64 protein-coding genes (2 of these 64 only partly in view) are annotated in these 53,821 nt (G+C 64.1%); 53 read left to right on the top strand and 11 right to left on the bottom strand.

The genetic code is table 11. The features are described from left to right. The 34 genes from rpoC to rplQ all read left to right on the top strand — a co-directional run. A protein-coding gene (rpoC, locus tag LRP30_RS24410; RefSeq protein ID WP_128933129.1) for a DNA-directed RNA polymerase subunit beta' crosses the window boundary here: on the top strand, nt 1–2,976 show its 3' portion. 1,221 nt of this gene lie to the left of the window's left edge; 2,976 of the gene's 4,197 nt are visible here — the last part of the coding sequence; its start codon lies off the left edge, out of view; it ends in the stop codon at nt 2,974–2,976. A 192-nt stretch (nt 2,977–3,168) separates the two neighbouring features. Then, nucleotides 3,169–5,223, top strand: a complete 2,055-nt coding sequence (locus tag LRP30_RS24405) for an FAD-dependent oxidoreductase (protein ID WP_249756540.1) — start codon at nt 3,169–3,171, stop codon at nt 5,221–5,223. A 131-nt stretch (nt 5,224–5,354) separates the two neighbouring features. Further along, the gene (locus LRP30_RS24400) at nt 5,355–7,364 is read left to right on the top strand and encodes an ABC transporter ATP-binding protein (protein ID WP_249756539.1); all 2,010 of its coding nucleotides are present in this window, start codon (nt 5,355–5,357) and stop codon (nt 7,362–7,364) included. 904 nt (nt 7,365–8,268) lie between these two features. After that, nucleotides 8,269–8,640: a 30S ribosomal protein S12 gene (rpsL, locus tag LRP30_RS24395; protein ID WP_007603006.1), complete on the top strand. Its 372-nt coding sequence runs from the start codon at nt 8,269–8,271 to the stop codon at nt 8,638–8,640. Between the two features lie 15 nt (nt 8,641–8,655). Then, entirely contained in the window at nt 8,656–9,126 is a 471-nt protein-coding gene (rpsG, locus tag LRP30_RS24390; RefSeq protein WP_008136420.1) for a 30S ribosomal protein S7, read from the top strand. 33 nt (nt 9,127–9,159) lie between these two features. Beyond that, the gene (gene fusA / locus LRP30_RS24385) at nt 9,160–11,232 is read left to right on the top strand and encodes an elongation factor G (protein ID WP_128933132.1); all 2,073 of its coding nucleotides are present in this window, start codon (nt 9,160–9,162) and stop codon (nt 11,230–11,232) included. Between the two features lie 40 nt (nt 11,233–11,272). After that, on the top strand, nt 11,273–12,463 hold the full coding sequence (gene tuf, locus LRP30_RS24380; protein WP_027574053.1) for an elongation factor Tu: 1,191 nt from the start codon (nt 11,273–11,275) through the stop codon (nt 12,461–12,463). Between the two features lie 79 nt (nt 12,464–12,542). Continuing rightward, on the top strand, nt 12,543–12,851 hold the full coding sequence (gene rpsJ, locus LRP30_RS24375) for a 30S ribosomal protein S10 (protein ID WP_002712302.1): 309 nt from the start codon (nt 12,543–12,545) through the stop codon (nt 12,849–12,851). Nucleotides 12,852–12,949: 98 nt separating this feature from the next. Next, nucleotides 12,950–13,663 carry a 50S ribosomal protein L3 gene (gene rplC / locus LRP30_RS24370; RefSeq protein WP_249756538.1) on the top strand — a complete coding sequence of 238 codons (714 nt, stop codon included), beginning with the start codon at nt 12,950–12,952 and terminating at the stop codon, nt 13,661–13,663. A 1-nt stretch (nt 13,664) separates the two neighbouring features. Next, nucleotides 13,665–14,285: a 50S ribosomal protein L4 gene (gene rplD / locus LRP30_RS24365; protein WP_249756537.1), complete on the top strand. Its 621-nt coding sequence runs from the start codon at nt 13,665–13,667 to the stop codon at nt 14,283–14,285. After that, nucleotides 14,282–14,584, top strand: coding sequence for a 50S ribosomal protein L23 (locus LRP30_RS24360; protein WP_018647244.1), 303 nt, complete (start codon nt 14,282–14,284; stop codon nt 14,582–14,584). The genes rplD and LRP30_RS24360 overlap by 4 nt, the downstream gene beginning before the upstream one ends. Nucleotides 14,585–14,596: 12 nt before the next feature. Beyond that, nucleotides 14,597–15,430: a 50S ribosomal protein L2 gene (gene rplB, locus LRP30_RS24355; protein WP_060736369.1), complete on the top strand. Its 834-nt coding sequence runs from the start codon at nt 14,597–14,599 to the stop codon at nt 15,428–15,430. Between the two features lie 12 nt (nt 15,431–15,442). After that, nucleotides 15,443–15,721 (top strand): 30S ribosomal protein S19, encoded by a 279-nt coding sequence (gene rpsS, locus LRP30_RS24350; RefSeq protein WP_008136357.1) that lies wholly within the window; start codon nt 15,443–15,445, stop codon nt 15,719–15,721. 10 nt (nt 15,722–15,731) lie between these two features. Beyond that, the gene (gene rplV / locus LRP30_RS24345; protein ID WP_008549264.1) at nt 15,732–16,118 is read left to right on the top strand and encodes a 50S ribosomal protein L22; all 387 of its coding nucleotides are present in this window, start codon (nt 15,732–15,734) and stop codon (nt 16,116–16,118) included. Between the two features lie 17 nt (nt 16,119–16,135). After that, the gene (rpsC, locus tag LRP30_RS24340; RefSeq protein WP_014494500.1) at nt 16,136–16,861 is read left to right on the top strand and encodes a 30S ribosomal protein S3; all 726 of its coding nucleotides are present in this window, start codon (nt 16,136–16,138) and stop codon (nt 16,859–16,861) included. Between the two features lie 30 nt (nt 16,862–16,891). Next, nucleotides 16,892–17,305 carry a 50S ribosomal protein L16 gene (gene rplP, locus LRP30_RS24335; protein ID WP_008136349.1) on the top strand — a complete coding sequence of 138 codons (414 nt, stop codon included), beginning with the start codon at nt 16,892–16,894 and terminating at the stop codon, nt 17,303–17,305. Between the two features lie 5 nt (nt 17,306–17,310). Next, on the top strand, nt 17,311–17,517 hold the full coding sequence (rpmC, locus tag LRP30_RS24330) for a 50S ribosomal protein L29 (RefSeq protein WP_011088144.1): 207 nt from the start codon (nt 17,311–17,313) through the stop codon (nt 17,515–17,517). Nucleotides 17,518–17,530: 13 nt separating this feature from the next. Continuing rightward, nucleotides 17,531–17,779 (top strand): 30S ribosomal protein S17, encoded by a 249-nt coding sequence (rpsQ, locus tag LRP30_RS24325; protein ID WP_008549247.1) that lies wholly within the window; start codon nt 17,531–17,533, stop codon nt 17,777–17,779. A gap of 84 nt (nt 17,780–17,863) precedes the next feature. Further along, complete coding sequence (gene rplN / locus LRP30_RS24320; RefSeq protein WP_008549246.1) at nt 17,864–18,232, top strand: 50S ribosomal protein L14; 369 nt, start codon at nt 17,864–17,866, stop codon at nt 18,230–18,232. After that, the gene (gene rplX / locus LRP30_RS24315; protein WP_024342453.1) at nt 18,232–18,546 is read left to right on the top strand and encodes a 50S ribosomal protein L24; all 315 of its coding nucleotides are present in this window, start codon (nt 18,232–18,234) and stop codon (nt 18,544–18,546) included. Before rplN ends, rplX begins: the two co-directional genes overlap by 1 nt. Continuing rightward, entirely contained in the window at nt 18,539–19,096 is a 558-nt protein-coding gene (rplE, locus tag LRP30_RS24310) for a 50S ribosomal protein L5 (protein ID WP_036017455.1), read from the top strand. Before rplX ends, rplE begins: the two co-directional genes overlap by 8 nt. A 46-nt stretch (nt 19,097–19,142) precedes the next feature. Beyond that, nucleotides 19,143–19,448: a 30S ribosomal protein S14 gene (rpsN, locus tag LRP30_RS24305; protein ID WP_091894744.1), complete on the top strand. Its 306-nt coding sequence runs from the start codon at nt 19,143–19,145 to the stop codon at nt 19,446–19,448. A 14-nt stretch (nt 19,449–19,462) separates the two neighbouring features. Then, a complete protein-coding gene (gene rpsH, locus LRP30_RS24300; protein WP_008549240.1) occupies nt 19,463–19,861 on the top strand; it encodes a 30S ribosomal protein S8 in 399 nt (132 codons plus the stop codon). A 16-nt stretch (nt 19,862–19,877) separates the two neighbouring features. Beyond that, nucleotides 19,878–20,411 (top strand): 50S ribosomal protein L6, encoded by a 534-nt coding sequence (gene rplF, locus LRP30_RS24295; RefSeq protein ID WP_128933135.1) that lies wholly within the window; start codon nt 19,878–19,880, stop codon nt 20,409–20,411. An 11-nt stretch (nt 20,412–20,422) separates the two neighbouring features. Continuing rightward, nucleotides 20,423–20,785 carry a 50S ribosomal protein L18 gene (gene rplR / locus LRP30_RS24290; RefSeq protein ID WP_080137236.1) on the top strand — a complete coding sequence of 121 codons (363 nt, stop codon included), beginning with the start codon at nt 20,423–20,425 and terminating at the stop codon, nt 20,783–20,785. A 47-nt stretch (nt 20,786–20,832) separates the two neighbouring features. Next, on the top strand, nt 20,833–21,429 hold the full coding sequence (rpsE, locus tag LRP30_RS24285; protein ID WP_014494507.1) for a 30S ribosomal protein S5: 597 nt from the start codon (nt 20,833–20,835) through the stop codon (nt 21,427–21,429). Nucleotides 21,430–21,454: 25 nt separating this feature from the next. After that, a complete protein-coding gene (rpmD, locus tag LRP30_RS24280; RefSeq protein ID WP_011088137.1) occupies nt 21,455–21,649 on the top strand; it encodes a 50S ribosomal protein L30 in 195 nt (64 codons plus the stop codon). A gap of 75 nt (nt 21,650–21,724) precedes the next feature. Next, nucleotides 21,725–22,210: a 50S ribosomal protein L15 gene (gene rplO / locus LRP30_RS24275; RefSeq protein ID WP_008549236.1), complete on the top strand. Its 486-nt coding sequence runs from the start codon at nt 21,725–21,727 to the stop codon at nt 22,208–22,210. Between the two features lie 149 nt (nt 22,211–22,359). Further along, nucleotides 22,360–23,691: a preprotein translocase subunit SecY gene (gene secY / locus LRP30_RS24270; RefSeq protein ID WP_091894740.1), complete on the top strand. Its 1,332-nt coding sequence runs from the start codon at nt 22,360–22,362 to the stop codon at nt 23,689–23,691. A gap of 275 nt (nt 23,692–23,966) precedes the next feature. Beyond that, nucleotides 23,967–24,824 carry an adenylate kinase gene (locus tag LRP30_RS24265; protein ID WP_249756536.1) on the top strand — a complete coding sequence of 286 codons (858 nt, stop codon included), beginning with the start codon at nt 23,967–23,969 and terminating at the stop codon, nt 24,822–24,824. Nucleotides 24,825–25,010: 186 nt separating this feature from the next. Next, nucleotides 25,011–25,379, top strand: a complete 369-nt coding sequence (gene rpsM / locus LRP30_RS24260; RefSeq protein ID WP_027574068.1) for a 30S ribosomal protein S13 — start codon at nt 25,011–25,013, stop codon at nt 25,377–25,379. Nucleotides 25,380–25,502: 123 nt separating this feature from the next. Continuing rightward, entirely contained in the window at nt 25,503–25,892 is a 390-nt protein-coding gene (gene rpsK / locus LRP30_RS24255) for a 30S ribosomal protein S11 (protein ID WP_007603045.1), read from the top strand. Nucleotides 25,893–26,004: 112 nt separating this feature from the next. Beyond that, a complete protein-coding gene (locus tag LRP30_RS24250; RefSeq protein WP_091894736.1) occupies nt 26,005–27,036 on the top strand; it encodes a DNA-directed RNA polymerase subunit alpha in 1,032 nt (343 codons plus the stop codon). Between the two features lie 120 nt (nt 27,037–27,156). Beyond that, a complete protein-coding gene (gene rplQ / locus LRP30_RS24245) occupies nt 27,157–27,573 on the top strand; it encodes a 50S ribosomal protein L17 (RefSeq protein WP_080137232.1) in 417 nt (138 codons plus the stop codon). 81 nt (nt 27,574–27,654) lie between these two features. Here rplQ and LRP30_RS24240 read toward each other — a convergent pair whose 3' ends face one another. Continuing rightward, the gene (locus tag LRP30_RS24240; protein ID WP_128940590.1) at nt 27,655–28,632 is read right to left on the bottom strand and encodes a tripartite tricarboxylate transporter substrate binding protein; all 978 of its coding nucleotides are present in this window, start codon (nt 28,630–28,632) and stop codon (nt 27,655–27,657) included. Nucleotides 28,633–28,828: 196 nt separating this feature from the next. On the opposite strand from LRP30_RS24240, the gene LRP30_RS24235 reads away from it, so the two are divergent. Next, nucleotides 28,829–29,617, top strand: coding sequence for an SDR family oxidoreductase (locus tag LRP30_RS24235; protein WP_249756535.1), 789 nt, complete (start codon nt 28,829–28,831; stop codon nt 29,615–29,617). Between the two features lie 8 nt (nt 29,618–29,625). Further along, nucleotides 29,626–29,922, top strand: a complete 297-nt coding sequence (locus LRP30_RS24230) for a DUF1330 domain-containing protein (RefSeq protein ID WP_249756534.1) — start codon at nt 29,626–29,628, stop codon at nt 29,920–29,922. A 130-nt stretch (nt 29,923–30,052) separates the two neighbouring features. Here LRP30_RS24230 and LRP30_RS24225 read toward each other — a convergent pair whose 3' ends face one another. Further along, nucleotides 30,053–31,066 (bottom strand): zinc-binding alcohol dehydrogenase family protein, encoded by a 1,014-nt coding sequence (locus LRP30_RS24225; RefSeq protein WP_128933141.1) that lies wholly within the window; start codon nt 31,064–31,066, stop codon nt 30,053–30,055. Nucleotides 31,067–31,188: 122 nt separating this feature from the next. Here LRP30_RS24225 and LRP30_RS24220 point away from each other — a divergent pair, with 122 nt between their 5' ends. Further along, nucleotides 31,189–31,566: a helix-turn-helix domain-containing protein gene (locus LRP30_RS24220; RefSeq protein WP_128940594.1), complete on the top strand. Its 378-nt coding sequence runs from the start codon at nt 31,189–31,191 to the stop codon at nt 31,564–31,566. 497 nt (nt 31,567–32,063) lie between these two features. Here LRP30_RS24220 and LRP30_RS24215 read toward each other — a convergent pair whose 3' ends face one another. Next, nucleotides 32,064–33,677 carry an OprO/OprP family phosphate-selective porin gene (locus LRP30_RS24215; protein WP_128940595.1) on the bottom strand — a complete coding sequence of 538 codons (1,614 nt, stop codon included), beginning with the start codon at nt 33,675–33,677 and terminating at the stop codon, nt 32,064–32,066. A 312-nt stretch (nt 33,678–33,989) separates the two neighbouring features. Between LRP30_RS24215 and LRP30_RS24210 the strand changes: the two genes are divergently transcribed. The 8 genes from LRP30_RS24210 to LRP30_RS24175 all read left to right on the top strand — a co-directional run bounded on the left by LRP30_RS24210 (nt 33,990) and on the right by LRP30_RS24175 (nt 42,476). Further along, entirely contained in the window at nt 33,990–35,396 is a 1,407-nt protein-coding gene (locus tag LRP30_RS24210; protein ID WP_249756533.1) for a DegQ family serine endoprotease, read from the top strand. Then, nucleotides 35,393–36,724 (top strand): replication-associated recombination protein A, encoded by a 1,332-nt coding sequence (locus LRP30_RS24205; protein WP_249756532.1) that lies wholly within the window; start codon nt 35,393–35,395, stop codon nt 36,722–36,724. The genes LRP30_RS24210 and LRP30_RS24205 overlap by 4 nt, the downstream gene beginning before the upstream one ends. Before the next feature lie 56 nt (nt 36,725–36,780). Continuing rightward, entirely contained in the window at nt 36,781–37,995 is a 1,215-nt protein-coding gene (locus LRP30_RS24200; protein WP_128933145.1) for an RluA family pseudouridine synthase, read from the top strand. A 140-nt stretch (nt 37,996–38,135) separates the two neighbouring features. Continuing rightward, complete coding sequence (locus LRP30_RS24195; protein WP_249756531.1) at nt 38,136–38,930, top strand: ATP12 family protein; 795 nt, start codon at nt 38,136–38,138, stop codon at nt 38,928–38,930. Nucleotides 38,931–38,986: 56 nt separating this feature from the next. After that, nucleotides 38,987–40,609 (top strand): flagellar hook-length control protein FliK, encoded by a 1,623-nt coding sequence (locus LRP30_RS24190; protein ID WP_249756530.1) that lies wholly within the window; start codon nt 38,987–38,989, stop codon nt 40,607–40,609. Further along, complete coding sequence (locus tag LRP30_RS24185; RefSeq protein WP_128933147.1) at nt 40,606–40,866, top strand: EscU/YscU/HrcU family type III secretion system export apparatus switch protein; 261 nt, start codon at nt 40,606–40,608, stop codon at nt 40,864–40,866. Before LRP30_RS24190 ends, LRP30_RS24185 begins: the two co-directional genes overlap by 4 nt. A 71-nt stretch (nt 40,867–40,937) precedes the next feature. Then, nucleotides 40,938–41,756, top strand: a complete 819-nt coding sequence (gene blaOXA, locus LRP30_RS24180) for a class D beta-lactamase (RefSeq protein ID WP_249756529.1) — start codon at nt 40,938–40,940, stop codon at nt 41,754–41,756. Nucleotides 41,757–41,819: 63 nt separating this feature from the next. Then, nucleotides 41,820–42,476 (top strand): carboxymuconolactone decarboxylase family protein, encoded by a 657-nt coding sequence (locus LRP30_RS24175; protein WP_249756528.1) that lies wholly within the window; start codon nt 41,820–41,822, stop codon nt 42,474–42,476. Between the two features lie 133 nt (nt 42,477–42,609). Here LRP30_RS24175 and LRP30_RS24170 read toward each other — a convergent pair whose 3' ends face one another. Further along, nucleotides 42,610–43,206 (bottom strand): hypothetical protein, encoded by a 597-nt coding sequence (locus LRP30_RS24170; protein ID WP_249756527.1) that lies wholly within the window; start codon nt 43,204–43,206, stop codon nt 42,610–42,612. A 162-nt stretch (nt 43,207–43,368) separates the two neighbouring features. Continuing rightward, on the bottom strand, nt 43,369–43,773 hold the full coding sequence (locus tag LRP30_RS24165) for a DUF4260 domain-containing protein (RefSeq protein WP_091894706.1): 405 nt from the start codon (nt 43,771–43,773) through the stop codon (nt 43,369–43,371). Nucleotides 43,774–43,911: 138 nt separating this feature from the next. On the opposite strand from LRP30_RS24165, the gene LRP30_RS24160 reads away from it, so the two are divergent. Next, nucleotides 43,912–45,444 carry an acyl-CoA carboxylase subunit beta gene (locus tag LRP30_RS24160; RefSeq protein ID WP_128933153.1) on the top strand — a complete coding sequence of 511 codons (1,533 nt, stop codon included), beginning with the start codon at nt 43,912–43,914 and terminating at the stop codon, nt 45,442–45,444. A gap of 111 nt (nt 45,445–45,555) precedes the next feature. Beyond that, nucleotides 45,556–45,903 (top strand): hypothetical protein, encoded by a 348-nt coding sequence (locus LRP30_RS24155; protein ID WP_128933154.1) that lies wholly within the window; start codon nt 45,556–45,558, stop codon nt 45,901–45,903. 76 nt (nt 45,904–45,979) lie between these two features. Here the strand turns inward: LRP30_RS24155 and LRP30_RS24150 are convergent, their stop codons facing one another. Further along, nucleotides 45,980–46,636, bottom strand: a complete 657-nt coding sequence (locus LRP30_RS24150) for a glutathione S-transferase family protein (RefSeq protein WP_249756526.1) — start codon at nt 46,634–46,636, stop codon at nt 45,980–45,982. A gap of 129 nt (nt 46,637–46,765) precedes the next feature. Here LRP30_RS24150 and LRP30_RS24145 point away from each other — a divergent pair, with 129 nt between their 5' ends. Continuing rightward, on the top strand, nt 46,766–47,080 hold the full coding sequence (locus tag LRP30_RS24145) for a hypothetical protein (RefSeq protein WP_249756525.1): 315 nt from the start codon (nt 46,766–46,768) through the stop codon (nt 47,078–47,080). A gap of 114 nt (nt 47,081–47,194) precedes the next feature. Continuing rightward, entirely contained in the window at nt 47,195–47,479 is a 285-nt protein-coding gene (locus tag LRP30_RS24140) for a twin-arginine translocation signal domain-containing protein (protein WP_249756524.1), read from the top strand. Nucleotides 47,480–47,640: 161 nt separating this feature from the next. Here LRP30_RS24140 and LRP30_RS24135 read toward each other — a convergent pair whose 3' ends face one another. From LRP30_RS24135 to LRP30_RS24125, 3 genes are all read right to left on the bottom strand, one after another. Next, entirely contained in the window at nt 47,641–47,892 is a 252-nt protein-coding gene (locus LRP30_RS24135; protein WP_249756523.1) for a hypothetical protein, read from the bottom strand. 250 nt (nt 47,893–48,142) lie between these two features. Beyond that, the gene (locus tag LRP30_RS24130; RefSeq protein WP_249756522.1) at nt 48,143–49,150 is read right to left on the bottom strand and encodes an alpha/beta hydrolase; all 1,008 of its coding nucleotides are present in this window, start codon (nt 49,148–49,150) and stop codon (nt 48,143–48,145) included. Between the two features lie 166 nt (nt 49,151–49,316). Further along, nucleotides 49,317–50,015, bottom strand: a complete 699-nt coding sequence (locus LRP30_RS24125) for an ArsR family transcriptional regulator (protein ID WP_164939827.1) — start codon at nt 50,013–50,015, stop codon at nt 49,317–49,319. Nucleotides 50,016–50,176: 161 nt separating this feature from the next. Between LRP30_RS24125 and LRP30_RS24120 the strand changes: the two genes are divergently transcribed. The 3 genes from LRP30_RS24120 (at nt 50,177) to LRP30_RS24110 (ending at nt 51,767) form a co-directional block, all read left to right on the top strand. Next, a complete protein-coding gene (locus LRP30_RS24120) occupies nt 50,177–50,485 on the top strand; it encodes an NIPSNAP family protein (RefSeq protein ID WP_249756521.1) in 309 nt (102 codons plus the stop codon). Nucleotides 50,486–50,513: 28 nt separating this feature from the next. Continuing rightward, entirely contained in the window at nt 50,514–50,864 is a 351-nt protein-coding gene (locus LRP30_RS24115; protein WP_091894692.1) for an antibiotic biosynthesis monooxygenase, read from the top strand. A 93-nt stretch (nt 50,865–50,957) separates the two neighbouring features. After that, the gene (locus tag LRP30_RS24110) at nt 50,958–51,767 is read left to right on the top strand and encodes an isocitrate lyase/phosphoenolpyruvate mutase family protein (RefSeq protein WP_091894690.1); all 810 of its coding nucleotides are present in this window, start codon (nt 50,958–50,960) and stop codon (nt 51,765–51,767) included. A 187-nt stretch (nt 51,768–51,954) separates the two neighbouring features. On the opposite strand, the gene LRP30_RS24105 is transcribed toward LRP30_RS24110, so the two are convergent. After that, nucleotides 51,955–52,344 carry a hypothetical protein gene (locus LRP30_RS24105; protein WP_249756520.1) on the bottom strand — a complete coding sequence of 130 codons (390 nt, stop codon included), beginning with the start codon at nt 52,342–52,344 and terminating at the stop codon, nt 51,955–51,957. Nucleotides 52,345–52,504: 160 nt separating this feature from the next. On the opposite strand from LRP30_RS24105, the gene LRP30_RS24100 reads away from it, so the two are divergent. Then, nucleotides 52,505–53,149 (top strand): trimeric intracellular cation channel family protein, encoded by a 645-nt coding sequence (locus tag LRP30_RS24100; protein ID WP_128947386.1) that lies wholly within the window; start codon nt 52,505–52,507, stop codon nt 53,147–53,149. A gap of 221 nt (nt 53,150–53,370) precedes the next feature. Here LRP30_RS24100 and LRP30_RS24095 read toward each other — a convergent pair whose 3' ends face one another. Then, nucleotides 53,371–53,821, bottom strand: partial view of a c-type cytochrome gene (locus LRP30_RS24095; protein ID WP_249756519.1) — the 3' end only. The gene runs 776 nt beyond the window's last position; 451 of the gene's 1,227 nt are visible here — the last part of the coding sequence; its start codon lies beyond the right edge, outside the window; its stop codon occupies nt 53,371–53,373.

Raw genomic sequence — 53,821 nt, 5'->3', positions numbered from 1 at the left:
CCCGAGGTCTGGGACATCCTGGATGAGGTGATCCGCGAGCATCCGGTGCTGCTCAACCGCGCGCCGACGCTGCATCGCCTCGGCATCCAGGCGTTCGAGCCCGTGCTGATCGAGGGCAAGGCGATCCAGCTGCACCCGCTGGTCTGCTCCGCGTTCAACGCCGACTTCGACGGCGACCAGATGGCCGTGCACGTTCCGCTGTCGCTTGAAGCGCAGCTGGAAGCGCGCGTGCTGATGATGTCGACCAACAACATCCTGCATCCGGCGAACGGTCAGCCGATCATCGTGCCGTCGCAGGACATCGTGCTGGGTCTGTACTACGTCTCGATCATGCGTGAAGGCCTGCCCGGTGAGGGCAAGGTGTTCGGCGACATGGCCGAGCTCGAGCACGCGCTGCACGCGAAGGTCATCCACCTCCACACCAAGATCAAGTACCGGTGGGAAGGCATGGACGAGACCGGCAAGGTCTCCAAGCGCTGGATCGAGACCACCGCCGGCCGCGTCATGCTGGGCAATCTGCTGCCGAAGAACCCGCGGATTTCGTACGAGATCATCAACAAGCTGATGACCAAGCGCGAGATCTCGGGCGTGATCGACCAGGTCTACCGTCATTGCGGCCAGAAGGAGACGGTGATCTTCTGCGACCGCATCATGGCGCTCGGCTTCTACAACGCGTTCAAGGCCGGCATCTCGTTCGGCAAGGACGACATGGTCGTGCCGCACGGCAAGTGGAAGATCGTCGATACCACCCGTACGCTGGCGAAGGATTTCGAACAGCAGTACAACGACGGTCTGATCACGCATGGCGAGAAGTACAACAAGGTCGTCGACGCCTGGTCGAAGGCCACGGAAGAAATCGCCAAGGCGATGATGAAGGAGATCTCCGCCACTAAGAAGACGGCGAGCGGAGCCGACGCCGACATCAACTCGATCTACATGATGGCTCACTCCGGTGCCCGCGGTTCGCCGGCCCAGATGCGCCAGCTCGCCGGCATGCGCGGCCTGATGGCCAAGCCGTCGGGTGAGATCATCGAGACGCCGATCATCTCGAACTTCAAGGAAGGCCTCTCGGTGCTCGAGTACTTCAACTCGACCCACGGCGCCCGCAAGGGCCTCGCGGACACCGCGTTGAAGACCGCGAACTCCGGCTACCTGACCCGTCGTCTCGTCGACGTGGCGCAGGACTGCATCATCACGCAGAGCGACTGCGGCACCAAGCTCGGCATCAAGATGCGCGCCATCGTCGATGCCGGCACCGTCGTTGCTTCGCTTGGTTCGCGCATCCTCGGACGCACGGCCTGCGAAGACGTGCGTGACAGCTCGGGCAAGGTGATCATCAAGCGCGACACGCTGATGGAAGAGAGCCATCTGGACGCCATCCAGCAGGGTGGCGTGCAGGAGGTTAAGATCCGCTCGGCACTGACCTGCGAGCTCGTCAACGGCATCTGCGGCAAGTGCTACGGCCGCGACCTCGCCCGCGGCACGCCGGTCAACCACGGCGAAGCGGTCGGCGTCATCGCGGCGCAGTCGATCGGCGAGCCGGGCACCCAGCTCACCATGCGCACCTTCCACATCGGCGGTGCGGCGCAGCTCAACGAGCAGTCCTTCGTCGAAGCCAACTTCGACGGCAAGATCGTGATCAGGAACAAGGCCATCGCCCGCAACAGCGAAGGTCATCTGATCGCGATGGTGCGCAACATGGTGGTGGCGATCGTCGATGCCGACGGCACCGAGCGTGCGACGCACCGTGTCCAGTACGGCTCGCGCCTGCACGTGGACGAAGGCGATATGGTTAAGCGCGGCCAGCGCGTCGTCGAGTGGGATCCCTATACCCGTCCGCTCCTCACCGAAGTCGAAGGTACGATCGGCTTCGAGGATCTGGTCGAGGGGCAATCGATCTCGGAAACGCTCGACGAGGCCACCGGTATCGCCAAGCGCGTGGTTATCGACTGGCGCTCGACCCGCGGCGGCTCGGACCTGCGTCCGGCCATCGTGGTCAAGGGCAAGGACGGCAAGGTGCTCAAGCTCCCCCGTGGCGGCGATGCCCGCTACATGCTGTCGGTCGACGCCATTCTCTCGGTCGACGTCGGAGCCAAGGTCAATCCGGGCGACATCCTCGCCCGTGTCTCGACCGAAAGCGCCAAGACGCGTGACATCACCGGCGGTCTGCCGCGGGTGGCGGAACTGTTCGAGGCACGGCGTCCGAAGGATGCGGCGATCATCGCCGAAATCGCGGGCACCATCCGGTTCGGACGCGACTACAAGAACAAGCGTCGCATCTCGATCGAGCCGATGGACAAGACCGAGGAGCCGCGCGAGTACCTGATCCCGAAGGGCAAGCATATCCACCTTCAGGACGGCGACGTCGTCGAAAAGGGCGACTTCATCGTGGAAGGCAACCCGGCGCCGCACGACATTCTTGCGGTGAAGGGCATCGAGGAGCTTGCGGCTTACCTGGTCAACGAAATCCAGGAGGTCTACCGGCTCCAGGGCGTGCTCATCAACGACAAGCACATCGAGGTGATTGTCCGTCAGATGCTCCAGAAGGTGGAAGTCACCGACCAGGGCGACACGGACATGATCTCCGGCGAGCAGGTCGACAAGATCGAGTTCGACGCGCTGAACGAGAAGGCCAAGGAAGAGGGCAAGAAGCCCGCCACGGGGACGCCGGTTCTGCTCGGCATCACCAAGGCGAGCCTCCAGACCCGCTCGTTCTTCTCGGCGGCCTCGTTCCAGGAGACCACCCGCGTCCTCACGGAAGCGGCGGTCAACGGCAAGATCGATCCGCTCGAAGGCCTCAAGGAGAACGTCATCGTCGGCCGGCTGATCCCGGCGGGCACCGGCGCCTCCATGGCCAAGATCCGCGAAGTCGCCATGAAGCGCGACAAGCTGATCCTGGACGAGCGCGAGAAGCAGGCGGCCGTCGTATCGCCCGCGCCGGAAGCGGAGCCAATGGCGCTGCCGCCGGCTGAATGATGGTTCATCCGTAAGAATACCGAGGACAATGAAAAGGCCGGCTTTTGCCGGCCTTTTTGCTGCTTTCTGTGTTTGCTGCTATGCGGGATCAGCCTTTGTTCATCTTTCCTTCAGCCGCAAAAGCGCTTCTGCTAGGAGAGCTTAGACCGGTGGTCCCGTGACGGGGGCAGGGCCGGAGACCACGGAACTCACATGCTTGATCTCGCAATCGTAGGCGGCGGCCCCGGCGGGCTGATGAGCGCTTGGTATCTGAAGCGCAAGCTCGGCGACCTCTGCCGCGTCACCATCTTCGAGGCGTCCGACCGGCTCGGCGGCAAGATCGTCACGCGCAAATTCGATTCCGCGCCCGCGATGTACGAGGCCGGCGTTGCCGAGATCTACGACTACTCGATGACCGGGCCCGATCCGCTGCGCGAGCTGATCCAGCATTTCGGGCTTCAGACCATTCCGATGGATGCCGAGCAGGTGCAGTTCGGCGGCGAGCTCCTCAACGACATCGCTGGCATGCGCCGCAAATACGGCGCCAAGACCGCGGCCGCGATCGAGGCGTTCCGCAAGCGCTGCACCGAGGTGATGTCGCCGATCGAGTATTACGAGGGCGTCGGCGCGCACGACAACGAGAACCCCTGGGCCTACAAGACCGCCGAGCAGGTGCTCGACGAGGAGGTCGAGGACGAGACGGCAAAGCGTTTCTTCAAGGTCATGGCGCGCTCGGACATCGCGACCGAGAGCCACAACACCAACGGCCTCAATGCGCTCAAGAACTATCTGATGGACGTCGACGGCTATATCGGCCTCTATTCCATCCAGAACGGCAACGAGCAGCTGATCGAGTGCCTGCAGTCGGAGGTCAACGCCGACATCCAGCTCAATCACCGGGTGCTCACCGTCGGCAAGGCCCCGACCGGCCGTTATCAGCTCAAGATGATGAACGGCAAGGGGCCGGAAACGCGCGACTTCGATCTCGTGCTGATGTGCCTGCCGCATTCCTGGCTCGCGACCGTCGGCTGGGAAGGCGAGCAGCTGCGCAAGTCGATGGTCAAGCACGTCTCGTACTTCGACCGGCCGGCGCACTACCTGCGCGTCTCGATCCTGTTCGACACGCCGTTCTGGGGCGAGAGGATACCCGGCGCCTGGTTCATGTCGGAGGCCTTCGGCGGCTGCTGCGTCTACAACGAGGGCGCGCGCCACGACGTCGGCAAGCACGGCGTTCTGAACTGGCTCATTCCCGGCTCCGACGCGCTGGCCTTCGCCAACCTGTCGGACCAGGAGCTGATCGACGCGGCGCTGAAATCGCTGCCGGCATCGCTCGGCGATGCGCGTTCGCATTTCATGGAAGGCAAGATCCACCGCTGGCTGTCGTCGGTGAACGCGCTGCCGGGCGGTCTGCCGGTGCGCGACGTCATGACCAATCACCGGCCCGAGCCGAAGCAGCATCCCGGCATCGTGGTGGTCGGCGACTACCTGTTCGACTCGACGCTGAACGGTCTGCTCGACTCCTCGGACGCGGCGACCGACATCATCCTCACCGAGATGATGCGCCTGCGACGCGAGCGCGCGCAGGAGGACAAGCCGCTCTCCGACAAGATCGACCGCGATTATTTCGAGAACTATCGCGGCCTCGGTCCCTATGACGAGGCGTGGCGCCACTTCACCGATCCCGATTATCTCACGAGCCTGATCGGCATCGTCTGGGGCGAGGCGAAGGGCGCCAAGCTGCTGGTCGCGGGCTCTGCCAGCGGCGAGCTGGTCGGTGCGCTGCGCGATCGCGGCATCGATGCATGGGGAATCGAGAACAACCGCGCCATTCACGCCAAAACGCCGAAGGCGCTGAAGAAGTACAACAAGCTCGGCTCGATCACCGACATGCCGTTCAAGGACGGTGCGTTCGACTTCGTGTTCGAGACCAGCCTTTGCCACGTTTCGCCGAAGCAGGTGGTCCGCGCGATTCGCGAGCTGCATCGTGTGGTCAAGACCGGCCTCGTGTTCGGCTCGATTACGTCGGACATGGCGCCGGCACTGATCGACCGCTACGACCTGCTGCGCGGGGTCAAGAAGCTTGGCACCTGGTGGGAGTGGTCCGAACTGTTCTTCGGCAACGGCTTCGATCTGTCGATGCACCGCAAGGACTGCACCGATGCGCTCTGGGAGGCGACGCTCGCCGCGAGCAAGGGGCCCGGCCAGTGGTACGCCGACGCTGACAGCTTGCGCTATTCCTTCTTCGACAAGGTCGAGGACGACGACTAGTCCAAGACGTCGGGCGCCTTCGCCAATTGCTTTGCCGAATTCATCTTGATGGCATAGAATCGGTGCAATAGCGGCTGCCGCTATTGCTGCTTTCTCTGCGGTCATGCCGGCCGTCAGCATCGGTTGGTTTTATGGCGTCCAAGCCCCTCTCGCCCGACAAACAGAAGCTCGCCGCGGAAGAGGCGGCCGAGCTCGACGACAAGCTCGCCGCCGCCGCGAAGCCGGAACTCGAAGACGAGGAGGGCGAGGACGAGCTGGAGCTCGATGACGACGATGAGGACGAGGACCTCGTCGTCTTTACCGCGCGCGAGGCCGCCGGCGCGCTCGCCACCATCGTCGGGTTCATCAGGCCCTATCTGACCAACTACAAGCGGATGTTGTCATTCGTCGCGTTCGGCGTCTGCGTCGAGACGCTGTTCAACGTCATCATGCCGCTCAGCCTGAAGTACCTGATCGACGACGCGCTCGGCGAGGAGGACTTCCAGGCCCTCTACAAAATCCTCGGCGTGCTCGCGGCCGCCGGCATCTTCACCTCGATTGTCGCTGTCTGGTACGAGCGCTGGGACGCGCGGCTCGCTGCCTGCATCATTTCCGACGTGCGCAAACGCCTGTTCGAGCATGTCCAGGATCTGCCGGCGGCCTATTTCGGCCGCACCAAGCGCGGCGAGATCCTGTCGCGCTTTTCCGTCGATCTCTCGGCCTTCGAAGGCTCGGTCAAGAGCTTTGCCAACAGCGCAGCACTGCCGTTCCTGGAACTGATCGCCGGCATCATCCTGATGGTGTTCCTGAACTGGCAGCTTGCGGTGGTCGCGCTGCTGGTGTTTCCGATCACGCTGATCGGCCCGCGCATCCTCACCCCGAAGGCGGTGCAGGCCAATTACGAACAGAAGCTCAACGAGAGCGCGCTGCTCGGCATGGTGCAGGAGAACGTGGCGGCCCAGGCGGTGATCAAGGCGTTCAGCCTGCAGCGCAAGATGTTCGGCTTCTTCACCTTCCGCAACGACGAGACGCGCAACAAGATCGCCTCGGCCGCATTCCTGTCGACCATGGTGGAGCGGACGGTCACCATCTCGGTGCTGCTGCTGCACCTGGTCGTGCTCGCGATCGGTGCATATCTGGCGACCAAGGGCCAGATCACCATCGGCACCTTCGTCACCTTCGAGAGCGCGTTCTGGGAGGTTTCCTACAACATCGCCCATGTGATGCATTTCATTCCGGTGTCGATCTCCTCGGCCGCTGCGATCCGGCACATCCAGGAGCTGCTCGACGAGCCGACGCGCGATGCCGATCGCCCCGGCGCGCCCGACCTGCCGCGCATCACCAACGACATCACCTTCGACCACGTGACGTTCCAATACGAAGGTAGCCAGACGCCGGTGCTGGACAATCTCAGTCTCAAGCTCAAGGCCGGCAAGCGCATCGCCATCGTCGGTCCCTCGGGCTCCGGCAAGAGCACGCTGCTCAATCTGATCCTGCGGCTCTACGTGCCGGACGAAGGCCGCGTCACCATCGACGGCGTTGACGTCCGCAAGGTGACGCTGGATTCGCTGCGCCGGAGCATGGCGGTGGTGTTCCAGGAGAACATGCTGTTCAACATGTCGATCCGCGAGAACATCCGGCTCGGCAAGGAGGGCGCGACCGACGAAGAGGTGGAGGAGGCGGCCAAGAAGGCCGAGATCCACCGCTACATCATGGGCCTGCCGCAGCGATATGACACGCCGGTCGGCGAGCGTGGCGAAACGCTCTCAGGCGGCCAGCGCCAGCGCATCGCGATCGCGCGCGCGATCATCCGTAACCCATCCGTGCTGCTGCTGGACGAAGCCACCTCGGCGCTCGACCAGACCACGGAAGCCGCGATCAACCGCACGCTGCTGAAGGTCGCCAAGGGCCGCACCATGATCTGGTCGACCCACCGCCTGGCCTCCGTGGTCGAGATGGACGAGATCATCGTGATTTCAGGTGGCAAGGCGATCGAGCGCGGCTCCCATGCCGAGCTGCTCGCCAGGAACGGCACCTATCGCAAGCTGTGGAACGATCAGATTCACCAGCCCCATGGCGCGGCGGCTCACGCCGACGACGACAGCGACGATGATGACGAGGATGAAGACCTCGAGGGTGATGAGGACGACGAGGAGGAATGACTGGGGGCGTTCGGCTCCGGGGGGAGCGCCGTGTCCGATCCATATCTCGTCGCCCAAGCATGCGCGGCCCAGCACCGACTCAGTGATTCCCTGGCGCAAGGGTTCGGCCGACGCCAAGCCGCGGACTTTTTCGATATTTGGCTTGGACGCATCGGCCCGTCGCGGGTCGACCAGTGCTGCCGAAATCCCCGCGAGACCGGGCATCGCGGCACGCCAGGGAAGCTGGAAAGCCGCCGCCAGCCGGCTGATTTGTGCATTGGCAGGAAAAAGGCCTCAGTTTTGATAATAAAACTACATTTCGCCCGGGTATAATTTCGTTCGGATCTGACAAACCAAGCGCTTCGTCCCCATCTCAGGCAGGCGCGGGGAGGCGGCCAAGAGGCTATTTTTGCAGGCTCCTGAAGCGCTTTGTGACTGTCGTTTCACCTTGACTTGACCGATTCTCACTTATAGAAAGCGCCTCACTTAACGACAGGCGGTGAGCATCGCCAGCGTCGGAACGGGCCACCCGTTTGATCCCCAAGGACTAGATCCACAAGGGTCGTAAAGGCGGGCACCAACCTCGACGAATGCCGCTCAAACGCTGTCGATCATAGCTAGGCAATGCCAGTGCGATTTTAGTTCTCTTGAGCACGTTCTCATGAGATCGAACTCGGATGCATGACCTCAGTGCGCGGGCCGCGGCATTGTGCTGACCGGTCTAACTACTGCGGTCCTCTGTGGCGTCGAAGCGCTTTCCGCTCGTTGATGGAGCGGTTGGCGCAATTTCGCTTTGCGCGGATTGATCCGCGCAGGGCGGCCTCGTCGGGCAGGTAGCTCGAGCAGAATTTGCGGTCCCGGCAACGGGCTGCGGCAAGAAAGCGGATCCGGAAGGGTCTGCGCTAGAACAAAGGGTAAGGCCAGGATGCCGACGATCAACCAGCTGATCGCTCAACCGCGGGAAGTGCAGAAGTCGCGCAAGAAGGTGCCGGCGCTGCAGCAGTCGCCGCAGAAGCGTGGTGTTTGCACTCGCGTCTACACCACGACCCCGAAGAAGCCGAACTCGGCGCTTCGTAAGGTCGCCAAGGTGCGCTTGACCAACGGCTTCGAGGTGATCGGCTACATCCCCGGCGAGGGTCATAACCTCCAGGAGCACTCGGTGGTCATGATCCGCGGTGGCCGCGTCAAGGACTTGCCCGGCGTGCGCTACCACATCCTCCGCGGCGTTCTGGATACCCAGGGCGTCAAGAACCGTAAGCAGCGTCGTTCGAAGTACGGCGCGAAGCGTCCGAAGTAAGCGGGAACCAGCTCAATGTCTCGTCGCCACTCAGCGGAAAAGCGCGAAGTTCTTCCCGATCCGAAGTTCGGGAACATCATCGTCACGAAGTTCATGAACTCGGTGATGTACGCCGGCAAGAAGTCGGTCGCGGAAGGTATCGTCTACGGTGCGTTCGGCATCATCGAATCCAAGACCAAGCAGAACCCGCTCGGCGTGTTCGAGCAGGCGCTCGAGAACGTCATGCCGACGATCGAGGTTCGCTCCCGCCGCGTCGGCGGCGCGACCTACCAGGTGCCGGTCGAGGTTCGCTCGACCCGCCGTCAGGCGCTGGGCATCCGCTGGCTGATCTCGGCCGCGCGCGAGCGCAACGAGAAGACCATGACCGAGCGGCTCTCGGCTGAGCTGCTGGATGCGTCGAACAACCGTGGGAACGCCGTCAAGAAGCGTGAAGACGTGCACCGGATGGCGGAAGCCAACCGCGCCTTCTCGCACTATCGCTGGTAACGGCGAAACAAACGGACTCGCAAGGAACACCCCATGCCCCGCCAACATGCCATCGAGGACTACCGTAACTTCGGTATCATGGCGCATATCGACGCCGGCAAGACGACGACGACTGAGCGCATCCTCTACTACACCGGCAAGAGCCACAAGATCGGCGAAGTGCACGAAGGTGCCGCGACGATGGACTGGATGGAGCAGGAGCAGGAGCGTGGCATCACGATCACCTCGGCTGCGACCACCGCCTTCTGGGCCGGCAAGCGCCTGAACATCATCGACACTCCCGGCCACGTCGACTTCACCATCGAAGTCGAGCGTTCGCTGCGCGTGCTCGACGGCGCCGTCTGCGTGCTCGACTCGAACCAGGGCGTTGAGCCCCAGACCGAGACCGTCTGGCGCCAGGGTGACAAGTACAAGGTTCCGCGCATCGTCTTCGCCAACAAGATGGACAAGATCGGTGCGGACTTCTTCAAGTGCCTGTCCGACATCGTTGACCGTCTGGGCGCCAAGCCCGTCGCGATCCAGCTTCCGATCGGTGCCGAGAACAACTTCAAGGGTCTCGTCGACCTCGTGAAGATGAAGGGCGTCGTCTGGAACGATGAAGCGCTCGGCGCGAAGTTCGACTATGTCGACATTCCGGAAGACCTGGTCGACCAGGCCAAGGAATACCGCGAGAAGATGGTGGAAGCCGCCGTCGAGCTCGACGACGACGCCATGGCCGCCTATCTCGACGGCAAGGAGCCGGACGAGGCGACCCTCAAGCGCCTGATCCGCAAGGCAGTGCTGACCGGTGCGTTCTATCCCGTGCTGTGCGGTTCGGCCTTCAAGAACAAGGGCGTGCAGCCGCTGCTCGACGCCGTCGTCGACTACCTGCCGTCGCCGCTCGACGTGCCCGCGATCAAGGGCACCGACGACAAGGGCAACGAAGTCGTGCGCAAGGCGGACGACAAAGAGCCCCTGGCGCTGCTCGCGTTCAAGATCATGGACGACCCGTTCGTCGGCACCATCACCTTCTGCCGCATTTACTCCGGCGTTCTGCAGAGCGGCACCGGCGTCGTGAACTCGACCCGCGAAAAGAAGGAGCGGATCGGGCGCATGCTGCTGATGCATGCGAACAACCGCGAAGACATCAAGGAAGCCTATGCCGGCGACATCGTCGCGCTGGCCGGCCTGAAGGAAGCGCGCACCGGTGACACGTTGTGCGATCCCGACAAGCAGGTGATCCTGGAGAAGATGGAATTCCCCGAGCCGGTCATCGAGATCGCGATCGAGCCGAAGTCCAAGGCCGACCAGGAGAAGTTGGGCGTGGCGCTGGCCAAGCTCGCCGCGGAGGATCCGTCCTTCCGCGTGTCGACCGACCACGAGTCCGGCCAGACCATCCTCAAGGGCATGGGCGAACTCCATCTCGACATCAAGGTCGACATCCTCAAGCGCACCTACAAAGTCGACGCCAACATCGGTGCGCCGCAGGTGGCCTTCCGTGAGCGCGTCACCAAGCGGGTCGAGCACAGCTACACCCACAAGAAGCAGACCGGCGGTACCGGCCAGTTCGCGGCCGTGTCGTTCATCGTCGAGCCGAACGAGCCCGGCAAGGGCTACGAGTTCGAATCGAAGATCGTCGGCGGCGCGGTGCCGAAGGAATATATCCCCGGCGTCGAGAAGGGCCTGGAGAGCGTGCTGTCGTCCGGCGTGGTCGCGGGCTTCCCTGTGGTCGACGTCAAGGTGCAGCTCGTCGACGGCAAGTATCACGACGTCGACTCGTCGGCGCTCGCCTTCGAAATCGCCTCGCGCGCCTGCTTCCGCGAAGCGCTGCAGATGGGCAAGTCCGTCCTGCTCGAGCCGATCATGAAGGTCGAAGTGGTGACCCCGGAAGACTACACCGGCTCGGTCATCGGCGACCTGAACTCCCGGCGCGGTCAGATCCAGGGGCAGGACATGCGCGGCAACGCCAACGTCATCAACGCGATGGTGCCGCTCATGAACATGTTCGGTTACGTGAACAATCTGCGCTCGATGAGCCAGGGTCGCGCGACCTTCACCATGCAGTTCGATCACTACGCAGAAGCGCCGGCCAACGTGTCGGCAGAAGTCCAGAAGAAGTTTGCCTGATTGTCGTCGGTCTCAAGCTGACGATTGAACGGAGAGTCAAATGGCCAAAGCAAAGTTTGAACGTACCAAGCCGCACTGCAACATCGGCACCATCGGTCACGTGGACCATGGCAAGACGTCGCTGACCGCGGCGATCACCAAGATCCTCGCCGAGACCGGCGGCGCGACGTTCACCGCGTACGATCAGATCGACAAGGCGCCGGAAGAGAAGGCTCGCGGCATCACCATCTCGACCGCCCACGTCGAGTACGAGACCACGAACCGCCACTACGCCCACGTCGACTGCCCCGGCCACGCCGACTACGTCAAGAACATGATCACCGGCGCCGCGCAGATGGACGGTGCGATCCTGGTCGTGTCGGCCGCTGACGGCCCGATGCCGCAGACCCGCGAGCACATCCTGCTCGCCCGCCAGGTCGGCGTGCCCGCGCTGGTCGTGTTCCTCAACAAGTGCGACATGGTCGACGATCCGGAGCTGCTCGAGCTCGTCGAGCTCGAAGTCCGCGAGCTGCTCTCGAAGTACGAATTCCCTGGCGACAAGATCCCGATCATCAAGGGTTCGGCGCTCGCCGCTCTCGAAGATTCGGACAAGAAGCTCGGCCACGATGCCATCCTCGAGCTGATGCGCAACGTCGACGAGTACATCCCGCAGCCGGAGCGTCCGATCGACCAGCCGTTCCTGATGCCGGTTGAAGACGTGTTCTCGATCTCGGGCCGCGGCACCGTCGTGACCGGCCGTGTCGAGCGCGGCGTCGTCAAGGTCGGCGAGGAAATCGAGATCGTCGGTCTGCGTGCGACCCAGAAGACCACCGTCACCGGCGTCGAAATGTTCCGCAAGCTGCTCGATCAGGGCCAGGCCGGCGACAACATCGGCGCGCTGCTCCGCGGTACCAAGCGTGAGGACGTCGAGCGCGGCCAGGTTCTGGCCAAGCCCGGTTCTGTCAAGCCGCACACCAAGTTCAAGGCTGAGGCCTACATCCTCACCAAGGAAGAGGGCGGTCGCCACACCCCGTTCTTCACCAACTACCGTCCGCAGTTCTACTTCCGCACCACCGACGTGACCGGTGTCGTGCACCTGCCGGAAGGCACCGAGATGGTGATGCCGGGCGACAACATCGCGATGGAAGTGCATCTGATCGTGCCGATCGCGATGGAAGAGAAGCTCCGGTTCGCGATCCGCGAAGGCGGCCGCACCGTCGGCGCCGGCGTCGTCGCCTCGATCATCGAGTAATTACGAGAATAGGGACGGCGAGTAGCGAATGGTGACATTCGCTACTCGCTACTCGCCACCCACTAAAGAAAGCACGGCAATGAACGGCCAAAACATTCGTATCCGTCTCAAGGCGTTCGACCATCGTATCCTCGATACGTCGACCCGTGAGATCGTGAACACGGCGAAGCGCACCGGCGCGCAGGTCCGCGGACCCATTCCGCTGCCCACCCGCATCGAGAAGTTCACCGTCAACCGTTCGCCCCACGTCGACAAGAAGAGCCGCGAACAGTTCGAGATGCGCACTCACAAGCGCCTGCTCGACATCGTCGATCCGACCCCGCAGACCGTCGATGCTTTGATGAAGCTCGATCTGGCTGCCGGTGTCGACGTCGAGATCAAGCTCTGAGCAAGACCCCGAAAAGTGGGCAACGGTTTTCGGACCGGGTCTTGCTCACAACGAAGATTAGCTAGTCCGCAAGGACAGAAAGAACAGGAAGCAAGCCGATGCGCTCCGGAGTGATCGCACAAAAGGTCGGGATGACGCGGGTCTTCACGGAGGCCGGCGAACATATCCCCGTGACCGTGCTGAAGCTCGGCAATTGCCAGGTCGTAGGCCACCGCACCGAAGAGAAGAACGGTTACGTCGCGCTCCAGCTCGGTTCTGGCAGCCGCAAGACCGTTTACATGCCCAAGGCCGAGCGCGGCCAGTTCGCCGTCGCCAAGGTCGAGCCGAAGCGCCGGGTCGAGGAATTCCGCGTCACCGCGGATGCCATGATCCCGGTCGGCGCCGAGATCCAGGCCGATCACTTCGTCGTCGGCCAGTTCGTCGACGTCACCGGCACCTCGGTCGGTAAGGGCTTTGCCGGCGGTATGAAGCGCTGGAACTTCGGCGGTCTGCGCGCCACGCACGGTGTGTCGATCTCGCACCGCTCGATCGGTTCGACCGGTGGCCGTCAGGACCCCGGCAAGACCTGGAAGAACAAGAAGATGCCCGGCCACATGGGTGTCGATCGCATCACCACGCTCAATCTTCGTGTCGTCCAGACCGATGTCGAGCGCGGCCTGATCCTCGTCGAAGGCGCCGTTCCCGGCTCCAAGGGCGGCTGGATCCGCGTGCGCGACGCCGTCAAGAAGCCGCTGCCGAAGGAAGCTCCGAAGCCCGGCAAGTTCAAGGTTGCTGGCGACGCGGAATCCGCTCCGGCTGCGCAGGAGGCGTGAGATGGAATTGAAGGTCACCACCCTCGAAGGTAAGGAAGCCGGCTCGGTCCAGCTGTCCGACGCCATTTTCGGCCTCGAGCCGCGCGAGGACATCATCGCGCGCTGCGTGCAGTGGCAGCTCAACAAGCGCCAGGCCGGCACGCACAAGGCCAAGGGTCGCGCCGAGATCTGGCGCACCGGCAAGAAGATGTACAAGCAGAAGGGCACCGGCGGTGCTCGTCACGGCTCGGCCCGCGTGCCGCAGTTCCGCGGCGGTGGCCGTGCCTTCGGTCCGGTGGTGCGCTCGCACGCCACCGACCTGCCGAAGAAGGTCCGCGCGCTGGCGCTGAAGCATGCGCTCTCGGCCAAGGCCAAGGACGGCGATCTCGTCGTGATCGAGAAGGCCGCGCTGGAAACCGCCAAGACCAAGGCGCTGCTCGGTCACTTCTCGGACCTGGGGCTCACCAACGCGCTGATCATCGATGGCGCGGAGCTCAACAACGGCTTTGCCGCGGCGGCCCGCAACATCCCGAACATGGACGTGCTGCCGATCCAGGGCATCAACGTCTATGACATCCTGCGCCGTCAGAAGCTCGTTCTGACCAAGGCCGCCATCGATGCGCTGGAGGCGCGCTTCAAATGACGAAGAACATCGAGCCTCGCCACTACGACGTGATCCTGTCGCCGGTCGTGACCGAAAAGGCGACGATCGCTTCGGAGCACAACAAGGTGCTGTTCAAGGTGGCCGCGAAGGCAACCAAGCCGCAGATCAAGGAAGCGATCGAGAAGCTGTTCGACGTCAAGGTCAAGAGCGTCAACACACTGGTCCGCAAGGGCAAGGTCAAGGCCTTCCGCGGTAATCTCGGTTCGCAGTCGAACACCAAGCGCGCGATCGTGACCCTCGAAGAGGGCCACCGGATCGACGTCACCACCGGTCTGTAAGGTCGTACGACGATGGCACTGAAGACATTCAATCCCACGACGCCGGGCCAGCGCCAGCTGGTCATGGTCGATCGTTCGGCCCTGTACAAGGGCAAGCCGCTGAAGGCGCTCACCGAGGGCAAGAAGTCCTCGGGCGGTCGCAACAACACCGGCCGCATCACCGTGCGCTTCCGCGGCGGCGGTCACAAGCAGACGCTGCGCACCGTCGACTTCAAGCGCGAGAAGGTCGACGTCCCCGCGACCGTCGAGCGGCTGGAGTATGATCCCAACCGCACCGGCTTCATCGCCCTGATCAAGTATCAGGACGGCGAGCAGGCCTACATCCTGGCGCCGCAGCGCCTGGCCGTGGGTGACACCATCATCGCCGGCAACTATGTCGACGTGAAGCCGGGCAACGTCATGCCGCTCGGCAACATGCCGGTCGGCACGATCATCCACAACATCGAGGTCAAGATCGGGAAGGGCGGCCAGCTCGCCCGTTCCGCGGGCACCTACGCCCAGCTCGTCGGTCGTGACCAGGACTACGTCATCATCCGCCTGAACTCGGGCGAGCAGCGTCTGGTCCACGGCCGGTGCCGCGGCACGATCGGCGCCGTGTCGAACCCGGATCACATGAACACCTCGATCGGCAAGGCCGGCCGCAAGCGTTGGATGGGCCGTCGCCCGCACAACCGCGGTGTCGCGATGAACCCGATCGACCATCCGCACGGCGGTGGTGAAGGTCGTACCTCGGGCGGTCGCCACCCGGTCACCCCGTGGGGCAAGCCGACCAAGGGCAAGAAGACCCGCACCAACAAGTCGACCAACAAATTCATTCTCCTAAGCCGCCACAAGCGGAAGAAGTAAGGAACGCCGGACATGGTTCGTTCAGTCTGGAAAGGCCCGTTCGTCGAGGGTTCTCTGCTCAAGAAGGCAGATGCCGCGCGCGCGTCCGGCCGTCACGACGTCATCAAGATCTGGAGCCGTCGCTCGACGATCCTGCCGCAGTTCGTCGGCCTGACCTTCGGCGTCTACAACGGTCAGAAGCACGTGCCGGTGGCCGTCAACGAGGAAATGGTCGGTCACAAGTTCGGCGAGTTCTCGCCGACCCGGACCTTCCATGGCCATTCCGGCGACAAGAAAGCCAAGAAGGCTTGAGGATTAAACGATGAGCAAACCTAAGCGCGAACGGAGCCTCGCCGACAACGAGGCCAAGGCGGTCGCCCGGATGCTGCGGGTGAGCCCGCAGAAGCTCAATCTGGTCGCCCAGCTCATTCGCGGCCGGAAGGCGTCTGCCGCGCTCGCCGACCTGCAGTTTTCGCGCAAGCGGATCGCGGTCGACGTGAAGAAGTGCCTGGAATCGGCTATCGCCAATGCCGAGAACAACCACGATCTCGACGTCGATGATCTCGTCGTGGCGCAGGCCTTCGTCGGCAACGGCCTCGTGATGAAGCGCTTCGCCGCCCGCGGCCGTGGCCGCTCGGGCCGTGTCTACAAACCATTTTCGCAGCTGACGATCATCGTTCGTCAGGTCGAAGCCGAAGCAGCCGCTTAAGGGCGCAGGAGAACACGATGGGTCAAAAGATCAATCCGATCGGTCTGCGTCTCGGCATCAACCGGACCTGGGATTCCCGCTGGTTCGCCGGCAAGCAGGAATACGGCAAGCTGCTGCACGAGGACGTCAAGATCCGCGAGATCCTGCACAAGGAGCTCAAGCAGGCCGCCGTCGCCCGCATCGTGATCGAACGTCCGCACAAGAAGTGCCGCGTCACCATCCACTCGGCCCGTCCGGGCGTGGTGATCGGCAAGAAGGGCGCCGACATCGACAAGCTGCGCAAGAAGGTCGCGGACATCACCTCGTCCGACGTCGTCATCAACATCGTCGAGATCCGCAAGCCTGAGCTCGATGCGACGCTGGTGGCCGAGTCGATCGCGCAGCAGCTCGAGCGCCGCGTGGCGTTCCGCCGTGCCATGAAGCGCGCCGTGCAGTCGGCGATGCGTCTCGGCGCGGAAGGCATCCGCATCAACTGCTCGGGACGCCTGGGCGGCGCGGAAATCGCGCGCATGGAGTGGTACCGCGAAGGTCGCGTGCCGCTGCACACGCTGCGCGCCGACATCGACTACGGCGTTGCGACCGCGTTCACGACCTTCGGCACCTGCGGCGTCAAGGTCTGGATCTTCAAGGGTGAGATCCTCGAGCACGATCCGATGGCCCAGGACAAGAGAATGGCCGAGGGCGAGACGGGCGGCAGTGGTGATCGTGGTGGCCGTCAGCGCCGCGATACGGCTGCAGCCTGATCTGCACCAAGAATTTGAGGGCTTAAAGCCATGATGCAACCTAAGAAAACGAAGTTCCGGAAGGCGCATAAGGGCCGCATCCACGGCGTTGCGTCTTCGGGCGCGACGTTGGCGTTCGGCCAGTTCGGCCTGAAGGCGACCGAACCCGAGCGCGTCACCGCGCGCCAGATCGAAGCCGCCCGCCGCGCGCTGACCCGCCACATGAAGCGCGCCGGCCGCGTCTGGATCCGCGTGTTCCCCGACGTTCCGGTGTCGAAGAAGCCGGCCGAAGTCCGCATGGGCTCCGGCAAGGGCTCGCCGGAACTGTGGGTCGCGCGCGTCAAGCCGGGCCGGGTGCTGTTCGAGATCGACGGCGTCAACACCCAGACCGCGCGTGAGGCGTTGACCCTGGCGGCCGCCAAGCTGCCGATCAAGACGCGCTTCGTCGAGCGCATTGCGGAGTAATGGCCATGGCCCAGATGAAGATCGAAGACATCCGCGCGATGAGCCCCGACCAGCAGGATGACGCCATCCTGAACCTGAAGAAGGAGCGCTTCAATCTGCGCTTCCAGCGCGCCACCGGGCAGCTCGAGAACACCTCGCGCCTGCGCGAGGCCCGCCGTGACATCGCCCGGATCAAGACCGTCGCCGCGCAGACGCGCGCCAAGAAGAAGTAAGAGGCTTACGAAGATGCCGAAACGTACTTTGCAGGGCGTGGTCGTCAGCGACAAGCAAGCCAAGACCATCGTGGTGCGCGTCGATCGCCGTTTCACGCACCCGATCTACAAGAAGACGATCCGCCGTTCGAAGAATTATCACGCGCACGACGAGAGCAACCAGTTCAAGCCGGGCGACGTGGTGTGGATCGAGGAATCGAAGCCGATTTCGAAGTTGAAGCGCTGGGTCGTGATCCGGGGCGAGCACAAGAAAAGCGCCTGATCTGTTGGCTTTAGCCGACTGATTTCAGGGAAATGTTGAGCGCCGGCTGGGCTGGCGCAAAGAGAAAGAGGACGAGGTGCATCAATGATTCAGATGCAGACCAACCTCGACGTGGCCGACAATTCTGGCGCACGCCGTGTCATGTGTATCAAGGTGCTGGGAGGCTCCAAGCGCCGCTACGCGACGATCGGCGACATCATCGTCGTCTCGATCAAGGAAGCTATCCCGCGTGGCAAGGTGAAGAAGGGCGACGTGATGAAGGCCGTCGTGGTGCGCGTCCGCAAGGACATCCGCCGCGCCGACGGTTCGGTCATCCGCTTCGACCGCAACGCCGCCGTCCTGATCAACAACCAGGCCGAGCCGGTCGGCACCCGTATCTTCGGGCCCGTGCCGCGCGAACTGCGCGCCAAGAACCACATGAAGATCATTTCGCTCGCGCCGGAGGTGCTGTGATGGCTGCGAAGATCCGCAAGGGCGACAAGGTCGTCGTGCTAACCGGTCGCGATAAGGGCCGCACCGGCGAGGTGTTCGAGGTGCGCCCCGACGCCGGCACCGCGCTCGTGCGCGGCATCAACATGGTGAAGCGTCACCAGAAGCAGACGCAGGCCCAGGAGGGCGGCATCATCTCGAAAGAGGCGCCGATCCAACTGTCCAACATCGCGTATGTCGGCAAGGACGGAAAGCCGACCCGCATCGGATTCAAGATTCTGGCGGACGGCAAGAAGGTCCGCATCGCCAAGAGCTCGGGAGCTGAGATCGATGGCTGAGGCCGCTTACACGCCGCGCCTGCGCGCGGAATATGATGCGAAGATCCGCACGGCTCTGACCGAGAAGTTCGGTTACGAGAACGTCATGCAGGTTCCGCGTCTGGACAAGGTCGTGCTGAACATGGGCGTTGGCGATTCCGTCAACGACCGCAAGAAGGCCGAGACCGCCGCTGCCGAATTGACCCAGATCGCCGGCCAGAAGGCGATCGTGACCTATTCGCGCATCGCGATCGCGACCTTCAAGCTGCGTGAGAACCAGCCGATCGGCTGCAAGGTCACGCTGCGCAAGGCCCGCATGTACGAGTTCATCGATCGCCTGGTGAATGTCGCGCTGCCGCGCGTCCGCGACTTCCGCGGCCTGAACCCGAAGAGCTTCGACGGTCGTGGCAACTATTCGCTCGGTATCAAGGAGCACATCATTTTCCCCGAGATCGACTTCGACAAGGTCGCGGAAGCCCGCGGTATGGACATCACCGTCTGCACCACGGCCAAGACCGACGAAGAGGCGAGGGCCTTGTTGACCGCTTTCAATTTCCCGTTCCGGCAGTGAGACGCTGACCTAGAGCCTCTCAAACGCGGATACCCAGGAGCCAAGCATGGCAAAGAAGAGTTCAGTCGAGAAGAACAACCGGCGCAAGCGGATGGTGAAGAACGCCGCCGCCAAGCGCGAGCGGTTGAAGGCGATCATCGCCGACAAGAAGCTGCCGATGGAAGAGCGCTTCGCTGCGACGTTGAAGCTGGCGGAAATGCCGCGCAACTCGTCGGCGACCCGCATCCGCATGCGTTGCGAGCTGTCGGGCCGCCCGCGCTCGAATTATCGCAAGAACAAGCTGTCCCGTATCGCGCTGCGCGACCTTGGCTCCAGGGGCATGGTCCCGGGCCTCGTGAAGTCGAGCTGGTAAGGAGGGTCGTTTAGATGTCTACGCACGATCCAATCAGCGATCTGATCACCCGCATCCGCAACGCGCAGATGCGCTCCAAGACCAAGGTCTCCACGCCCGGCTCGAAGATGCGCGAGAACGTGCTCGAGGTCCTGAAGTCCGAGGGCTACATCCGCGGTTACGCCACGCTCGAGCATCCCTCGGGCCGCAGCGAGATCGAGATCGAGCTGAAGTATTTCGACGGCGAGCCCGTCATCCGCGAGATCGAACGTGTTTCCAAGCCCGGGCGTCGCGTTTACGCCTCGGTGAAGGCTCTGCCGCGGGTCAACAACGGGCTCGGCATTTCGGTGTTGTCGACGCCGAAGGGGATCATGGCCGACCACAGCGCGCGCGACGCGAATGTGGGCGGTGAAGTCCTCTTCACGGTGTTCTGAGAAGGATTTTTCATCCATGTCACGTGTTGGCAAAAAGCCTGTGGCGGTTCCGTCGGGTGTTACCGCGACCGTCGACGGCCAGACCGTCAAGATGAAGGGGCCAAAGGGCCAGCTTCAGTTCGTCGTCCATGACGACGTCGAGGTGAAGCTCGAGAGCGGCCAGATCAAGGTCAAGCCGCGGGCAGAGACCAACCGCGCGCGGGCCCTGTACGGCACCGCTCGCGCCCAGGTCGCTAATCTGGTCGAAGGTGTCACCAAGGGCTTCGAGAAGAAGCTCGAGATCACCGGCGTCGGTTACCGCGCTGCGATGCAGGGCAAGAACCTCCAGCTGGCGCTCGGCTACAGCCATGACGTGATCTATCCGATCCCGGAAGGCATCACGATCGCCGTGCCGAAGCCCACCGAAATCACCGTGTCAGGCAGCGACATCCAGCGCGTCGGCCAGGTTGCGGCCGAGATCCGCGCCTATCGCCCGCCGGAGCCCTATAAGGGCAAGGGTGTGAAGTATGTTGGCGAATTCATCTTCCGCAAGGAAGGCAAGAAGAAGTAACGGAGCCGGTCATGTCGAAAGCCAAGGTTACGAATGCCCGGCGCAAGCGGAGTGTGCGGCTGAAGCTGCGCCGCTCCGGTGGCGGCCGTCCGCGCCTATCGGTGTTCCGCTCGTCCAAGCACATCTACGCCCAGGTCATCGACGACCTCAAGGGCGAGACGCTAGCCTCTGCCTCGTCGCTCGAGAAGTCGATGCGCGACGGCGGCAAGACCGGCGCCGACATCGATGCGGCGAAGGCGGTCGGCAAGCTGCTCGCCGAGCGCGCGGTGGAGAAGGGCGTCAAGGAAGTCGTGTTCGATCGCGGCGGCTATCTCTATCACGGGCGCGTCAAGGCTCTTGCCGACGCGGCGCGTGAGAGCGGGCTGAGCTTCTAACAGAATTTGAGGATTGAGGCGTAAGCCTCTGAAGGATTGGAAAAACCATGGCAGCTGAACGCGAACAACGTGGTGGACGCGATCAACGCGGCGGCGGACGTGAACGCAGGGAGCGCGAGGAGCGCGACAGCGAGTTCGTCGACAAGCTCGTCCACATCAACCGCGTGGCCAAGGTCGTCAAGGGTGGCAAGCGCTTCGGTTTCGCAGCGCTGGTCGTGATCGGCGATCAGAAGGGCCGCGCCGGCTTCGGTCACGGCAAGGCGCGCGAAGTGCCTGAGGCGATCCGCAAGGCGACCGAATCCGCCAAGCGCAACTTGACCCGCGTGTCGCTGCGCGAGGGCCGCACGCTCCATCACGACATCGCCGGCCGTCATGGCGCGGGCCGTGTCTACCTGCGTGCCGCCCCGGCCGGTACCGGCATCATCGCCGGCGGCCCGATGCGCGCCGTGTTCGAGACGCTCGGCGTCCAGGACGTGGTGGCGAAGTCGATCGGCTCGTCGAACCCGTACAACATGGTTCGCGCGACCTTCGACGCGCTGAAGCATCAGGATTCGCCGCGCTCGGTCGCTGCCCGCCGCAACATCAAGGTGTCCACCCTCCAGTCCCGTCGTATCGGCGGTGACGCCGAGGCGGCTGCCGACTAACGGAAGCTTTTCGGAGTAGACTCCCATGGCCAAGGCCGCAAAGACGATCAAGCTCGAGCAGACTGGCAGCGCGATCCGCCGCCATCACTCGCAGCGCTCGACGCTGATCGGGCTCAAGCTCAACAAGATCGGCCGCACCAGCGAACTGCCGGATACCCCCGCGGTCCGCGGCATGATCGAGAAGGTTCACCATCTCGTCCGCATCGTCGACGAGAAGTAAGAAGCGGCGCAGGATCCCGAAAAGCGGGCACCCGGTTTCGGTGAAGATCGTGCGCAAGACACAAGGAGAAGGGCGATGAAGCTCAGCGATATCGCCGACAACGCCGGCTCGCGCAAGAAGCGTATGCGCGTCGGCCGCGGCATCGGTTCGGGCAAGGGCAAGCAGTCCGGCCGCGGCGGCAAGGGCCAGACCGCGCGTTCGGGCGTGCGCATCAAGGGTTTCGAAGGCGGCCAGATGCCGATGCATCGCCGTCTGCCCAAGCGCGGCTTCAACAACATCTTCCGCGTCGAGTTCGCCGAGATCAATCTCGACCGGCTCCAGGAAGCGGTCGATGCCAAGAAGATCGACGCCGGCAGCGTCGTGAACGTCGAGGCCCTGGTGAAGGGCGGCGTGCTGCGCCGCGCCAAGGCCGGTCTGCGGCTGCTCGGCCGCGGCGAGCTCAAGTCCAAGCTCAACATTGAAGTGCACGGCGCCTCCAAGACCGCGATCGCGGCGGTCGAGAAGGCCGGCGGTTCGGTGAAGATCCTCGCCCCTGCCAAGGAAGAAGGCGAGGCGGCGTAACAACTGCGTCATCGGCCCGCGCCTCGCGGGCCTTTACGCATGCGGGACGATGGACTTATCGAAGCCGAGCCCCAGATAATGTCCGGCGTCCGCTAAAGTAGCCCGGCCGCGGGCATGACGGCGCAACAGGCGGCGGGAGAAAGTCCAAGATGGTCTCTGCAGCGGAACAACTGGCAGCCAATCTCAATTTCGGCGCGTTTGCCAAGGCCGACGAACTGAAGAAGCGCATCTGGTTCACCCTGGGTGCGCTACTCGTTTATCGGCTCGGCACCTACATCCCGCTGCCCGGCATCGATCCCAACATCTGGGAACAGGTGTTCCGGTCCCAGGCGGGCGGCATCCTCGGCATGTTCAACATGTTCGCCGGCGGCGGCATCCACCGCATGGCGATCTTCGCGCTGAACATCATGCCGTACATCTCGGCTTCGATCATCATCCAGCTCCTGACCACCGTCTCGCCGCAGCTCGAGGCGCTGAAGAAGGAAGGCGAGGCTGGCCGCAAGACGCTGAACCAGTACACGCGTTATCTCACCGTCATCCTGGCCGCGTTTCAGTCCTACGGTATCGCGGTGGGCCTCGAGGGCGCCGGCAACGTCGTCAGTGATCCCGGCATGTTCTTCCGCCTGTCGACGGCGATCACGCTGACCGGCGGCACCATGTTCCTGATGTGGCTGGGCGAGCAGATCACCTCGCGCGGCATCGGCAACGGCATCTCGCTGATCATTCTCGCCGGCATCGTCGCCGAGCTGCCCGCCGCGCTCGCCAACATGCTCGAACTCGGCCGTCAGGGTGCGATGTCGACCGGTCTGATCCTGGTCGTCATCATCATGGCAGTCGCCGTGATTGCCTTCATCGTGTTCATGGAGCGCGCGCAGCGCCGCCTGCTGATCCAGTATCCGAAGCGCCAGGTCGGCAACAAGATGTTCGAGGGCCAGTCCTCGCATCTGCCGCTCAAGCTCAACACCTCGGGCGTGATCCCGCCGATCTTCGCATCCTCGCTGCTGCTGCTGCCGACAACCGTTGCGAACTTCAACGCCGGCAGCGGGCCGGAATGGTTCCAGTGGATCACCACCCAGCTCGGCCACGGCCGTCCGCTGTTCCTGATCATGTATCTGGCGCTGATCGTGTTCTTCGCGTTCTTCTACACCGCGATCGTGTTCAACCCGACCGAGACCGCGGACAATCTGAAGAAGCATGGCGGCTTCATTCCGGGCATTCGCCCCGGCGAGCGCACCGCCGAATACATCGACTACGTGCTGTCGCGTATCACCGTGTTAGGTGCGATTTATCTGGCGATCGTCTGCTTGATCCCGGAGATCCTGATCTCCTACGCCTCGGTGCCGTTCTACTTCGGCGGCACCTCGCTGCTGATCGTCGTCAGCGTCACCATGGACACGGTGGCGCAGGTGCAGGGCTATCTGCTGGCGCATCAGTACGAAGGCCTGATCCGCAAGTCGAAACTGCGCGGCCGCCGCCGCTAAGCGCGGCGTCCCCTGAAGGCGGCGCGATTGCGCCGCCGATTCGCCGTGCCAGCAACGCGCGGCGCCTGCACGGCACCAGCCAGCCATCGGCCGCATCGGCAGAGCTGCTCTCACTGCAGCTCAATCACAGATTTCAAAGCCCTTCTTGGCGTCTGCCCATCCGCTCCCCTATGATATGGGTGGCGGTGCAGCGCCGATTATGGTTTGCACTGTCCTTGATATCTTCAAACACAGGTGCGCGACGTATCGCTCACCAATCCGGGGGGCGTACGCCGATGAGAATTATACTTCTGGGACCGCCGGGGTCGGGCAAGGGGACTCAGGCGCAGCTCTTGGTGCAGCGCTATGGCATCGTCCAGCTCTCGACCGGCGAGATGCTGCGCGCGGCCGTAGCAGCCGGAACGCCGGTCGGGCTGAAGGCCAAGGAGATCATGGCCAGCGGCGGCCTCGTGCCCGACGAGATCGTGGTCGGAATCATCTCCGACCGAATCGACCAAGCGGATGCCAAGAACGGTTTCATCCTCGACGGTTTCCCGCGCACAGTGCCGCAGGCTGAGGCGCTGGACGAACTGCTCAAGCACAAGCATCTCAAGCTTGATGCGGTGATCGAGCTGCGTGTCAATGAAAGCGCGCTCTTGAACCGCGTCGAGACCCGCGTCGCCCAGATGCGTGAGCGCGGCGAGGAGGTCCGGGTCGACGACACCCCGGAGGTCCTGACGAAGCGCCTCGCCAGCTACCGCAGCCAGACGGAACCGCTGATTCACTACTATTCCGAGCGGCGGAAGCTCTCGACCATCGACGGCATGATGGCCATCGACGAGGTCACCCGTGCCATCCACCGCCTGCTCCTGGCGCTTGGGGCGGTCGAGCCCAAGACCCATGCCAGAAGTGCGGCCAAGACGGCCCCGGCCAAGAAGGCCAAGGCGGGGAAGAAGGCGGCCGTAAAACCGGCGAAAACGACCAAAAAGGCCGCCAAATCCCCTAAAAAGTCCGCCAAGAAGGCCGTGAAGGGCACAGGGAAGGCAACCAAGAAGACGGCAAAGAAGGCAGCCAAAAAGACCGCCAAGAAGGCTCTCAAAAAGGGTGTCAAAAAGGCCGCAAAAAAGGTCACGAAAAAGCGAGCCAAACGCTAGCAGCGGTTGACGAAAGCCCCTGGAATCCCTTAATAAGCCCGCATCCAAGTCGGATAGTTTCAGACGATGCCGGGCCCCAGGAAGACCGGGGGGGTGGGCGTCGTGTTCGCGTTTGTGAACACCTGCCCGAGAAAGCAAGCACTTAAAGCCCGATCCTGACGAGGATCGGCGACAGGAGAGAAGGCCGTGGCCCGTATTGCCGGCGTGAACATTCCCACCAACAAGCGCGTGCTGATCGCGCTCCAGTACATCCATGGCATCGGCCCGAAGATCGCCGGTGACATCATGGAGAAGGTGAAGATCCCCGAAGATCGTCGCGTCAATCAGCTCAGCGACGCCGAAGTGCTCCAGATCCGCGAAGTGATCGACCGCGACTATCTCGTCGAGGGCGATCTGCGTCGTGAGGTCGGTATCAACATCAAGCGTCTGATGGACCTCGGCTGCTATCGCGGCCTGCGTCATCGTCGCGGTCTGCCGGTGCGCGGTCAGCGCACCCACACCAACGCGCGCACGCGCAAGGGCCCGGCCAAGGCCATCGCCGGCAAGAAGAAGTAAGTTTTCGAACTCAGTCGCGGCGTGCGGCGAACAGGGGATGACCCGTTCGCCGCGCGCCTTTCGTTCCACAGGTGTAGCCGCTGGCATTACGGCGGCGTTTGAGATCTCCAGGAAAGGTACTCAATGGGCAAGGAAGCCACCCGCGTTCGTCGTCGTGAGCGCAAGAACATCGCCTCCGGCGTCGCGCACGTGAACTCGTCGTTCAACAACACGACCATCACCATCACCGACGCGCAGGGCAACACCATTGCCTGGTCCTCCGCCGGCACGATGGGCTTCAAGGGCTCGCGCAAGTCGACCCCGTACGCCGCGCAGGTTGCCGCGGAAGACGTCTCGAAGAAGGCGCAAGAGCACGGCATGCGCACGCTGGAAGTCGAAGTCGCCGGCCCCGGCTCGGGCCGTGAGTCGGCGCTCCGCGCACTCCAGGCCGCGGGCTTCACCGTCACCTCGATCCGCGACGTGACCACGATCCCGCACAACGGTTGCCGTCCCCGCAAGCGTCGGCGCGTTTGATACGAGGTTGCGGGCGCATCGGCGCCCGCGACGACTTTTCTAAGAAGCCGCGGGAATGCTCTGCGGCCTTTCTCCAACGCCAGTATTTGAACTGTCAAATTGGCTGGCCTGTATGGGTGAAACAGTGACGATCCAGAAAAATTGGCAAGAACTGATTCGGCCGAACAAGCTCCAGGTGTCCCCCGGCAGCGATCCCTCGCGTTTCGCGACCATCGTCGCCGAGCCGCTCGAGCGCGGCTTCGGCCAGACCCTCGGCAACGCCCTGCGCCGCATCCTGCTCTCCTCGCTTCAGGGCGCGGCAGTGCAGTCGGTGCATATCGACGGCGTGCTGCACGAGTTCTCCTCGATTGCGGGCGTCCGTGAGGACGTCACCGACATCGTGCTCAACATCAAGGACATCTCGATCAAGATGCAGGGCGAAGGCCCCAAGCGCATGGTCGTGAAGAAGCAGGGGCCGGGCGTCGTCACCGCCGGCGACATCCAGACCGTCGGCGATGTCACCGTGCTCAACCCGGACCTGCAGATCTGCACCCTCGACGAGGGCGCGGAGATCCGCATGGAGTTCACGGTCTCGACCGGCAAGGGCTACGTGCCCGCCGAGCGCAACCGCCCCGAGGATGCGCCGATCGGTCTGATCCCGGTCGACAGCCTCTACTCGCCGGTCCGCAAGGTCTCCTACAAGGTCGAGAACACCCGCGAGGGCCAGATCCTCGACTACGACAAGCTGACCATGACGATCGAGACCAACGGCGCGATCTCGCCGGATGACTCGGTGGCCTACGCCGCGCGCATCCTGCAGGATCAGCTCAACGTCTTCGTCAATTTCGAAGAGCCGCGCAAGGAAGTCGCCCAGGAGATCATCCCGGACCTCGCCTTCAACCCGGCCTTCCTCAAGAAGGTGGACGAGCTCGAGCTGTCGGTGCGTTCGGCCAACTGCTTGAAGAACGACAACATCGTCTATATCGGCGACCTCGTGCAGAAGTCGGAAGCCGAAATGCTCCGCACCCCGAACTTCGGCCGCAAGTCGCTGAACGAGATCAAGGAAGTGCTGGCCCAGATGGGTCTGCACCTCGGCATGGAAGTGCCGGGCTGGCCGCCGGAGAACATCGACGAGCTCGCCAAGCGCTTCGAAGATCACTACTGATCGACTTCACCGTGACGGCCGGGCTCTCCGGCCGTTATTTTCATGGGCGAACGCAGGCAGCCCACCTGAGCAACATGTCCGACGAACCGTCGCGGCAGTTTTAAAGTAAGGACTACACACATGCGTCACGGCAAGGTTCATCGGAAGCTCAACCGCACCGCCGAGCACCGCAAGGCGATGTTCGCCAACATGGCGGCCGCACTGATCAAGCACGAGCAGATCGTCACCACGCTGCCCAAGGCCAAGGAGCTTCGCCCGATCGTCGAGAAGCTCGTCACCCTCGGCAAGAAGGGCGGCCTGTCGCTGCGCCGCCAGGCGATCGCGGAGCTGCGCGACGTCGACATGGTCAAGAAGCTGTTCGACACGCTCGCGACCCGCTACAAGGACCGCCAGGGCGGCTACACCCGCATCATCAAGGCCGGCTTCCGCTACGGCGACAACGCCGCGATGGCCGTGATCGAGTTCGTTGATCGCGACGTCGACGCCAAGGGCCAGGATTCGGGTCCGGTGCAGGAGAAGGAAGCCGAGGCGGCGTAAGCCGGATCGGCAGATACGGATTGAAAACGGCGCCCTTCTGGGCGCCGTTTTTGTTTCGAGGAATAGGGCGCGTCGGAAGGACTATTCCTCCTTGATCCCCGCCTTTTGCGCGATGTCCTTCATTTCAGCGGTCTCCTTGCCGATGGCTCCCGCCCAATCGCTGTAGCGCGCAAAGCCGGGCTCGAACCCGACCTTGGCGAAGCGTTCGGCCACGGATGGGCTGTTGATCGTATCCTCCAGCGTTGCCGTCAGCTTGTCACGAACGGCCGGCGGCAGCCCCTTGGGCGCGACCACCGCGCCCCATGAGGCGAAGTCGATGTTGCCATAGCCGAGCTCGGCGAGCGTCGGCACGTCAGGCAGGAACGGCGTCCGCTTGGCCGAGAACACGGCGAGCACTTTGACGGTGCCTGCCTCGATCTGCGGCTTCACGGCGATCACTGTGTCGACGTGGTACTGAATGTGCTTGCCGATAAGGTCGTTCATCGCCGGCGCACTGCCCTTGTAGGGCAGGTGGACCATCTTGATTCCGGCGGCCGATTTGAACAGCTCGCCGGCGAAATGCGAGACGGTCGCAACGCCGAACGACGCCAGCGACAGCTTGTCGGGATTGGCCTTCGCCTCGGTGACGAGCGCAGCCACGTCTTTGATCGGGTTGTCCTTGTAAGTGACCAGCGCCAGCGTGATCTTGCCCACCTGACCGAGCGGCTCGAAATCCTTGGCCGCGTCGTAAGGCACGCTTTCTTTGACGGCCGCCGGCAGCGTGAAGCTCGAATTCGAGCTGAAGAACACGGTGTATCCGTCGGGCGCCGAGCGCGCGACTTCCTTGGCCGCGATCGTGGTGCCGCCACCGGGGCGGTTCATGATGATCACGGGCTTGCCGAGACGCGTCTCCAGTTCGCCGCCAATGATGCGCGCGACCACGTCGGAGGCGCCGCCGGGCGGGAAGGGGACGATCAATTGCAATGGTTTTTCCGGATAGACCGCTTGGGCCTGCGCGAGAGAATTGCCGCTGATCAGACCCAGCAACCCGAGCGCAACAGTGAGGGCCGTTCTTTTCATCGCAAGGTCCTTCCGTGTTCACATGAGCAGAAGAGCTCGGTCAGGCTTAGCAATAATCGTTCCAGCCGCGACAGGGGCATACGAGGCGCCATGTCGCTGCCGGAACAGCTCGTGATCGTCACTGATTGGTGAGCGCCAATTGCGGCCCAATCCGCCACGTCCGATATCCCCGTCATCGTTCTGATGGAGATACTACATGAACATCGACCTTTCGGGAAAAACTGCACTGGTGACCGGCTCGACCGCTGGCATCGGCCACGCCATCGCCAAGGGCCTCGCCGCTTCCGGCGCCAGCGTCGTGATCAACGGTCGCGGCCGGGACAAGGTCGATGCGGCCGTCCGCAAGCTGGAAGGGACCGGCGCCAAGGTCCGCGGCATCGCCGCCGACGTCTCGACGGCGGAAGGCTGCAAGGCACTCGTGGCGGCGCTTCCCGAAATCGACATCCTCATCAACAATGCCGGCATCTTCGAACCGAAGGAGTTTTTCGAGATTCCCGACGAGGACTGGACGCGCTTCTTCGAGGTCAACGTAATGAGCGGCGTGCGGCTGTCGCGCGCGTACATGAAGGGCATGCTGAAGCGCAACTGGGGCCGCATCGTCTTCATCTCCTCGGAGTCCGGACTCAACATTCCCGTCGAGATGATTCATTACGGCATGACCAAGACGGCCCAGCTCTCGGTTGCGCGCGGGCTCGCGCAGCTCACCCGCGGCACCGGCGTCACCGTCAATTCCGTGCTGCCGGGCCCGACCATGTCGGAGGGCGTCGAGACGTTCGTGAAGGATCTGGCGAAGCAGAGCGGCCAATCGGTGGACGAAGCCGCTGCCAATTTCGTCAAGCAGCATCGTCCGAGCTCGCTGATCCAGCGCTTCGCCAGCGTGGAGGAGATCGCCAACATGGTGGTCTACATTGCGTCGAGAGAGGCGTCCGCGACCAACGGTGCGGCGCTGCGCGCGGAAGGTGGTATCGTCAACACCATCGCTTGAGGCCGTGCATGACAGCCTATGTGATTTCCGAAGTCGAGATGCGCGATCCCGATGGATTTGAAGCCTATCGTACGCTCGCCGCGAAAACGATCGCGCAATACGGCGGGCGTTATCTCGTCCGCGGCGGCAAGGCCGAACTCGCCGAAGGCAATCTTCCGCCGAAGGCCATCATCATCGTCGAATTCCCGTCGATGGCGAGGCTGAAGGAATGGTACGCCTCGCCGGAATATGCCGAGGCGCTGAAGCTGCGGCAGACGGCGCTGGAGCGGCGGCTGCTGTTCGTCGAGGGGGCGAGGGAAACGTAGGGTGGGTTAGCCGAAGGCGTAACCCACCGCTGTGTGTTTCCGCAGAGATAGAAGAGGTGGGTTACGCCCTGCGAACCGCGCTTCGCGCAGTCGCAGGGCTAACCCACCCTACGCACCGACATTGTAGCTGCTACCACCCCTCCAGCACGATCTTGCCGCGCGACTTGCCGCTCTCGAGCAGCGCGTGGGCGCGCTTGAGGTTGGCCGCATTGATCGTGCCAAAGGTCTGGTCGAGCGTGGTGCGCAACACGCCCTTGTCGATGAGGTCGGCGACGTCATTGAGCAGGCGATGCTGCGCGATCATATCAGGCGTCTGGAACGACGAGCGCGTGAACATCGATTCCCAGTGCACCGAGATCGCCTTGCCCTTGAATGTGCTCATGGCGAATTCCGGCGGATCGTCGATCAGGCCGAACTTGCCCTGCGGTGCCATGACCTCCGCGATCGCCTTGTAGTGCTGGTCGGTGAAGGTGAGGCTCGCGACCAGCGCGACCGGGGGCAACTTGAGCTTCTCGATCTGCTCCTTCATCGGCTTACCGTGGTCGATCACCGCATGCGCGCCGAGATCGAGGCACCATTTTTGCGACTCCGGCCGCGTCGCGGTCGCGAGCACGGTCAGCCCGGTGAGACGACGCGCGAGCTGGATCAGGATCGAGCCGACGCCGCCAGCGCCGCCGATGATCAGCAGCGTGCGCGGATCGACGCTCTTGCCGGGGACCGCGCCCAGCCGGTCGAACAGCAGCTCCCAGGCGGTGATGGAGGTGAGGGGAAGGGCGGCCGCTTGCGCGAACGACAGGCGCTTCGGCTTGTTGCCGACGATGCGCTCGTCGACCAGGTGGTATTCCGAGTTGGTGCCCTGGCGCAGGATCGAGCCTGCGTAAAACACTTCATCGCCCGGCTTGAACAGCGTGACGTCGGGGCCGACGGCATCGACCACGCCGGCCGCGTCATAGCCGAGGATCTTCATCTCGCCCTCGGGCGGGGCGGCGCGCTTGCGCACCTTGTAATCGACCGGATTGGCCGAAATCGCTTTCACGGCGACGCGGATGTCACGCCCTCCGGGCTCGGGTTTTGCGGTCTCGAAATCGATCAGTGAATCCGCGTCCTCGATCGGAAGCGATTTCTTGTAGCCGACGGCCTTCATGGCTTGTCTCCATCAGATGGCTTTGTTCGCCCGCCATCCTAACTGTCGCTCTGGCCCCGATTTGGCAAGTACTGTAAATTCGGGGATATAGTCCCTGTTTGGATACTATTGGAAAAACACGCATGAAACGGCGCAATTTTGCCCGGCGCCCGGGCTGCTCGGTCGAGGCGACGCTGGATCTGATCGACGGCAAGTGGAAGGGCGTGATCCTCTATCACCTCCAGAGCGGCACTCAGCGCTTCGGCGAACTGCGCCGCCGGATGCCCGGCATCACCCAACGCATGCTGACCAAGCAGCTGCGCGCGCTGGAGGAGGACAAGCTCGTCATCCGCAAGGTCTATGCCGAGGTGCCGCCGCGCGTTGAGTATTGCCTCTCCGAGCTCGGCGAGAGCCTCAGGCCCGTGATCGATATCCTGAAGGCCTGGGGCGAGAACCACCAACAGCGGCTGTCCTGCGCGCCCGCGCCGGTGGCCGCGAAGAAGCCCAAGCGCGCGGCGTGATGGGATGAAGACGCCGGCTTTTTTTACCGCTCCCCAGCGGGGGTAGGGCTATCGCATATGGCGTGAATAATGCTTCGGCATCGGCAGTGGGCTCCCTCTCCCGCTTGCGGGGAGGGCGGGGTGGGGGTGCCTCCGCGTCGGGATTGTCGAGAATTGCGGAGGCGATCCCAGTGCGGTGAGAGCCCTCACCCGCCGCGCTCGGGACGATGCTTCGCATCGCCCGGGACGCGTCGGCCTCTCCCGCAAGCGGGAGAGGCGGAGCAAACTCGCGGGTGGTCCCCGCGAAATGCATATGCGATAGCCCTACCAGCGGGGAGAGTTCGAATTGCATCTGGCGATGCGCAAGCATCGTCCAGTGCAATTCGGGTGAGGGGGCGCCGCATCCTCGATGAGCGTAACGCCTCACCCGCGCCGGAGCCTGTCATCGGGCGCGCCTTTGGCGCGATCCGTTGGGCGCGACCTCTCCCAATGGGGCCCAATGGGAGAGGTGTAGAGTCTCAGAATGCAAACTGCGTGCGCATCGCCACCGCGTCGAACTTCGAGCCGACATCGGCGGTCGAGATCGGCGAGGCCTGCCGCGACACCGTTCCGTGCAGATAGTCGAGCATGAAGCGGACGTTGCCGTTGACGTACCAGTTCAGCGCGAGCGTATAGACGGTCTGCCGGCCGCCGGCGATGCCGGTCGCTGCTCCCAACTGATTGTTGAGATCGATCGTCGAGAAGCGTCCCGCGATCTCCCACGCGCCCCAGCCGCCACCGTCGAGCGAGAACGGATGCGCCGGCTTGACACCGCTATAGGCGGCGTTCGCAGCATTGTAGGTCCGGCCTTCGCCCGTCAGCACGTAGCCGGCCTGGGCGTAGCCGCCCTGGAATTTCAGGCTCGGTGCACCAACCAGCGGCACGCCGGTGTTGGCCGTGCGATCGACATTGTACCAGAAGTACTCGCCCTGGACGATGAAGGGTCCGTAGGTCGCCGCCGCCTCGACGCTGTAGACCTGCGCGCCCGAGGCATTGGCGATGGCGCCGGTGGAGATCAGCGTGGTCGGGTCGAGACGCAATTCCGGGCGATCGCTGAGCGTGACCGTCTGCGTGTTGGCGATCAGGTTGCGCGGCGGCTGGATCAGCCATTGCGCGTCGGCGCCGATATGCACCGAGTAGTCCTTGCCGCTGATCGGATTGCCGGCCACGCGCGCCACGGCGCCATATTGCTCGCTGGTGCCGGCTGGCGCCGCGCTCGAGGCGGAGTGGATCGCACCGGTCGACGGTCCCGTGACATAGCCGCCGATCCAGAGCTGGTCGTTGAACCAGCGCGCACCGGCTGCCGAGCGGAAGTCACCGGCGGCGATATTGGTTGCAATCACGCCGGGCGAGGCGCGCTCCATGAACATGATGTCGTTGGAGCTCGTGGCTTCGTCCATGGTGTAGGGCAGGTCCATGATGCCGGCCTCGATCGCCATTCGTCCGCCGAACGGCTTTAGGCCGGTATAGCTGAGATAGGCATTCTCGACGCCGGAGACGCCACCGCCCGGAAGGGATCCCGGCGCGGCGCCGCCAAATCCGTCGGATGAGCCGCCGAAGTCGTAGACCAGCGCGAAGTTCCAGTCGTTGAAGAACTTGCCGGTGACGCCGATGCGCGCGCGGCGAACGTTCTGGCCGCTGTCGAGCTTCTGCGGCACGGTCGCCGCGGTGTCGGGACGATAGTCATAGCCGCCGACATCCCAATGCAGGCGGCTGGTGATGGCGACGCAGTTCGCCTGGTCGGCGGTGCAGATGGTTGGCCGGTTGTTCGGCATCGTCACGACGACGCCGGAGGCCGGCGCCGGTCCCTTGACCGGGATCGCCGCATTGGCGTTGGCAACCGCGGCCTTTGCCTCCGAGCGCGCCTCGGCCTTGGCTTCAGCCTTCGCTTCGGCTCTGGCTTTCGCCGTGGCCGCCGTGTTCGCTGCGGTCTGACTCTGGAGCTTGTCGAGCTTCTGCTCCAGCATCTTCAATTGCTGTTTCAGCAGCGCGATCTCCTGCTCGCTGCTGCTTGCCGATTGGGCCTGGGCCTGCGAGGCCGCCAGCGCGCCGGCGAGTCCAATCGCCGTGGCTGCAATTCTTGTCCTGCTCACGTCATGACTCCATCGTTTGACGAACTTCCCCAAGTCGCAACGGGAGAGCCTAGGTATGATCGATGACTGCCCCGCGACGCTGCGCCCGGTTGCGCGGTTCCCACTGATGCCAATTCGCCGCAACCGAATCCGCTCGACACCACAATGCTGGATGACGAGCATCATGCCAATCCACCGCTCTGGCAAATTGCCGATTCGCACGCTGTGCTTGCATCTCGGACACACTGGAAAGGGGCTGAATATTGCCGCCTGGCGCCCTTCTATTGGCGGGCGAACGCGCCTATATTCCGGCGTCTTTTCCAAGAGGTAGGAATGTTTCGATCGACCTGGACCGCCGTCGCCACGGCCTTGTGCATAGCGTTTTCAGCCCATTTCAATCCGACTGCTGCGCAGGACCGCCGGGTCCCGTCGTCGCCGGCCGAGTTGCGGCTGTCCTATGCACCGATCGTGCAGCGTGTGCAGCCGGCCGTCGTCAACGTCTATGCCGCCAAGGTGGTGCAGAACGGCAATCCACTGCTCGACGATCCGATCTTCCGTCGCTTCTTCGGCGTGCCGGGCCAGCAGCCCGAGCAGATGCAGCGTTCGCTCGGCTCCGGCGTCATCGTCGATGCCTCCGGCCTCGTCGTCACCAACGTCCATGTCATCGAGGGCGCGGACCAGGTGAAAGTGTCATTGTCGGACAAGCGCGAGTTCGAGGCCGAGATCCTGCTGAAGGATTCCCGCACCGATCTCGCCGTGCTTCGCCTGAAGGACACCAAGGAGAAATTCCCGACCCTCGACTTCACCAATTCCGACGAATTGCTGGTCGGCGACGTCGTGCTCGCCATCGGCAATCCCTTCGGCGTCGGCCAGACCGTGACCCACGGCATCATCTCGGCGCTGGCGCGGACGCAGGTCGGCATCACCGACTACCAGTTCTTCATCCAGACCGATGCGGCGATCAATCCCGGCAATTCCGGCGGCGCCCTGGTCGACATGAGCGGCAGGCTCGCCGGCATCAACACCGCGATCTATTCGCGCTCCGGCGGCTCGCAAGGAATCGGCTTTGCCATTCCCGCCAACATGGTGCGCGTCGTAGTCGCTTCCGCCAAGAGCGGCGGCAAGGCGGTGAAGCGGCCGTGGCTGGGGGCGAGGTTGCAGGCGGTGACGCCCGAGATCGCCGAGAGTCTCGGCCTGCGCTCGCCGACCGGTGCGCTGGTCGCAAGCGTGGTGCCGAATGGCCCCGCGGCGAAGGCCGGCCTGAAATCCTCCGACCTCATCACCGGGATCGACGGCCAGACCGTGGATGATCCCAACGCCTTCGATTACCGCTTCGCGACCCGTCCGCTCGGCGGCACCGCGCAGATCGACGTGCAGCGCGGCAGCAAGCCGGTCAAGTTGACGGTGGCACTGGAGACCGCGCCGGACACCGGCCGCAACGAGCTCGTCGTCACCGCGCGCTCGCCGTTCCAGGGCGCGAAGGTCTCGACCATCACGCCGGCCGTCGCCGACGAGCTGCATCTGGATGCCGACACCGACGGCGTCGTGATCACCGATATCGGTGGCGATACCGCGGCCGCAAGTGTCGGCTTCCAGAAAGGCGACGTCATCCTGGCGGTCAACAATCAGAAGATCAGCAAGACCGGCGACCTCGAGAAGGCCGCGGGTGAACGGCCCCGGATCTGGCGCATCACGCTGGTGCGCGGCGGCCAACAGATCAACGTCACGCTGGGCGGATGAGTCCGAAGCGACCACAGGAGACGCCAACCCTCTTCGCCGCGGCGGGGCTCGATCATGATGCTCCGCATCCGCTGCCGGATCGGCTGCGTCCGCGCGCCTTGTCGGAGGTCGTCGGCCAGGACCACATCCTCGGTTCCGACGGTGCGCTGACGCGCATGCTGGAAACGCGCACGCTCGGCTCACTCATCTTCTGGGGGCCGCCCGGCACCGGCAAGACCACGGTGGCGCGGCTGTTGGCGGATGCGACCGATCTGCATTTCGAGCAGATTTCCGCGGTATTCTCCGGCGTCGCCGACTTGAAGAGGGCGTTCGATGCCGCGCGGTCCCGCCGGGAGATGGGTAAGGGCACGCTGCTGTTCGTCGATGAGGTGCATCGCTTCAATCGCGCCCAGCAGGATTCGTTTCTGCCCGTGATGGAAGACGGCACGGTGGTCATGGTCGGCGCCACCACCGAGAATCCGTCGTTCGAGCTCAACGCGGCGCTTCTGTCGCGCGCGCGGGTGCTGGTGTTTCGCTCGCTCGACGCGGCCGCGATCGAAAAGCTGTTCGCGCATGCCGAGGAGGTCGAAGGCCGCAAGCTGCCGCTCGATGCCGAGGCGCGCGCGGTGCTGGTGCGCATGGCCGATGGCGATGGCCGCGCCTCGCTGACGCTCGCCGAGGAAGTCTGGCGCGCCGCGCGCAAGGATGAGATCTTCAACGCTGCGCAGTTGCAGGAGATTTTGCAACGCCGCGCCCCGATCTACGACAAGTCGGCCGACGGCCATTACAACCTGATCTCGGCGCTGCATAAGTCGGTGCGCGGCTCCGATCCCGATGCCGCGCTGTATTACCTCGCGCGCATGATCGATGCCGGCGAGGATCCGTTGTTCCTGGCCCGCCGCGTCGTGCGTATGGCGGTCGAGGACATCGGTCTTGCCGATCCGCAGGCCCTGGTCATCGCCAACGCCGCCAAGGATGCTTTCGACTTTCTGGGTCACCCAGAGGGCGAGCTCGCCATCGCACAGGCCGTGGTCTATCTCGCCACCGCGCCGAAATCGAACGCGGTCTATACCGCCTTCGGCACGGCGATGCAGGTGGCAAAGCAGGCCGGCTCGCTGCTGCCGCCCAAGCACATCCTCAATTCCCCGACCAAGCTGATGAAGTCTGAAGGCTACGGCTCCGGCTACGAATACGACCACGACGCGCCGGATGCCTTTTCAGGCCAGGACTATTTCCCGGAAGCCCTCGGCCGCCAGACCTTTTACGACCCGCCCGAGCGCGGTTTCGAGCGCGAGATCAGGAAGCGGCTGGATTACTGGGCCAAGCTGCGCAAGGAGCGGGGCGGCTGAGGCCAAATCGCCATTTCGTCGTGACGAAACGGCACTTTTGGGCTAGGCAGGCAGCCATGAGCCGCCGCATCAAGAGAACCAACCAAGAGCCCCGCTCGCGTGATCAGCGCAAGGAGGCGCGCCCGTTCAAGGCGCGCAGCGCGAAGAAGGCCGGACCGCGTCCGGGCGGTAAGCCCGGTGCCAAGCCGCCGCGCTTTGCGGGAGAGCGCGCCGAGCGGCGTGCGCCCAAGGCCGCAATAGAAAAGCCCACGCCGGCAAAGCCCGTCGAGGCATTGCTGCCGACCAAGGTGCAGACCGTCACCGTGACGGCCGACGAGAACAACATGCGCGTCGACCGTTTCCTCGAAGCGCGCTTTCCCGGTCTGTCGTTCTCCCACATCCAGCGCGTCGTGCGCAAAGGCGAGTTGCGTGTCGACGGCAAACGCGTCGACAGCAAGGATCGCCTGGAGGAGGGGCAGAGCGTCCGCATTCCGCCGCTCAAGCTCGACACGCCGAAGACGGCTGGCCCTCTGTCGGAAGCCGCGCAGAAGACGCTTGCCGCGCTGAAGGAGATGACGATTTGGGAGGACGACGACGTGCTCGTCCTCAACAAGCCCGCCGGCCTTGCCGTGCAGGGCGGCTCGGGTATGACGCGGCACATCGACCAGATGCTGGAGGTGATGCGCGATTCCAAGGGCCAGAAGCCGCGCCTCGTGCACCGTATCGACAGGGAGACGTCGGGCTGTCTCTTGATCGCCAAGACGCGCTTTGCCGCCTCGCATTTGACCGGCGCGTTCCGGTCGCGCTCGGCACGAAAGGTCTATTGGGCGCTGGTGCCGGGCCTGCCGAAACCGAAGCAGGGCCGCATCTCGACCTTCCTCGCGAAGGAGGAGGGCGAGGACGATACCATCATGCGCATCGCCCAGCATGGCGACGAGGGCGCCAGCCACGCGGTGACGTACTACGCGATGGTCGAGACCGCCGGCAACAAGCTGACCTGGGTGTCGCTGAAGCCCGTGACGGGCCGCACCCATCAACTCCGTGCCCATATGGCCCATATCGGCCATCCCATCATTGGCGATCCCAAATATTTCAACATCGAGAACTGGGAGCTGCCGGGCGGCTTGCAAAACCGGCTGCATCTCCTGGCACGCCGGATCGTCATCCCGCATCCACGCGGCGGCGTGATCGACGCCACCGCGCCGCTGCCGCCACACATGCAGCAATCGTGGAATCTGCTCGGGCTCGATGCAAGCCGGTTTGATCCGATCGAGAACGCGCCGGAGGAGTAGGGCTAGGCGCCACGGCCAGCCAAAGCCCGGCGAACAGGGCCGCAATGCCCGCAAGTTCCCTTCTGCCAGCCGCTCGCTTTATCGGCCGCCGCTCTTATCTTGAAAGCTTAGCATTCAGCGACCGGGACCGAAGACTCAACATGCGCGAATTGTTCGAAGAAGCTGCGGGGCAACCCCCGCCGGATCCGCGGGAATCGGCGCGCGCCTCCGCGCGCACGTCCCCGCGCAAGCGCTTCTACAACGAGGCCGGCGCAGGCGAGGCCGAGGGCGGCTTCGCCATCACCCTCGACGGCAAGCCGATCCGCACGCCCACCGGGCGTCAGGTGGTGATCCCCTCGCGCGACCTCGCCGATGCGGTTGCTGCCGAATGGGCTGCGCAGGGCGAGACGATCGATCCCGTGACCATGCCGCTGACGCGGATCGCCAACAGCGTGGTCGAGGGTGTGATCGACCGGGTTGATCTCGTCAGCGACGATCTCGCAAAATACTTCGAGACCGACCTGTTGTTCTATCGCGCCGGCCACCCCGAAGGGCTGGTCGCCCGCGAGGCCGCGCATTGGGACCCCGTGCTGTTCTGGGCCGCGGAGTCGCTGGGCGCGCATTTCATCCTGTCCGAGGGCATCATGCATGTGAAGCAGCCGGACGAGGCGCTGAAGGCAGCCCGCGCCGCGCTGCCAAGAGATGCCTGGTCGGTCGCCGCGCTCCATGTGGTGACCACCCTGACCGGCTCGGCGCTGCTCGCGCTGGCGCTGGCCCATGGCGCGCGCGATGCTGGCCAGGTCTGGGCCGCCGCCCATGTCGATGAGGACTGGAACATCGACCAATGGGGCGTGGACGAGGAAGCGGCCGCTCGCCGGGCCACGCGCCTGCGGGATTTCGAGGCCGCCGTGGCGGTCTTGGCCGCGGTGAAGCCGCAAGCGGCCGAAGGTCCTTAACGAGAGGTTTACGACGGCGCCTTAGGGTGGGATGGCATTCCCTGGGCTGCCTCAAGATGCCGACGCCGATAAGCTCGATCGTTCCTGTCAGCGCCGCCAGCTCGGTGGCTGATGCGACGACGCCCGATCTCGTGCTTCAGGCCGGCAGCGTCGTCGACGCCAAAGTGGTCGGCGTGCTCGCCGACAATCTGGTGCGGATCGCGATCGCGAACCTCTCGATGGACGTGATGTCGGAAGTGGTGCTGACCCCGGGGCAGAATCTCCAGCTCGCGGTGTCGCAAAACGACGGCACCATCCGGCTCGCGGTCGTCGGCGGGACAGGCGGGGCGGCGTCCGATCAGATTGCGCTGACGCCGGCTGCGGCCTCGCTGGTGGAGAGCCCGCCGCTTGCGCCATCGGCGAGCGCGGCGCGCAATACGTTGACTCCACTGGAGCAAGTCGCCGTCACCGTGGCGTCCGCCGAGGCCGTGACCAGGCAAGGCAGCCAGGCGCCGCTGTTTGCCAATCTCGCAGCGGTGGTCACCAGCAGCGATTTGCCGGCGGGGCTGAAGCAGGCCGTGCTGGACGTGCTGGCGCAGCAGACGCCGCTCAACGCCGGGCTCGATGGCGGCGATATTGAATCCGCCTTCCAGAAATCGGGGCTGTTCCTCGAGGCTTCGCTGGCCGCCGGCGCGCCCCCGTCATCCGGTGCAGTGCCGGATTTGAAAGCGGCGCTGCTGGTGTTGCGACAGACGCTGACCACGATTGAGACGGCCGCGCCGCCGACCCAGGGCGCCATGATTCCGACTGGCGCCACGGCGACACCGCAGGTCGTTGCCGCCCCGGCCCAGGCAGCAGGCGAGGCCACGCAGGCCGCATTGCCGTCAACCGAACCCGAAATCGCCCAACCGCTGCAACCGCCGCGCAGCGCCAATCCCACGGCTGCGGGGCTCGCCGACATCGCTGGCGGCGCTGCACAGGCCGCGATGCCCAGGACCATGTCCCCAGGCCTTGCCGCCAGCCTCTTGCAGGAGATGACGCAAAACCTGCCGCGAATGATCGGCAACATGCCCGGCTCCAGCAAGGCCGTGCCGGATGGCCACATCTTCGAGGCGGCCACCCACGCGACCACGCCACCGCCGTTCCGCGGCGCATTGCCGGCGCCCCAATCCATCGCCTCGCCATCGCTGGCGCCCGATACGCCGCTGGCCGCCACCGTGCACCGCCTGCTCGACGACACCGATGCCGCGATCGCGCGGCAGACATTGTTGCAGGTCGCTTCGCTTCCCGATCGCATCGATGCTTCCGGCCACCGTATCGACCCGGCCGTGCCGCAATGGAATTTCGAGATTCCCTTCGCAACCCCGCAGGGCACCGCGATGGCGCAGTTCGAGATCTTGCGCGATGGCAGCAATGAATCCGCCGATCCCGCCACGCGTGCCTGGCGCGCGCGCTTCTCGCTCAATGTCGAGCCGGCCGGCCCGGTGCACGCGCTGATCACGCTGAGTGGCGACAAGACTTTTGTGCGGATGTGGGCGGAGCGGCCGGCGACGGCACAGCAGCTCCGAGCCGGCGTCGGTGAGCTCAGCCAGGCATTGTCCAGAGCCGGGCTCAAGCCTGGTGATATCATCGTGCGCGACGGCACCCCGCCGCAGGCCGCGCCGGCTCGCGCCGGCCATTTCCTGGATCGCGCCACATGAGCGACCCATCCAAGCTCGCGATTGCCCTGCATTATGAGAAGGGCACCAACGCCCCGGTTGTCGTCGCCAAGGGCAAGGGCACGATCGGCGAAAAGATCGTCGAGATCGCCAAGGCCCATGACATTCCGATCGAGGAGAACGAGGTTTTGGCCGGCGCACTCTCCAAGGTCGAGCTCGGCGAGGAGATCCCGCCGGACCTCTACAAGGCCGTCGCCGAAGTGCTGGTGTTCGTGCTGCGGCTGTCGCGGGGGCGCTGAACGCTGTCATCGTTTCACCACGTGGGGGCTGCATGGTTGCGGCCACTTTCATCGATTAGCGGATACCACCCTTGATCACCCGTCGTTCCACCCTCGGCCTGCTCGCCGCAGCCGCCACCCTGCCGTCACGCGCGCTCGCTCATGTCGCCCCGCCGCGCAACGAAATCCGCGACAGCTTGGCCAAACGCTTCACCGATCTCGGCACATCAGGCAGCTTCGTCGGCTACAAGGTCGAGGACTATCTGATCGTCGCCAGCGACAAGGAGCGCTCGGGCGAGGGGAAGCTGCCGGCCTCGACCTTCAAAATTCCGAACTCGTTGATTGCGCTCGAGACCGGCGTGGTCGCTGACCCCGACAAGGACGTGTTTCCCTGGGACGGCGTGAAGCGGCCGATCGAGGCTTGGAACAAGGACCACACACTACGCAGTGCGATCGCAGTCAGCGCGGTGCCGGTCTATCAGGAGATCGCGCGCCGCATCGGCCAGGAGCGCATGCAGAAATATGTCGACGAATTCGACTACGGCAATCGCGATATCGGCGGCGGCATCGACCAATTCTGGCTCACCGGCGCCCTGCGCATCGATCCGGTCGAGCAGGTCGACTTCGTCGACCGGCTGCGGCGCCGTGCGCTGCCGATCAGCAAGCGCAGCCAGGATCTCGTCTGCGACATCCTGCCGGTGACCAAGGTCGGCGATAGCATCATCCGCGCCAAGTCGGGCCTCTTGGGCGCCGAACGCGGCGAGCCCTCGCTCGGCTGGATGGTCGGCTGGGCCGAGAAGGGCGAGGCGCACACCGTGTTCGCGCTCAACATGGATTGCCGCGAGCCGCGTCTCATCAGTGAGCGCATGCCGCTGACGCAAGCCTGCCTTGCCGAGATTGGCGCGATCTAGCGCTACCGCGCTGGCGCCGCTCAACTAGCATCCTCCCGCCAAGGAAAAACCGGGAGGATAACAATGAACTCAACGCCGCTCTGGCTGTCGTCGCTCACGCTTGCGGCAGCTGCCGGCTGGCTCGGCGCCACGATGTTCGCCGGCCCCGCCACCAGCAAGGAGCCACGCTTTCCGCAGCTCACCATGGATCAGCTGGACGCCAGGCAGAAGCCGCTCGGCGAACAGATCATGAAGGTGTCGAGCGTCGGCATCGGCGGGCCCTACAATCCGATGATCCGCAGTCCCGTGCTCGGCCAGCGCCTGTTCGACCTGTTCCACTACCTGCGCTGGGAGACCTCGGTCCCGGTCAAGCTCAACGAGTTCGCGATCCTGATCATCGGGCGGCAGTGGCGCTCGCAGGTGGAATGGTACGCACACGCGCCGCTGGCGGCGAAGGCGGGCCTGTCGGCCGATATCATCTCAGAGCTGAGGGCCAACAAGCGGCCCTCGAAGATGGCCGATGACGAGGCGGTGGTCTACGATTTCGTCACCGAGCTCACCACCATCAAGAAGGTCACCGACGAGACTTACGCGCGCGCGAAGAAGGTGTTCAACGACCAGCAGATCGTCGACCTCACCGCAGTCGCCGGCAATTACGTGATGGTGGCGATGCTGCTTGCCATGGCGGAGGAGACCGTGCCGCCGGACAAGCAGGAACCGTTTAGGCCGGGTGAGCCGTAGGGCTCGTTATTGCGAGCGCAGCTCTCTCCACGCGTCATTGCGAGCGTAGCGAAGCAATCCAGAGTCCCTCAGCGGGAAGATTCTGGATTGCTTCGCTGCGCTCGCAATGACGGGGGCGTAGGGTGGGCAGCTCTCAGGCGGGATCGGCCGTTTTCTTCCCCGTCAGCGCCTGGTCGATCGCAAAGCCGCCGATCTCGCTCATCGCCTGCGAGATCACGTCGCCGCGTCTAGCAAAGCCGTTCGAGAGATACTCGAACTGCGTCCGCGCCAGCCGCAGCACCTCGATCGGCACGGAGACCACGGTCTCGTTGAAACTGTCGACAGAGGCGCGCAGCGTGTCGAGCTCCGTGCTGAGCTTGCCGATATGACTCTCGGCATCTTGCATCAGGCCAAGCAGCTTGCCGCGCTCGGCATCGAATGCGGCTCGCTGGGCCGCGCTCGCTGCGGTGACCTCGGCGAGCTGTGCCCGCAGCGCTGCGATCTGGCTCACCATGGCATCGCGAGCAAGCTCCGCGGCCTCGCGCAGCTCGGTGTTGCGCGTGCTTTCGACCTGCTGCTCGTGATAGAGCCGCTCGGCCGACATCGCCCGCTGTGCCAGAGATACGATCAGGCTTGCGGCACGCAGCAGCATCTCGCCGTTCCGTCCCGACACCATGCTGGCCATGCGCCGCAGGAAGTCGATGGTTTCCGACGATGAGTTCGGCGGCAGGGGGACGACCGTCGCGGACATCTCAGTGATGCTTGCGTGATGCTCGAGCCGAGGCGTAATGACCGCCGCCGTACCGACTGGGCTCACGCAACATTCGGCGCCTGATCGTGAGCTTGAAGCAAGCCTGAATCGGCTGGCCTGGTCAACTGGGCCGGACCACCAAATTTGCAGGCCGCGCGCGGGTCAGGCATCCTTCTGCCGGCCGATCCGCCCCAGATGGGTGAAGCCGAACCCCGCGGAATATTTCAGGCCATAGCCGAGCGCCCGGTCGATGCCGATATGGGCGAGCCAGATCAAGGCGATGGACAGGGTCAAAGGCGAGGCGAGGCCGAAGCCAAGTGTCAGCAGCGACACCGGCGCCATGTAGCTGTGGGCGGCATTGTAGACCAGTGCGCCGAGTTTGGCGTCGGAGAGGTATGCCAGGAAGCTCAGGTCGGGGACGAGGAAGAGCAGGGCAAACACTAGCCAGGAGCCGTCCCACGCCCAGTAGAGCATCACCATGCCAGCGAACAGGGTGAGGCCCTCCAGCCGCAGCAGGATGTTGACACCGCCCGTCGCCGCACCAGTCTCGGCCGTTCCTTCGTCCATGCTCGCCTCCCAGGCAAAACTTTGTAATCCCTCACGCTTTCAGCCCGGACAGGGCAGCCCTGCGAGGTCGAAAGGCGCTTTCCGGCCCGCAAAATGCCGTGTTAGAACCCCGCATCACTTAAGAACTGGCGGGAGCAAATGAAACACATCCTGGACGCCCTTGAAGATCGTCGTGCCGGTGCCAAGCTCGGCGGCGGGGAGAAGCGCATCGAGGCGCAGCACGCCCGCGGCAAGCTGACGGCGCGCGAGCGCATCGAGCTCTTGCTCGACAAGGGATCGTTCGAGGAATTCGACATGTTCGTCGAGCATCGCTCCACCGAGTTCGGCATGGAGAAGACCAAGGTGCCGGGCGATGGCGTCGTCACCGGGTGGGGCACCGTCAACGGCCGCAAGACCTTCGTCTTCGCCAAGGATTTCACCGTGTTCGGCGGTTCTCTCTCGGAAACGCACGCGCTGAAAATCACAAAGCTCCAGGACATGGCGATGAAGGCGCGGGCGCCCATCATCGGTCTCTATGACGCCGGTGGCGCCCGCATCCAGGAAGGCGTCGCCGCGCTCGCCGGCTATTCCTACGTGTTCCGCCGCAACGTGCTCGCCTCGGGCGTGATCCCGCAGATATCAGTCATCATGGGCCCCTGCGCCGGCGGCGACGTCTATTCGCCGGCGATGACCGACTTCATCTTCATGGTGAAGAACACCAGCTACATGTTCGTCACCGGCCCCGACGTGGTGAAGACCGTCACCAACGAGGTCGTCACCGCCGAAGAGCTCGGCGGCGCCTCGGTGCACGCCACGCGCTCCTCGATCGCCGACGGTGCGTTCGAGAACGACGTCGAGACGCTGCTGCAGATGCGCCGTCTGATCGACTTCCTGCCGTCCAACAACACCGACGGTGTGCCGGAATGGCCGAGCTTCGACGACATCGGCCGGGTCGACATGTCGTTGGACACGCTGGTCCCCGACAATCCGAACAAGCCCTACGACATGAAGGAATTGATCCTGAAGGTCGTGGACGAGGGCGATTTCTTCGAGATCGCGGAGGCCTTCGCCAAGAACATCGTCACCGGCTTTGGCCGCATCGCGGGGCGCACCGTCGGCTTCGTCGCCAACCAGCCGATGGTGCTGGCCGGCGTGCTCGACAGCGACGCCTCGCGCAAGGCGGCGCGCTTCGTACGCTTCTGCGACGCCTTCAACATCCCGATCGTCACCTTCGTCGACGTGCCGGGCTTCCTGCCGGGCACCGCGCAGGAATACGGCGGCCTGATCAAGCATGGCGCGAAGCTCTTGTTCGCGTACTCGCAATGCACGGTGCCGCTGGTGACCATCATCACCCGCAAGGCCTATGGCGGCGCCTTCGACGTCATGGCCTCCAAGGAGATCGGCGCCGACATGAACTACGCCTGGCCGACCGCCCAGATCGCAGTGATGGGCGCCAAGGGCGCGGTCGAGATCATCTTCCGCTCCGACATCGGCGACCCCGACAAGATCGCGGCGCGAACCAAGGAATACGAAGACCGTTTCCTGTCCCCCTTCATCGCCGCCGAGCGCGGCTACATCGACGACGTCATCATGCCGCACTCGACGCGGAAGCGCATCGCGAGGGCGCTGGCGATGCTGAAGGACAAGAAGACGGAAATGCCGGCGAAGAAGCACGACAATTTGCCGTTGTGAGAAAGATGTCGCCCGGATGAGCGTAGCGACATCCGGGTTCTTCCTCAGGTCCCGCATGTCGCTTCGCTCATGTGGGCAACTGGTTTCTTCTGATTTGGTATCCTTGATCCAATGATCGAAGACGATCCGAGCGACGAAATCTCAGATATCGAGGATCGGATCGAAGCGCTCGCCGAGATCGCCGAGCGCTGCCGGAAGTACATCCTGGCCTCCAAGATCGCGATCGGCGGCGGTGCGACGCTGCTCTTGATCACGATCCTCGGCCTGTTCGGGACCGGCCAGACCGCCGCGCTTGGGTCGATCGCGCTGGTGCTGGGCGGGATCGTGTCGCTCGGCTCGAATGTCAGCACGTTGCGGCAGACGGACGAGGCCATCAGTGCCGCGGAGGCGCGTCGTTCGGCGCTGATTGGCAGCATCGACCTGCGCGTCGTCGCGGATGCGCCGATGAAGCTGGTGTGACGCGCCGCATCCACGGTGCGTAGGGTGGGTTACGCCCAGCGGACTGCGCTTCGCGCAGCCGCAAGGCTAACCCACCCTACGAGATCCCGCGCGCCTTATCCGCCGCAGCAAAATGCGCCATCTGGTCCGCACGGGCCTTCGCAAAGGCTGGGCGGGCCGTGGCCCGGGCGAGGTAAGCACGGCAGGCCGGGTGGTTCGCCAGTCCCTCGAAGCGGTCGACGGGGCGCAGCACGTCCGACATCAGAATGTCGGCGACGGAGAAGGACCCCGCCAGCCATTCGCGGCGGGCCAGCACCAGTTCGAGATGCTTGAGGCGAACCTCAAGGAACCCGTCCAGGAATTTCCATGCCGGCGTGTCGTCCGCATTGCCCATGAACTTCAGCATCGCCCAGGGCAGACTCGCCATCTCCACCGAATTGAGCGCGGCGAACACCCATTTCGTCGCCTCGACGCGGCCGCGCGGATCTGACGGCATCAGCTTGTCGCTGCGCTCGCCGAGATGCAGCAGGATCGCGCCGCTCTCGAAGATCGAGAGGTCGCCGTCGGTCAGCCACGGCACCTGGCCGAAGGGCTGGTGCGCGAGATGCGCGGGGCCGCGGTCGTCGAATGGCACGCTTGCGACGCGATGGGGCAAGGCGGCTTCTTCGAGCGCCCAGCGCACACGGAGGTCGCGCACGAAACCTCTGGGCATCTCGGGAACCCAATCGAAGGTGGTCAGGGTGAGGTCGGCCATTTGGTGTCTCCGTGTCCTAGTTCAGATCAAGGACGCGCGAAGGGCGCACGTTCCGACACCGGTGCCAACTGTTTTTGTCGCCGGCCCATGAAGCGGCTAGTCTTGCCCCAAACAATGGGAGGAAACCCGATGCCATCAGCCTTCTTCGTCGTCCGCGCCATCGTCGCCGACGCGAGCAAGCGCGCCGCCTTCGACAGATGGTACGAGACGGAACATCTGCCCGACGCGGTGAAGGCGTTTGGCGTAGCCAAGGCCTGGCGGTACTGGAGCCTGGACAATCCCTCGCTGCACCAGGCCATGTATCAGTTCGATGACGAGACGAAGCTCGCCGCGATGCTGAAGGGTGATGCGCTCAAGCGCCTGACCGCCGACTTCAACCGCGACTGGCCCGATGTGACGCGCACGCGCGAGACGTTGGTGCTGGCGCAGGAGTTCGCGACGTAGGGCGGAGGGCTACGAATTCTCCAATTAATCTGATCACCTGATTCAGCTTTGGTTCATGTCGTGACCACGACACTTCTTCTGCATCACAGGCACGATGATCAAGAGGAAGAAGCCATGGAGCGCCGGAACTTTTTGAAACTTGCATTGGGGGTGACGGCGGGAGCCGCCGCCTTCGCTGCGACCGCGCAGGCCGCGCCGCTGTCACCGCAACCGGTCGCTGATCCCACCCGCACGCCGCAGAGCAGTTCCGATACTCATCCCGCAGTCACCACCAGCGAGGAAGCCGCGCTGGCGAAGCCTGAGCAGGTGCACTGGCGTGGGCGCGGCCGGCATTGGGGCTGGCGCCGCCGACACTGGGGTTGGCGTCGCCGGCGCTGGCATCGCCGTCATTACTGGTAAGCTCGCGACAATTCGCGAATTGGACGGGGATCGCCGCTGGCGGCCCCCGTTTCGATTCTGGAGCCGCTCCGATTCCACGGCGGACGAAAGTCGGCAGCGGCGATCCAAACGAAAATGGCCGCGCAGGTTGTCCCGCGCGGCCATTTTGCAAGGCGAAAGGATCAGAACGGACGGCAGCGGCCGGCGTACCAGCGGAAGCCGTAGGGGCACACGCGCGCGCGGGGCACCACGACGACCGGCGCCGGGGCGACCACGATGGGGCCGGGGCGCACCACGACCGGACCGCGCATCGGACGGCAGCCGCCATAGGGGCCGCGATACCAGCCGGGGCCGCAGCCGCCGGCGGCGCTGGCCGCCTCGCTGAAGCCGACGACTGCGCTGGCGAGCATGACGGCGGCGAACAGATATTTCATTTAATCTTCCTTCTGGTCCTTGGGGCAGGCTTAGGGGGACGGCGCTTGCGCGCACAATGAATCAAAAGACACGATTCGACACGCTAAACCTATGCGTGCCGACACGTCGCGATCCAAACCTGCCAATCATGACCTGAATGCGGCATGAACGCTCCTTCGCATACGGCTTCAGGCGACAGCGATGGCGCTAGACTCTTTGCTTGACGCGTTTTCTTTACGCGAACCGGTGTCCACTTCGCTCGAAAACGCTTTACTGGCCAAGAAAGCCCAGCACCAGCTCCCGATACTTCTCCGGCGCCTCCAGGAAGACGAGATGGCCGGTGTCCGGGATCACCTCGGCCCGCGCATTCGGCATCTTCGCGGCAAACGCTTTGGCGAGTTCGGCGTTCTGTCCCATCTTGGCGCGCAGCGCCTCCGGCGCGTTCGGCCGTCCCGGAGCGTTGTGATCGTCGGCCCCCATCACGAACAGCGTGGGCAGCGTGATAAGCGGAATCTCGTGCGCCACCGGCTCGCGATAGATCATCTGGCCGGAGCTGACGAAAGCGCGCAGCCAGCGCGGATAGTCGGGGCTGCCCTTGATGTTGAAACGGGCATCGACGAACGGCGTGATCGCCTCCGGCGGCAGCTTGATCGCATAATTGGTCTGCAGCTGCTTGCGGTAGCCCTCCGCGGTGAGCTTGTCCTCGGTCTCGATCATTTTCTCGGTCGGCGTCGGCGGCACGTAGAGGCGGTAGTCCTCCAGTCCGATCGGTGCGGTCAGCACCAGATGGGCGATGCGATCCGGATAGGCGCGGGCGATGCGCACGCCCAGCATGCCGCCGAGCGAGTGGGCGACGATGTCGGTCTTGTCGATCTTGAGATGATCGAGCAGCGCAATCGTGTTGCGCGCCAGCGTGTCGAAGTGAAGCTCGCCGTCCGGCTTGGATGATTTGCCGAAGCCGATCTGGTCCGGCACGACGACGCGATAACCCGCCTCGCTCAGCATCTTGATTACGGGGCCCCAGTAGCTCGACGGGAAATTGCGCCCGTGCAGCAGCACGACGGTGCGGCCGTTCGGCCGTGCGGGGGACACGTCCATATAGGCCATGCTGAGCTGCTCGCTGTCATTGACGAGCGGCAAGAGGTGCACGGCATAGGGATAGGCAAAGCCTTCGAGCGCGATGCCATAGGGCTCGCGCGGCGCGGTGTCGGCGGCGCGGGATGCAAACGGGATGCTGAAGAGGGCGGCAGCGAGTGCGGCCGCGAAGATGCGGTTCATTGAGGTCTCCGGTGTGCCCGGGCAAAAGCGCGAAGCGCGTCTTCGCGAACTTGTCCCGGGCATCCACGTGCCAGCCGCATTAAAGACGTGGCTTGCCGGGTCAAGCCCGGCCATGACGAGAGGGGGAGTTCACACGGGATTGTGTGCCGTCACGCAGCTTGCGTGATCAGTCCTTGCCATTCCCGAACAGCGCGGCGAACTGCTTCTCGCCGGTGCGGGTGAAATTCACGACGCGGCTGCCGGGCGTGGCGTCGCGCGCGGCCCATTTGAGTTCGGCGAAGCGCTGCATCATGGCGGCCCCCAGCGTGCCGGCGAGATGATGCCGCCGCTCGCTCCAGTCGAGACAGGCCTTGCACACCGGGCGGCGCGGATGGGTGAGCATGTCGGGCGAGATCTGCAAATGCTTGGCGAGGAAGCGCTCGCCCTCGGCCGTCAGCTCGATCTCCTGCTTCTTCTGCCTGATCAGCTGTCGCGCGCGCATGGTGTCGAGCATCTGCACGCCGAGATCGCCGGCGAGATGATCATAGCAGATCCGCGCACGCCGCAGCGCCGGATCTTTCGGCCCGGTGCGCACGCGCATGTGGCCGGTCCGCGCGGCAAGCCCCGCCAGGCCTTCGAGCACGCCGGCGACGTCGTCGTCGGTGAGGCGGTAGTAGCGGTGCCGGCCCTGCTTCTCCGGTTCGACGAGGCCGCCGGCCTCGAGCTTCGACAGGTGCGAGCTCGCAGTCTGCGGCGTGATGCCGGCCTCCTGCGCCAATTCGCTGGCAGTGAGCGCGCGGCCGTTCATCAGCGCGGTCAGCATGTTGGCGCGGGCGGGATCGCCGACCAGCGAAGCGACCATGGCGATGTCAGGCCCTGATTTCATGCTTCGATGGTAGCCGAAGCATTGCGGTAGGGCAAGGGCGTAGTCTCTCACGGCGTCGTCATTGCGAGCGCAGCGAAGCAATCCAGAGATGTTTCCGCGGAGGGATTCCTGGATTGCTTCGCTGCGCTCGCAATGACGGAGAAACGATAGGAGAGCCCATCATGTCCGTCACCGTCCTCATCCGCTACCAGCTCGATCCCTTCAAGCGCGCGCAGTTCGAGGAATACTCGAAACGTTGGCTCACCATCATCCCGAAATGCGGTGGCGAGCTGATCGGCTATTTCATGCCGCATGAGGGCACCAACAACATCGCCTTAGCGCTGATCACCTTCGAGAGCCTGGCCGCCTATGAGGCCTATCGTGCGCGGCTGCGGCAGGACGCCGAAGGCATGGCGAACTTCCATTTCGCAGAGGAGAACAAGTTCATCCTCGCGGAGGAGCGCACATTCCTGCGCAAAGTGGTATTGTAGGCTACGACATCGTTAGCAGGAGACGCCCATGATCGCCGTGATCTTCGAAGTCTGGCCGAAGCCGGAACACCGCCAGGATTATTTCGACCTCGCGGCCGACCTGAAGCCGATCCTGCAAACCATCGACGGTTTCATCTCGGTCGAGCGTTTCGAGAGCCTCACCGAGAAGGGCAAGATCCTGTCGGTGTCGTTCTGGCGGGATGAGGCGGCCGTCGAGGCCTGGCGCAACACGATGGAGCATCGCCGCACCCAGGCCAAGGGCAGGGCGAAGATATTCGCCGACTATCATTTGCGCATTGCCAGCGTCATCCGTGACTATGGCATGAACGATCGGGAGCAGGCGCCGAAGGACAGCCGCGCGGTGCACGACGCGCACTAGCGCTGCAGGGCATGCACTAGCGCTGCCCGGGCGCGCTACTAGCGCTGCCTTGACTGCGCGCCTATGTCTTCGCGGCCAATAAGGGAGAGAAACATGCATGTGACAACCGCTGACAAGCGCGCAACCTTCAAGAAGATGCACGAGAGCGGCTGCTTCATCCTGCCCAATCCGGTCGATGTCGGCAGCGCCAAAGCATTGCAGCATCTCGGCTTCAAGGCGATTGCGTCATCGAGCGCGGGCTTTGCCTGGACCATCGGCAAGGCCGATAATCACGTCAGCGTCGAGGACGTCTGTCAGCATCTGGCAGCATTGAGCTCCGCCGTCGACATCCCCGTCAACGCGGATTTCGAGGGCGGCTTTGCCGTCGAGCCGGACAAGGTCGCCGACAATGTCGAGCGCTGCGTGCGCACCGGCGTTGCCGGCCTGTCGATCGAGGATTCCACTGGCGACAAGGCCAAGCCGCTCTACGACCGCGCGCTCGCGGTCGAGCGGATCAAGGCCTCGCGCAAGGCGATCGGCGACAGCGGCACGCTGCTGGTCGGCCGCTGCGAGGCGTATTTGTGGGGTGTGACCGACCTCAAACTGGTCATCGACCGGCTCACCGCTTATGCGGACGCCGGCGCCGATTGCCTCTATGCGCCGGGCCTGAAGAGCCGCGAGGACATTGCGGCGGTGGTGAAGGCGGTGCATCCAAAACCGTTCAATCTCCTGATCGGCGGCGCCGGCCTGTCGTTGCAGGAGGCCGCCGATCTCGGCGTGCGCCGCATCAGCGTCGGTGGCTCGCTCGCCCGCGCCGCCTGGGGCGGTTTCATGCGGGCGGCGAAGGAAATGGCGGAGCAGGGAACCTTCACCGAGCTCGGCAACGGCTATTCTGGCGGCGAGCTCAACAAGATGTTCAGCTGACCCAAACGAAAAGCGGCGGGATCTGAGGTCCCGCCGCTCTCGCATCCTCTCGCTGTCATGCCCCCGTGCGCAATTGCGCACCGGGGGCGGGGTATCCAGTACGCCGCGGCTTCTCGATTTAGCCACGACTATCTCGGAGTACTGGGTCGCCCGGTCAAGCCGGGCGACGACAGCTATCGTGTTATTTTTACTTCGCGCCGTCAGACGGCGTCTGCGTATCCGGGGCCGGCTTGCTCGGTGCCGCACCCGTGGTCACGCCCGGCCCGGCGTTGTTGCGCGGCGTTACGTCGCGCATACCGGGAGGCGAGGCCGGATTGGTCGGCTGCGTCTGCGCGGTTTGCGGGGCCGGTGTGTTGCTGGCCTGGTTGGTCGTGCTGGTATTGTTCAGGCCGTAGAACACGGCACCCAGCACTAGCGCAATCGCAACGGCAAACAGCGCAACTTTGCCACTGGAGGCGGGGCCTTCGCCAAGTTCGGGATCGGCCTGAAGGTCGGCGTCCCGGCGCGCCGCGCGAAGATACTCATCGTCGGCGAGGTTCGGGCGGTACGGATCGTTGGGAAAACGGTCGTCAGCCATCGATAGGTCTCCTCGGGTTATTGCCGCGGGACAACCCGTAGATGCGAGATTCTGTTCCCGGCGCTTTATGCTTTCGTCGCATGTTGCTCCCGCCGCGGGAATCAGGAACCTGTCTAGGGAACCGTGGGCTAAGTTCCATGGCGGACCGGGGAACAAATCCATGTGGAGCCTGCCGCCGACCGACAGCGTGCTGCATCTTCTGGCGTTCGTCGCCTTGACGGCGGAGGGCATGACGGCCGCACTGGCCGCCGGTCGGCGCAGCATGGACTATGTCGGCGTTTGTCTTCTCGCCTGCGTGACCGCGCTTGGCGGCGGCACGCTGCGCGACCTGTTTCTCGGGCACTATCCGCTGGTGTGGGTCGCCAACCCGATTTACCTCGCGCTGCCGGGCGGGGCAGCGCTGCTGACGATCCTGATCGCGCGGCTGGTGCATCGACTGCACCTCGCCTTCATCGTTCTCGATGCCATCGGCCTCGTCGTCTTCACCATGATCGGCTGCAACGTCGGCTGGCAGATGGATGCTTCGCTGCCGATCGTGATCGTCTCGGGCATGGTGACAGGCTGCGCCGGCGGCGTGTTGCGCGACGTGCTCTGCAACGACGTGCCGCTCCTGTTTCGATCCGAGCTCTACGCCAGCGTCTCGGTCGTGACCGGGCTGTTCTACGCCACCGCCTTCGGTCTCAATCTCAATGCCGAGCTCTGGACGATCTTGACCTTCGTTCTCGGCCTCAGCTTCCGTCTGCTCGCGGTGCGCTACAGATGGGAGATGCCGAAATTCGTGTTCACGGGAGATGAAAAGAGATAGCGCGCTCTCTTCGCCTTGCCCCGCTTGCGGGGAGAGGCCGACGCGCGAAGCGCGGCGGGTGAGGGGGAGTTTTCGCGAGTCAAGCTGGTCGGCATACGGACAGGTCCATCCACGTCGTCATTGCGAGCGCAGCGAAGCAATCCAGAATCCCTCGGCGGTGGTAGTCTGGATTGCTTCGTCGCAAGAGCTCCTCGCAATGACGGTGAGGAGGCGACGGTGACCTACTCCTTCTCCTTCCTCGCCTTCGCCACCTGCGACGGCGTCACCAGCGGGCCCGCATTGCCCCAGGAATTGCGCATGTAGTTCGTCACCGCGGCGATCTCGCCGTCGGACAATTGCTTGGCATAGGCCGGCATCTCGCCGGTGTTGGGTGCGCGCGGCGTCGTCACGGTGTGGGCGCCGTCGAGGATGATGCGCAAGGTGGAGGACGGATTGATCGATTGCAGCAGCGCGTTGCCGGGCAGCGGCGGATAGATCCGCGGGCTGCCTGTACCGTCGGCCTCATGGCAGGCGACGCAGAGCTTTGCGTAGACCGCCTGACCGGCTTTCATCTCGGCATCATCGGGCGGCGTCACGATGGTCTCGCGCCGCGCCGGCGGCAGGCTCTTCAGATAGACCGCGATCGCTTGCACATCGGCATTGCTCATCTTCGAGGTCGAGTTGACGACCACC

Source organism: Bradyrhizobium sp. C-145, assembly GCF_023375135.1.
GTDB classification, from domain to species: Bacteria; Pseudomonadota; Alphaproteobacteria; order Rhizobiales; family Xanthobacteraceae; genus Bradyrhizobium; species Bradyrhizobium zhanjiangense.
The sequence above is the reverse complement of the archived record's forward strand: the minus strand, read 5'-3'. Positions and strand labels throughout refer to the sequence as shown.

Bases quoted from the DNA above. Each gene is read 5' to 3' on its own strand.
- rplF (WP_128933135.1), top strand. From the start codon at position 19,878: ATGTCACGTGTTGGCAAAAAGCCTGTGGCGGTTCCGTCGGGTGTTACC.
- rpsH (WP_008549240.1), top strand. From the start codon at position 19,463: ATGTCTACGCACGATCCAATCAGCGATCTGATCACCCGCATCCGCAAC.
- LRP30_RS24110 (WP_091894690.1), top strand. From the start codon at position 50,958: ATGCATGTGACAACCGCTGACAAGCGCGCAACCTTCAAGAAGATGCAC.
- rpsK (WP_007603045.1), top strand. From the start codon at position 25,503: ATGGGCAAGGAAGCCACCCGCGTTCGTCGTCGTGAGCGCAAGAACATC.
- rplC (WP_249756538.1), top strand. From the start codon at position 12,950: ATGCGCTCCGGAGTGATCGCACAAAAGGTCGGGATGACGCGGGTCTTC.
- LRP30_RS24210 (WP_249756533.1), top strand. From the start codon at position 33,990: ATGTTTCGATCGACCTGGACCGCCGTCGCCACGGCCTTGTGCATAGCG.
- rplV (WP_008549264.1), top strand. From the start codon at position 15,732: ATGAGCAAACCTAAGCGCGAACGGAGCCTCGCCGACAACGAGGCCAAG.
- LRP30_RS24145 (WP_249756525.1), top strand. From the start codon at position 46,766: ATGCCATCAGCCTTCTTCGTCGTCCGCGCCATCGTCGCCGACGCGAGC.
- LRP30_RS24265 (WP_249756536.1), top strand. From the start codon at position 23,967: ATGAGAATTATACTTCTGGGACCGCCGGGGTCGGGCAAGGGGACTCAG.
- LRP30_RS24230 (WP_249756534.1), top strand. From the start codon at position 29,626: ATGACAGCCTATGTGATTTCCGAAGTCGAGATGCGCGATCCCGATGGA.
- LRP30_RS24205 (WP_249756532.1), top strand. From the start codon at position 35,393: ATGAGTCCGAAGCGACCACAGGAGACGCCAACCCTCTTCGCCGCGGCG.
- LRP30_RS24105 (WP_249756520.1), bottom strand. From the start codon at position 52,344: ATGGCTGACGACCGTTTTCCCAACGATCCGTACCGCCCGAACCTCGCC.
- rpsC (WP_014494500.1), top strand. From the start codon at position 16,136: ATGGGTCAAAAGATCAATCCGATCGGTCTGCGTCTCGGCATCAACCGG.
- rplD (WP_249756537.1), top strand. From the start codon at position 13,665: ATGGAATTGAAGGTCACCACCCTCGAAGGTAAGGAAGCCGGCTCGGTC.
- tuf (WP_027574053.1), top strand. From the start codon at position 11,273: ATGGCCAAAGCAAAGTTTGAACGTACCAAGCCGCACTGCAACATCGGC.
- LRP30_RS24150 (WP_249756526.1), bottom strand. From the start codon at position 46,636: ATGGCCGACCTCACCCTGACCACCTTCGATTGGGTTCCCGAGATGCCC.
- LRP30_RS24405 (WP_249756540.1), top strand. From the start codon at position 3,169: ATGCTTGATCTCGCAATCGTAGGCGGCGGCCCCGGCGGGCTGATGAGC.
- rpsQ (WP_008549247.1), top strand. From the start codon at position 17,531: ATGCCGAAACGTACTTTGCAGGGCGTGGTCGTCAGCGACAAGCAAGCC.
- LRP30_RS24360 (WP_018647244.1), top strand. From the start codon at position 14,282: ATGACGAAGAACATCGAGCCTCGCCACTACGACGTGATCCTGTCGCCG.
- rpsS (WP_008136357.1), top strand. From the start codon at position 15,443: ATGGTTCGTTCAGTCTGGAAAGGCCCGTTCGTCGAGGGTTCTCTGCTC.
- LRP30_RS24165 (WP_091894706.1), bottom strand. From the start codon at position 43,773: ATGGACGAAGGAACGGCCGAGACTGGTGCGGCGACGGGCGGTGTCAAC.
- LRP30_RS24115 (WP_091894692.1), top strand. From the start codon at position 50,514: ATGATCGCCGTGATCTTCGAAGTCTGGCCGAAGCCGGAACACCGCCAG.
- LRP30_RS24185 (WP_128933147.1), top strand. From the start codon at position 40,606: ATGAGCGACCCATCCAAGCTCGCGATTGCCCTGCATTATGAGAAGGGC.
- LRP30_RS24175 (WP_249756528.1), top strand. From the start codon at position 41,820: ATGAACTCAACGCCGCTCTGGCTGTCGTCGCTCACGCTTGCGGCAGCT.
- LRP30_RS24170 (WP_249756527.1), bottom strand. From the start codon at position 43,206: ATGTCCGCGACGGTCGTCCCCCTGCCGCCGAACTCATCGTCGGAAACC.
- LRP30_RS24160 (WP_128933153.1), top strand. From the start codon at position 43,912: ATGAAACACATCCTGGACGCCCTTGAAGATCGTCGTGCCGGTGCCAAG.
- LRP30_RS24130 (WP_249756522.1), bottom strand. From the start codon at position 49,150: ATGAACCGCATCTTCGCGGCCGCACTCGCTGCCGCCCTCTTCAGCATC.
- LRP30_RS24220 (WP_128940594.1), top strand. From the start codon at position 31,189: ATGAAACGGCGCAATTTTGCCCGGCGCCCGGGCTGCTCGGTCGAGGCG.
- rpsL (WP_007603006.1), top strand. From the start codon at position 8,269: ATGCCGACGATCAACCAGCTGATCGCTCAACCGCGGGAAGTGCAGAAG.
- rplP (WP_008136349.1), top strand. From the start codon at position 16,892: ATGATGCAACCTAAGAAAACGAAGTTCCGGAAGGCGCATAAGGGCCGC.
- rplX (WP_024342453.1), top strand. From the start codon at position 18,232: ATGGCTGCGAAGATCCGCAAGGGCGACAAGGTCGTCGTGCTAACCGGT.
- LRP30_RS24200 (WP_128933145.1), top strand. From the start codon at position 36,781: ATGAGCCGCCGCATCAAGAGAACCAACCAAGAGCCCCGCTCGCGTGAT.
- rpsG (WP_008136420.1), top strand. From the start codon at position 8,656: ATGTCTCGTCGCCACTCAGCGGAAAAGCGCGAAGTTCTTCCCGATCCG.
- LRP30_RS24135 (WP_249756523.1), bottom strand. From the start codon at position 47,892: ATGAAATATCTGTTCGCCGCCGTCATGCTCGCCAGCGCAGTCGTCGGC.
- LRP30_RS24155 (WP_128933154.1), top strand. From the start codon at position 45,556: ATGATCGAAGACGATCCGAGCGACGAAATCTCAGATATCGAGGATCGG.
- rplR (WP_080137236.1), top strand. From the start codon at position 20,423: ATGTCGAAAGCCAAGGTTACGAATGCCCGGCGCAAGCGGAGTGTGCGG.
- LRP30_RS24190 (WP_249756530.1), top strand. From the start codon at position 38,987: ATGCCGACGCCGATAAGCTCGATCGTTCCTGTCAGCGCCGCCAGCTCG.
- LRP30_RS24100 (WP_128947386.1), top strand. From the start codon at position 52,505: ATGTGGAGCCTGCCGCCGACCGACAGCGTGCTGCATCTTCTGGCGTTC.
- LRP30_RS24125 (WP_164939827.1), bottom strand. From the start codon at position 50,015: ATGAAATCAGGGCCTGACATCGCCATGGTCGCTTCGCTGGTCGGCGAT.
- LRP30_RS24235 (WP_249756535.1), top strand. From the start codon at position 28,829: ATGAACATCGACCTTTCGGGAAAAACTGCACTGGTGACCGGCTCGACC.
- LRP30_RS24250 (WP_091894736.1), top strand. From the start codon at position 26,005: ATGGGTGAAACAGTGACGATCCAGAAAAATTGGCAAGAACTGATTCGG.
- rpmC (WP_011088144.1), top strand. From the start codon at position 17,311: ATGGCCCAGATGAAGATCGAAGACATCCGCGCGATGAGCCCCGACCAG.
- fusA (WP_128933132.1), top strand. From the start codon at position 9,160: ATGCCCCGCCAACATGCCATCGAGGACTACCGTAACTTCGGTATCATG.
- rpsN (WP_091894744.1), top strand. From the start codon at position 19,143: ATGGCAAAGAAGAGTTCAGTCGAGAAGAACAACCGGCGCAAGCGGATG.
- rplN (WP_008549246.1), top strand. From the start codon at position 17,864: ATGATTCAGATGCAGACCAACCTCGACGTGGCCGACAATTCTGGCGCA.
- LRP30_RS24225 (WP_128933141.1), bottom strand. From the start codon at position 31,066: ATGAAGGCCGTCGGCTACAAGAAATCGCTTCCGATCGAGGACGCGGAT.
- LRP30_RS24120 (WP_249756521.1), top strand. From the start codon at position 50,177: ATGTCCGTCACCGTCCTCATCCGCTACCAGCTCGATCCCTTCAAGCGC.
- rpsE (WP_014494507.1), top strand. From the start codon at position 20,833: ATGGCAGCTGAACGCGAACAACGTGGTGGACGCGATCAACGCGGCGGC.
- rplB (WP_060736369.1), top strand. From the start codon at position 14,597: ATGGCACTGAAGACATTCAATCCCACGACGCCGGGCCAGCGCCAGCTG.
- LRP30_RS24400 (WP_249756539.1), top strand. From the start codon at position 5,355: ATGGCGTCCAAGCCCCTCTCGCCCGACAAACAGAAGCTCGCCGCGGAA.
- LRP30_RS24240 (WP_128940590.1), bottom strand. From the start codon at position 28,632: ATGAAAAGAACGGCCCTCACTGTTGCGCTCGGGTTGCTGGGTCTGATC.
- secY (WP_091894740.1), top strand. From the start codon at position 22,360: ATGGTCTCTGCAGCGGAACAACTGGCAGCCAATCTCAATTTCGGCGCG.
- rpmD (WP_011088137.1), top strand. From the start codon at position 21,455: ATGGCCAAGGCCGCAAAGACGATCAAGCTCGAGCAGACTGGCAGCGCG.
- rplO (WP_008549236.1), top strand. From the start codon at position 21,725: ATGAAGCTCAGCGATATCGCCGACAACGCCGGCTCGCGCAAGAAGCGT.
- rpsJ (WP_002712302.1), top strand. From the start codon at position 12,543: ATGAACGGCCAAAACATTCGTATCCGTCTCAAGGCGTTCGACCATCGT.
- rplQ (WP_080137232.1), top strand. From the start codon at position 27,157: ATGCGTCACGGCAAGGTTCATCGGAAGCTCAACCGCACCGCCGAGCAC.
- rplE (WP_036017455.1), top strand. From the start codon at position 18,539: ATGGCTGAGGCCGCTTACACGCCGCGCCTGCGCGCGGAATATGATGCG.
- LRP30_RS24195 (WP_249756531.1), top strand. From the start codon at position 38,136: ATGCGCGAATTGTTCGAAGAAGCTGCGGGGCAACCCCCGCCGGATCCG.
- LRP30_RS24140 (WP_249756524.1), top strand. From the start codon at position 47,195: ATGGAGCGCCGGAACTTTTTGAAACTTGCATTGGGGGTGACGGCGGGA.